The organism is Knoellia koreensis (assembly GCF_013041615.1).
Lineage (GTDB): Bacteria > Actinomycetota > Actinomycetes > Actinomycetales > Dermatophilaceae > Pedococcus > Pedococcus koreensis.
Genome location: NZ_JABEPQ010000001.1, coordinates 1618593 through 1672779, shown reverse-complemented (window position 1 = coordinate 1672779; position 54187 = coordinate 1618593). Strand labels below are relative to the sequence as shown.

61 protein-coding genes (2 of these 61 only partly in view) are annotated in these 54187 nt (G+C 70.0%); 33 read left to right on the top strand and 28 right to left on the bottom strand.

Features of this window, described 5'->3' with window-relative positions:
• The 3 genes in view from secY to map are tightly spaced (each overlapping or abutting the next) and all read left to right on the top strand, a layout consistent with a single transcriptional unit that may run on beyond the window.
• Positions 1-413: the end of a preprotein translocase subunit SecY gene (gene secY / locus HJG52_RS08200; protein ID WP_171242941.1), read on the top strand. The gene continues 901 nt to the left of window position 1, outside the view; only the last 413 of its 1314 coding nucleotides appear in the window; its start codon lies beyond the left edge, outside the window; the stop codon is at positions 411-413.
• Entirely contained in the window at positions 414-989 is a 576-nt protein-coding gene (locus HJG52_RS08195; RefSeq protein ID WP_171242940.1) for an adenylate kinase, read from the top strand.
• Positions 989-1831 (top strand): type I methionyl aminopeptidase, encoded by an 843-nt coding sequence (map, locus tag HJG52_RS08190; protein ID WP_171242939.1) that lies wholly within the window; start codon positions 989-991, stop codon positions 1829-1831. Before HJG52_RS08195 ends, map begins: the two co-directional genes overlap by 1 nt.
• Before the next feature lie 70 nt (positions 1832-1901).
• On the opposite strand, the gene HJG52_RS08185 is transcribed toward map, so the two are convergent.
• Positions 1902-2207, bottom strand: a complete 306-nt coding sequence (locus HJG52_RS08185; protein WP_346767634.1) for a type II toxin-antitoxin system VapC family toxin — start codon at positions 2205-2207, stop codon at positions 1902-1904.
• Between the two features lie 142 nt (positions 2208-2349).
• Here HJG52_RS08185 and infA point away from each other — a divergent pair, with 142 nt between their 5' ends.
• From infA to HJG52_RS08145, 8 genes are all read left to right on the top strand, one after another.
• Positions 2350-2571 carry a translation initiation factor IF-1 gene (gene infA, locus HJG52_RS08180; protein WP_006946284.1) on the top strand — a complete coding sequence of 74 codons (222 nt, stop codon included), beginning with the start codon at positions 2350-2352 and terminating at the stop codon, positions 2569-2571.
• 85 nt (positions 2572-2656) lie between these two features.
• The gene (rpmJ, locus tag HJG52_RS08175; protein ID WP_006592630.1) at positions 2657-2770 is read left to right on the top strand and encodes a 50S ribosomal protein L36; all 114 of its coding nucleotides are present in this window, start codon (positions 2657-2659) and stop codon (positions 2768-2770) included.
• Between the two features lie 243 nt (positions 2771-3013).
• Positions 3014-3391 (top strand): 30S ribosomal protein S13, encoded by a 378-nt coding sequence (gene rpsM, locus HJG52_RS08170; RefSeq protein ID WP_171242937.1) that lies wholly within the window; start codon positions 3014-3016, stop codon positions 3389-3391.
• Complete coding sequence (gene rpsK / locus HJG52_RS08165; RefSeq protein WP_171242936.1) at positions 3391-3792, top strand: 30S ribosomal protein S11; 402 nt, start codon at positions 3391-3393, stop codon at positions 3790-3792. Before rpsM ends, rpsK begins: the two co-directional genes overlap by 1 nt.
• 26 nt (positions 3793-3818) lie before the next feature.
• The gene (gene rpsD / locus HJG52_RS08160; RefSeq protein WP_171242935.1) at positions 3819-4427 is read left to right on the top strand and encodes a 30S ribosomal protein S4; all 609 of its coding nucleotides are present in this window, start codon (positions 3819-3821) and stop codon (positions 4425-4427) included.
• A 154-nt stretch (positions 4428-4581) separates the two neighbouring features.
• Complete coding sequence (locus HJG52_RS08155; RefSeq protein ID WP_171242934.1) at positions 4582-5616, top strand: DNA-directed RNA polymerase subunit alpha; 1035 nt, start codon at positions 4582-4584, stop codon at positions 5614-5616.
• A 77-nt stretch (positions 5617-5693) separates the two neighbouring features.
• Entirely contained in the window at positions 5694-6407 is a 714-nt protein-coding gene (gene rplQ / locus HJG52_RS08150; protein WP_171242933.1) for a 50S ribosomal protein L17, sunset domain variant, read from the top strand.
• 164 nt (positions 6408-6571) lie between these two features.
• The gene (locus HJG52_RS08145; protein WP_171242932.1) at positions 6572-6775 is read left to right on the top strand and encodes a hypothetical protein; all 204 of its coding nucleotides are present in this window, start codon (positions 6572-6574) and stop codon (positions 6773-6775) included.
• A gap of 7 nt (positions 6776-6782) precedes the next feature.
• Here HJG52_RS08145 and HJG52_RS08140 read toward each other — a convergent pair whose 3' ends face one another.
• Positions 6783-7970 (bottom strand): MFS transporter, encoded by a 1188-nt coding sequence (locus HJG52_RS08140; protein WP_346767628.1) that lies wholly within the window; start codon positions 7968-7970, stop codon positions 6783-6785.
• A 48-nt stretch (positions 7971-8018) separates the two neighbouring features.
• On the opposite strand from HJG52_RS08140, the gene truA reads away from it, so the two are divergent.
• Positions 8019-8864, top strand: a complete 846-nt coding sequence (gene truA, locus HJG52_RS08135; protein WP_171242931.1) for a tRNA pseudouridine(38-40) synthase TruA — start codon at positions 8019-8021, stop codon at positions 8862-8864.
• 19 nt (positions 8865-8883) lie between these two features.
• On the opposite strand, the gene HJG52_RS08130 is transcribed toward truA, so the two are convergent.
• Entirely contained in the window at positions 8884-9774 is an 891-nt protein-coding gene (locus tag HJG52_RS08130; protein WP_171242930.1) for a hypothetical protein, read from the bottom strand.
• Positions 9775-9948: 174 nt separating this feature from the next.
• Between HJG52_RS08130 and HJG52_RS08125 the strand changes: the two genes are divergently transcribed.
• The 3 genes from HJG52_RS08125 to pulA all read left to right on the top strand — a co-directional run bounded on the left by HJG52_RS08125 (position 9949) and on the right by pulA (position 17529).
• Positions 9949-11631 carry an ATP-binding cassette domain-containing protein gene (locus tag HJG52_RS08125; protein WP_171242929.1) on the top strand — a complete coding sequence of 561 codons (1683 nt, stop codon included), beginning with the start codon at positions 9949-9951 and terminating at the stop codon, positions 11629-11631.
• A gap of 118 nt (positions 11632-11749) precedes the next feature.
• Entirely contained in the window at positions 11750-15703 is a 3954-nt protein-coding gene (locus HJG52_RS08120) for a pullulanase X25 domain-containing protein (protein ID WP_346767627.1), read from the top strand.
• Positions 15604-17529 (top strand): pullulanase-type alpha-1,6-glucosidase, encoded by a 1926-nt coding sequence (gene pulA, locus HJG52_RS21570; RefSeq protein WP_346767633.1) that lies wholly within the window; start codon positions 15604-15606, stop codon positions 17527-17529. Before HJG52_RS08120 ends, pulA begins: the two co-directional genes overlap by 100 nt.
• Positions 17530-17627: 98 nt before the next feature.
• Here pulA and HJG52_RS08115 read toward each other — a convergent pair whose 3' ends face one another.
• Complete coding sequence (locus tag HJG52_RS08115) at positions 17628-18551, bottom strand: LysR family transcriptional regulator (RefSeq protein ID WP_171242928.1); 924 nt, start codon at positions 18549-18551, stop codon at positions 17628-17630.
• Between the two features lie 93 nt (positions 18552-18644).
• Between HJG52_RS08115 and HJG52_RS08110 the strand changes: the two genes are divergently transcribed.
• The gene (locus HJG52_RS08110) at positions 18645-19712 is read left to right on the top strand and encodes a YeiH family protein (protein ID WP_240977209.1); all 1068 of its coding nucleotides are present in this window, start codon (positions 18645-18647) and stop codon (positions 19710-19712) included.
• Positions 19713-19737: 25 nt separating this feature from the next.
• Here HJG52_RS08110 and HJG52_RS08105 read toward each other — a convergent pair whose 3' ends face one another.
• The 3 genes from HJG52_RS08105 to HJG52_RS08095 all read right to left on the bottom strand — a co-directional run bounded on the left by HJG52_RS08105 (position 19738) and on the right by HJG52_RS08095 (position 22288).
• Positions 19738-20229 (bottom strand): pyridoxamine 5'-phosphate oxidase family protein, encoded by a 492-nt coding sequence (locus tag HJG52_RS08105; RefSeq protein ID WP_171242927.1) that lies wholly within the window; start codon positions 20227-20229, stop codon positions 19738-19740.
• A gap of 34 nt (positions 20230-20263) precedes the next feature.
• Positions 20264-21550, bottom strand: coding sequence for an MFS transporter (locus HJG52_RS08100; RefSeq protein WP_171242926.1), 1287 nt, complete (start codon positions 21548-21550; stop codon positions 20264-20266).
• A 69-nt stretch (positions 21551-21619) separates the two neighbouring features.
• Positions 21620-22288, bottom strand: coding sequence for an ArsR/SmtB family transcription factor (locus tag HJG52_RS08095; protein WP_430413330.1), 669 nt, complete (start codon positions 22286-22288; stop codon positions 21620-21622).
• A gap of 241 nt (positions 22289-22529) precedes the next feature.
• On the opposite strand from HJG52_RS08095, the gene rplM reads away from it, so the two are divergent.
• The 3 genes from rplM (at position 22530) to glmM (ending at position 25030) form a co-directional block, all read left to right on the top strand.
• Positions 22530-22973: a 50S ribosomal protein L13 gene (gene rplM, locus HJG52_RS08090; protein ID WP_171242925.1), complete on the top strand. Its 444-nt coding sequence runs from the start codon at positions 22530-22532 to the stop codon at positions 22971-22973.
• Between the two features lie 8 nt (positions 22974-22981).
• The gene (gene rpsI, locus HJG52_RS08085) at positions 22982-23485 is read left to right on the top strand and encodes a 30S ribosomal protein S9 (RefSeq protein WP_171242924.1); all 504 of its coding nucleotides are present in this window, start codon (positions 22982-22984) and stop codon (positions 23483-23485) included.
• Positions 23486-23683: 198 nt separating this feature from the next.
• Positions 23684-25030 (top strand): phosphoglucosamine mutase, encoded by a 1347-nt coding sequence (glmM, locus tag HJG52_RS08080; RefSeq protein ID WP_171242923.1) that lies wholly within the window; start codon positions 23684-23686, stop codon positions 25028-25030.
• A gap of 87 nt (positions 25031-25117) precedes the next feature.
• On the opposite strand, the gene HJG52_RS08075 is transcribed toward glmM, so the two are convergent.
• The 3 genes from HJG52_RS08075 to HJG52_RS08065 are packed head-to-tail and all read right to left on the bottom strand — an operon-like array spanning position 25118 to position 27071.
• A complete protein-coding gene (locus tag HJG52_RS08075) occupies positions 25118-25816 on the bottom strand; it encodes a hypothetical protein (RefSeq protein WP_171242922.1) in 699 nt (232 codons plus the stop codon).
• Positions 25813-26706, bottom strand: a complete 894-nt coding sequence (locus HJG52_RS08070) for an ATP-binding cassette domain-containing protein (RefSeq protein WP_171242921.1) — start codon at positions 26704-26706, stop codon at positions 25813-25815. The genes HJG52_RS08075 and HJG52_RS08070 overlap by 4 nt, the downstream gene beginning before the upstream one ends.
• A complete protein-coding gene (locus HJG52_RS08065; RefSeq protein WP_171243161.1) occupies positions 26703-27071 on the bottom strand; it encodes a GntR family transcriptional regulator in 369 nt (122 codons plus the stop codon). The genes HJG52_RS08070 and HJG52_RS08065 overlap by 4 nt, the downstream gene beginning before the upstream one ends.
• 239 nt (positions 27072-27310) lie before the next feature.
• Between HJG52_RS08065 and HJG52_RS08060 the strand changes: the two genes are divergently transcribed.
• Positions 27311-27733: an organic hydroperoxide resistance protein gene (locus HJG52_RS08060; RefSeq protein ID WP_171242920.1), complete on the top strand. Its 423-nt coding sequence runs from the start codon at positions 27311-27313 to the stop codon at positions 27731-27733.
• Positions 27734-27803: 70 nt separating this feature from the next.
• On the opposite strand, the gene HJG52_RS08055 is transcribed toward HJG52_RS08060, so the two are convergent.
• From HJG52_RS08055 to glpX, 4 genes are all read right to left on the bottom strand, one after another.
• Positions 27804-28322, bottom strand: coding sequence for a beta-class carbonic anhydrase (locus HJG52_RS08055; RefSeq protein ID WP_171242919.1), 519 nt, complete (start codon positions 28320-28322; stop codon positions 27804-27806).
• On the bottom strand, positions 28319-30055 hold the full coding sequence (locus tag HJG52_RS08050; RefSeq protein ID WP_171242918.1) for a fumarate hydratase: 1737 nt from the start codon (positions 30053-30055) through the stop codon (positions 28319-28321). Before HJG52_RS08050 ends, HJG52_RS08055 begins: the two co-directional genes overlap by 4 nt.
• Positions 30056-30141: 86 nt before the next feature.
• Positions 30142-31059 (bottom strand): PfkB family carbohydrate kinase, encoded by a 918-nt coding sequence (locus HJG52_RS08045; protein WP_171243160.1) that lies wholly within the window; start codon positions 31057-31059, stop codon positions 30142-30144.
• Positions 31060-31064: 5 nt separating this feature from the next.
• Positions 31065-32111: a class II fructose-bisphosphatase gene (gene glpX, locus HJG52_RS08040; RefSeq protein WP_171242917.1), complete on the bottom strand. Its 1047-nt coding sequence runs from the start codon at positions 32109-32111 to the stop codon at positions 31065-31067.
• Between the two features lie 97 nt (positions 32112-32208).
• On the opposite strand from glpX, the gene HJG52_RS08035 reads away from it, so the two are divergent.
• On the top strand, positions 32209-32769 hold the full coding sequence (locus HJG52_RS08035) for a DUF4245 domain-containing protein (protein WP_346767626.1): 561 nt from the start codon (positions 32209-32211) through the stop codon (positions 32767-32769).
• 112 nt (positions 32770-32881) lie between these two features.
• On the opposite strand, the gene HJG52_RS08030 is transcribed toward HJG52_RS08035, so the two are convergent.
• Both HJG52_RS08030 and xseA read right to left on the bottom strand, forming a co-directional pair.
• Positions 32882-33139 carry an exodeoxyribonuclease VII small subunit gene (locus tag HJG52_RS08030; protein WP_171242915.1) on the bottom strand — a complete coding sequence of 86 codons (258 nt, stop codon included), beginning with the start codon at positions 33137-33139 and terminating at the stop codon, positions 32882-32884.
• Positions 33140-33149: 10 nt separating this feature from the next.
• Positions 33150-34400: an exodeoxyribonuclease VII large subunit gene (xseA, locus tag HJG52_RS08025; protein ID WP_346767625.1), complete on the bottom strand. Its 1251-nt coding sequence runs from the start codon at positions 34398-34400 to the stop codon at positions 33150-33152.
• A 108-nt stretch (positions 34401-34508) separates the two neighbouring features.
• On the opposite strand from xseA, the gene HJG52_RS08020 reads away from it, so the two are divergent.
• Complete coding sequence (locus tag HJG52_RS08020) at positions 34509-35546, top strand: 4-hydroxy-3-methylbut-2-enyl diphosphate reductase (RefSeq protein WP_171242914.1); 1038 nt, start codon at positions 34509-34511, stop codon at positions 35544-35546.
• A 29-nt stretch (positions 35547-35575) separates the two neighbouring features.
• On the opposite strand, the gene HJG52_RS08015 is transcribed toward HJG52_RS08020, so the two are convergent.
• Entirely contained in the window at positions 35576-36157 is a 582-nt protein-coding gene (locus tag HJG52_RS08015; protein ID WP_171242913.1) for a hypothetical protein, read from the bottom strand.
• Between the two features lie 68 nt (positions 36158-36225).
• Between HJG52_RS08015 and HJG52_RS08010 the strand changes: the two genes are divergently transcribed.
• Positions 36226-36825 carry a TetR/AcrR family transcriptional regulator gene (locus HJG52_RS08010; protein ID WP_171242912.1) on the top strand — a complete coding sequence of 200 codons (600 nt, stop codon included), beginning with the start codon at positions 36226-36228 and terminating at the stop codon, positions 36823-36825.
• A 3-nt stretch (positions 36826-36828) separates the two neighbouring features.
• A complete protein-coding gene (locus tag HJG52_RS08005; protein ID WP_171242911.1) occupies positions 36829-38112 on the top strand; it encodes a cytochrome P450 in 1284 nt (427 codons plus the stop codon).
• Here HJG52_RS08005 and HJG52_RS08000 read toward each other — a convergent pair.
• Entirely contained in the window at positions 38052-39245 is a 1194-nt protein-coding gene (locus tag HJG52_RS08000; protein WP_171242910.1) for a DNA recombination protein RmuC, read from the bottom strand. The genes HJG52_RS08005 and HJG52_RS08000 overlap by 61 nt on opposite strands.
• A gap of 132 nt (positions 39246-39377) precedes the next feature.
• On the opposite strand from HJG52_RS08000, the gene HJG52_RS07995 reads away from it, so the two are divergent.
• The 8 genes from HJG52_RS07995 to HJG52_RS07960 all read left to right on the top strand — a co-directional run bounded on the left by HJG52_RS07995 (position 39378) and on the right by HJG52_RS07960 (position 45394).
• Positions 39378-39998 carry a hypothetical protein gene (locus HJG52_RS07995; protein WP_206069984.1) on the top strand — a complete coding sequence of 207 codons (621 nt, stop codon included), beginning with the start codon at positions 39378-39380 and terminating at the stop codon, positions 39996-39998.
• A complete protein-coding gene (locus HJG52_RS07990; protein WP_346767624.1) occupies positions 39991-40944 on the top strand; it encodes an NUDIX hydrolase in 954 nt (317 codons plus the stop codon). Before HJG52_RS07995 ends, HJG52_RS07990 begins: the two co-directional genes overlap by 8 nt.
• 48 nt (positions 40945-40992) lie before the next feature.
• Positions 40993-41859, top strand: coding sequence for an acyl-CoA thioesterase domain-containing protein (locus tag HJG52_RS07985; RefSeq protein ID WP_171242909.1), 867 nt, complete (start codon positions 40993-40995; stop codon positions 41857-41859).
• A gap of 86 nt (positions 41860-41945) precedes the next feature.
• Positions 41946-43031 carry a redox-regulated ATPase YchF gene (ychF, locus tag HJG52_RS07980; RefSeq protein WP_171242908.1) on the top strand — a complete coding sequence of 362 codons (1086 nt, stop codon included), beginning with the start codon at positions 41946-41948 and terminating at the stop codon, positions 43029-43031.
• Between the two features lie 86 nt (positions 43032-43117).
• A complete protein-coding gene (locus tag HJG52_RS07975) occupies positions 43118-43420 on the top strand; it encodes a HigA family addiction module antitoxin (RefSeq protein WP_171242907.1) in 303 nt (100 codons plus the stop codon).
• Between the two features lie 3 nt (positions 43421-43423).
• Complete coding sequence (locus HJG52_RS07970) at positions 43424-43978, top strand: GNAT family N-acetyltransferase (RefSeq protein WP_171242906.1); 555 nt, start codon at positions 43424-43426, stop codon at positions 43976-43978.
• A gap of 853 nt (positions 43979-44831) precedes the next feature.
• Positions 44832-45029, top strand: coding sequence for a type II toxin-antitoxin system VapB family antitoxin (locus HJG52_RS07965; protein ID WP_171242905.1), 198 nt, complete (start codon positions 44832-44834; stop codon positions 45027-45029).
• The gene (locus HJG52_RS07960; RefSeq protein ID WP_171242904.1) at positions 45026-45394 is read left to right on the top strand and encodes a PIN domain-containing protein; all 369 of its coding nucleotides are present in this window, start codon (positions 45026-45028) and stop codon (positions 45392-45394) included. The genes HJG52_RS07965 and HJG52_RS07960 overlap by 4 nt, the downstream gene beginning before the upstream one ends.
• Before the next feature lie 31 nt (positions 45395-45425).
• Here HJG52_RS07960 and HJG52_RS07955 read toward each other — a convergent pair whose 3' ends face one another.
• Together HJG52_RS07955 and HJG52_RS07950 are read right to left on the bottom strand one after the other, a co-directional pair.
• A complete protein-coding gene (locus HJG52_RS07955; protein WP_171242903.1) occupies positions 45426-45725 on the bottom strand; it encodes a DUF1905 domain-containing protein in 300 nt (99 codons plus the stop codon).
• A 28-nt stretch (positions 45726-45753) separates the two neighbouring features.
• Positions 45754-46320, bottom strand: a complete 567-nt coding sequence (locus HJG52_RS07950; RefSeq protein WP_171242902.1) for a GNAT family N-acetyltransferase — start codon at positions 46318-46320, stop codon at positions 45754-45756.
• 117 nt (positions 46321-46437) lie between these two features.
• Here HJG52_RS07950 and HJG52_RS07945 point away from each other — a divergent pair, with 117 nt between their 5' ends.
• Entirely contained in the window at positions 46438-46899 is a 462-nt protein-coding gene (locus HJG52_RS07945) for an SRPBCC family protein (RefSeq protein ID WP_171242901.1), read from the top strand.
• An 88-nt stretch (positions 46900-46987) separates the two neighbouring features.
• On the opposite strand, the gene HJG52_RS07940 is transcribed toward HJG52_RS07945, so the two are convergent.
• The 8 genes from HJG52_RS07940 to HJG52_RS07905 all read right to left on the bottom strand — a co-directional run.
• Positions 46988-48325 carry a hemolysin family protein gene (locus HJG52_RS07940; protein ID WP_171242900.1) on the bottom strand — a complete coding sequence of 446 codons (1338 nt, stop codon included), beginning with the start codon at positions 48323-48325 and terminating at the stop codon, positions 46988-46990.
• Positions 48326-48423: 98 nt separating this feature from the next.
• Positions 48424-49161 (bottom strand): VIT1/CCC1 transporter family protein, encoded by a 738-nt coding sequence (locus HJG52_RS07935; protein WP_171243156.1) that lies wholly within the window; start codon positions 49159-49161, stop codon positions 48424-48426.
• A 10-nt stretch (positions 49162-49171) separates the two neighbouring features.
• Entirely contained in the window at positions 49172-49480 is a 309-nt protein-coding gene (locus tag HJG52_RS07930) for a 4a-hydroxytetrahydrobiopterin dehydratase (protein ID WP_171242899.1), read from the bottom strand.
• Positions 49481-49611: 131 nt separating this feature from the next.
• Entirely contained in the window at positions 49612-50766 is a 1155-nt protein-coding gene (locus HJG52_RS07925; RefSeq protein WP_171242898.1) for an ABC transporter ATP-binding protein, read from the bottom strand.
• Positions 50763-51893 (bottom strand): ABC transporter ATP-binding protein, encoded by a 1131-nt coding sequence (locus HJG52_RS07920; protein ID WP_171242897.1) that lies wholly within the window; start codon positions 51891-51893, stop codon positions 50763-50765. The genes HJG52_RS07925 and HJG52_RS07920 overlap by 4 nt, the downstream gene beginning before the upstream one ends.
• 108 nt (positions 51894-52001) lie before the next feature.
• The gene (locus tag HJG52_RS07915; RefSeq protein ID WP_171242896.1) at positions 52002-53036 is read right to left on the bottom strand and encodes an ABC transporter permease subunit; all 1035 of its coding nucleotides are present in this window, start codon (positions 53034-53036) and stop codon (positions 52002-52004) included.
• A complete protein-coding gene (locus HJG52_RS07910) occupies positions 53033-54043 on the bottom strand; it encodes an ABC transporter permease subunit (protein ID WP_171242895.1) in 1011 nt (336 codons plus the stop codon). The genes HJG52_RS07915 and HJG52_RS07910 overlap by 4 nt, the downstream gene beginning before the upstream one ends.
• A 102-nt stretch (positions 54044-54145) precedes the next feature.
• Positions 54146-54187: the end of an ABC transporter substrate-binding protein gene (locus HJG52_RS07905; protein ID WP_171242894.1), read on the bottom strand. It continues 1635 nt past the right edge of the window; the window shows 42 of its 1677 coding nt (coding positions 1636-1677); its start codon lies beyond the right edge, outside the window — the gene reads right to left on this strand; the stop codon is at positions 54146-54148.

The following is a 54187-nucleotide window of genomic DNA, read 5'->3' as shown; positions in this document are numbered from 1 at the left end:
GATGGGTGACGTGGATCGAGCAGCACCTCGTGCGAGGTGACCACCCGATCTACATGATCATCTACGTCGCGTTGATCCTGTTCTTCACGTTCTTCTACGTGTCGATCACGTTCAACCCGGTCGAGGTCGCCGACAACATGAAGCGCTACGGCGGCTTCATCCCAGGTATCCGCGCCGGGCGACCCACGGCCGAGTACCTCGACTACGTGCTCACCCGCATCACGGTCCCCGGGGCCATCTACCTCGCGCTCGTCTCGCTCATCCCGCTCATCGCGCTGGTGGCGGTCGGTGCCAACCAGAACTTCCCGTTCGGTGGCACGTCGATCCTCATCATCGTCGGTGTCGGGCTGGAGACCGTGAAGCAGATCGAGTCCCAGCTGCAGCAGCGTCACTACGAAGGGTTCCTCAGGTAAATGCGCCTCATCATCCTCGGGCCGCCCGGTGCCGGTAAGGGCACGCAGGCCGCCAAGATCGCTGCCGAGTACGGCATCCCCGCCATCTCCACCGGCGACATCTTCCGCGCGAACATCAAGAACGAGACGCCCCTTGGCCTGCAGGTCAAGGAGGTGCTCGCCTCCGGTGGCTACGTGACCGACGAGATCACCAACGCCATCGTGCGCGACCGGCTGTTCGAGGACGACGCCGAGCAGGGCTTCCTGCTCGACGGCTACCCGCGGACCGCCGCCCAGGTGGACGCGCTCGACGCGATCCTGGCCGAGCACAGCCACGCCCTCGACGCCGTGCTCGAGCTGACCGTCGACGAGGACGCCGTCGTCGCCCGGCTGCTCAAGCGGGCCGAGGAGCAGGGCCGCGACGACGACACCGAAGAGGTCATCCGCGAGCGCCAGGCCATCTACCGCCGCGAGACCGCGCCGCTGTGCGAGGTCTACTCCGCGCGCGGCCTGCTCGTGCAGGTCGACGGCATGGGCACGGTCGACGAGGTCTTCGCCCACATCACCACCGCGCTCGCCGGGGTCTCCCGCTCCTGATGTTCGGCCGCTCCCGGGTGGACACCAAGACGCCCGACCAGATCCGCGCCATGCGCAAGGCCGGTCTGGTCGTCGGCCAGACGCTGCAGCTGATGGCGCAGACGGTGCGACCCGGCATGACGACCAAGCAGCTGGACGAGCTGGCCGAGGAGCACATCCGCGGCGCCGGCGGCGTGCCGTCGTTCCTCGGCTACCACGGGTTCACCGGGTCGCTGTGCACCTCGGTCAACGAGGAGGTCGTCCACGGCATACCCGGCCCCCGGGTGCTCGCCGAAGGTGACCTCATCTCGATCGACTGCGGCGCCATCGTCGACGGCTGGCACGGCGACGCGGCCATCTCGGTCATCGTCGGCGGCCGCGAGGCCGGGCGCCCCGAGGACCTCGCGCTGATCGACCTCACCGAGGACTCCATGTGGGCCGGCATCGCTGCGTTGTCGGTGGGGGAGTCGTTGTATGCCGTGGGCGCGGCCGTCGAGGACAGCATCGTCGCCGCGGGCGACCGGCTGGGTCGGGAGTACGGCATCGTCGAGGACTATGTCGGCCACGGCATCGGCACCGAGATGCACATGGACCCGCAGGTGCCCAACTACCGGGTCCGCGAGAAGGGCCCGACCGTGCGGTCCGGGCTGACCGTCGCGATCGAGCCGATGGTGACGCTGGGGTCGGCCGACTCCGAGGTGCTCGCCGACGACTGGACCGTCGTGACGCTCGACAAGTCGCGCGCGGCCCACTGGGAGAACACCGTCGCCGTCACGGACGACGGCCTGTGGGTGCTCACCGCCCTCGACGGCGGCAAGGAGCGGCTGGAAGCCCTCGGCGCGGCATACGCCCCCCTCGACTGACTTCCTGGCACTTCGGGCCACTGGGGCTCGGTGCTCGGGTCCGGACCAAGCGTGCGTGGCCCGAAGTCGCCTACGAGCCCAGGACCCGGAGCGCCTCGGACGGCTCGAGGCGCCGCAACCCGGGGATCGCGTCGAAGTCTCGGTCCAGCGTGACGATGGTGTCGAACCCGTGCACCACCGCGGTCGCGGCGACCATGGCGTCGCGGCCCCGAACAGGACCCTGCTCGATGAGTCGCAACGCTGCGTCGATGACCGCGTCATCCAGGGGATGGGCGACGAGGGCGGAGCGAAGGGCGCTTACCTCCTGCAGAGCGCTGTCACGCGAACCCATCCGGATGCGGTGGTACAGGAACTCCTGCACCGTCTCCGCGCTGATGTGCAGCCGGCGATTTCGTGCTCAGCGCGACCTGACGTAGACTGGTTCGTCGGTGCGCGACCTGCGCGCCGTATTCGTGTGTCCATCCACCAGGCGCAAACCGGCGTCTCGGCGTGGGCACGAGCAGCAGATTGTGGAGGCTATGGCCAAGAAGGACGGTGTCATCGAGATCGAGGGCACGATCGTCGAGGCTCTCCCGAACGCGATGTTCCGGGTCGAGCTCACGAACGGTCACAAGGTTCTCGCTCACATCTCGGGCAAGATGCGTCAGCACTACATCCGGATCCTCCCCGAGGACCGTGTGGTGGTCGAGCTCAGCCCGTACGACCTGACCCGTGGCCGGATCGTCTTCCGCTACCGCTGACGCACCACCAGCACGACCAGCACCACCCCGCAAGACCCCGTTGACCACTCGGCCAGCGGGCCCAGATCGACTCGAAGCAGAGGCTATGAAGGTCCAGCCGAGCGTCAAGAAGATCTGCGACAAGTGCAAGGTGATCCGCCGCAACGGCCGGGTCATGGTGATCTGCGAGAACCTGCGCCACAAGCAGCGCCAGGGCTGACCAGAGCCACCACCGGCACCCGCGAGGGAGTCGGACCCAGCACGACCTCGCAGCTTCGCGAGCGCATGACAAGTGAATTGATCGCGGTACCCGGCCCCTGTGCGCGGCGTTCTCCACGCCGACCAGGACGTCACCCCCGGCCCGGAGGCCGGGGACCGGAGCCCCGAGGCACTCACCTCGGACCCATGGCCCGGACTGGTACTGCCCCAGACCTCCGGTGAAACAGCAAAGGAAACACACAAGATGGCACGTCTTGTCGGTGTCGACCTGCCGCGCGAGAAGCGCGTCGAGGTGGCACTCACGTACATCTTCGGGGTCGGTCGTACGACCGCCCAGAAGGCAGTCGCCAGCACCGGGGTCAACCCGGACACCCGCGTCCGCGACCTCACGGACGACGACCTGGTCAAGCTGCGCGACTACATCGAGGCGAACGTCAAGCACGAGGGTGACCTCCGTCGCGAGGTCGCCGCTGACATCCGCCGCAAGGTCGAGATCGGCTCCTACGAGGGCCTTCGTCACCGTCGCGGTCTCCCGGTGCGTGGTCAGCGCACCAAGACGAACGCGCGCACCCGCAAGGGCCCGAAGCGCACCGTGGCCGGTAAGAAGAAGGTTGGTAAGTAATGCCCCCGAAGACTCGCGCCGGCGCCAAGAAGGTGCGCCGCAAGGAGAAGAAGAACGTCGCCGTGGGCCAGGCCCACATCAAGAGCACGTTCAACAACACCATCATCTCGATCACCGACCCGACCGGTGCGGTGATCTCGTGGGCCTCGGCCGGCCAGGTCGGCTTCAAGGGCTCGCGCAAGTCCACCCCGTTCGCCGCGCAGATGGCCGCCGAGGCTGCCGCCCGCCGCGCCATGGAGCACGGCATGCGCAAGGTCGACGTCTTCGTCAAGGGCCCGGGCTCCGGTCGTGAGACCGCGATCCGTTCCCTGACCGCCACCGGCCTCGAGGTCGGCGCGATCAGCGACGTCACCCCTTCGCCGCACAACGGTGTCCGTCCGCCCAAGCGTCGCCGCGTCTGAGTAACGGGAAGAGAGAGTAGAGAACCATGGCCCGTTACACCGGACCCATCACCAAGAAGTCGCGTCGTCTCAAGGTCGACCTCGTCGGCGGCGACAAGAACTTCGAGCTCCGCCCGTTCCCGCCCGGCCAGCACGGCCGTCGCCGGATGCAGGAGAAGGAGTACCTCACCCAGCTGCAGGAGAAGCAGAAGGCCCGCTTCACCTACGGCGTCATGGAGAAGCAGTTCCGTGGCTACTACGAGGAAGCCTCCAAGCGCTCCGGCAAGACCGGTGACATCCTCCTGCAGATCCTCGAGTCCCGCCTGGACAACGTGGTCTACCGCGCCGGCCTGGCCCGCACCCGTCGTGCAGCCCGCCAGCTGGTGACGCACGGCCACTTCGAGGTCAACGGCGTGCGCGTCGACGTCCCGTCGTACCGCGTCGAGCAGTACGACATCATCACCGTCCGCAAGAAGTCTGCGGAGACCTATCCCTTCGAACTGGCCCGTCAGACCTTCGGCGAGCGCCCCACCCCGGCCTGGCTGCAGGTCGTCCCGGGCTCGCTGCAGATCATGATCCACCAGCTGCCCGTGCGTGAGCAGATCGACACGATCCTCACCGAGCAGCTGATCGTCGAGCTCTACTCGAAGAACTGACCCACGCGGAGGTATGCCGCGTGCGCGCCCTGCGCACGCGGCATACCTCCCGGGTGTGGTCCGGTCCACGGACAGAGGTGGGCCGGCCGGCCGGGTGACACCCGGCGCATTCATCGGCGTCATATAGCGGTCGCCGACGGAAAGGAAGAACAGCGTGCTCATCGCACAGCGCCCCACCCTCAGCGAAGAGGTCGTTGCGGACAACCGCAGCCGCTTCGTCATCGAGCCCCTCGAGCCCGGCTTCGGCTACACGCTCGGCAACTCGCTTCGCCGCACCCTGCTCTCGAGCATCCCCGGTGCGTCGGTCACCAGCATCCGCATCGACGGTGTGCTGCACGAGTTCTCCACGATCCCCGGGGTCAAGGAGGACGTCACCGAGATCATCCTCAACATCAAGGGCCTGGTCGTCTCCTCCGAGCACGACGAGCCGGTCGTGATGTACCTGCGCAAGCAGGGTGCGGGCGCGGTCACCGCGGCCGACATCGCGCCGCCGGCCGGGGTCGAGATCCACAACCCCGACCTGCACATCGCCACGCTCAACGGCAAGGGCAAGATCGAGATGGAGCTGACCGTCGAGCGCGGTCGCGGCTACGTCTCCGCCAACCAGAACAAGTCCGGTGACCAGGAGATCGGCCGCATCCCGGTCGACTCGATCTACTCGCCGGTGCTGGCCGTGACCTACAAGGTCGAGGCGACCCGTGTCGAGCAGCGCACCGACTTCGACAAGCTCATCGTCGACGTCGAGACCAAGAACTCGATGGCGCCGCGTGACGCCATGGCCTCCGCCGGCAAGACCCTGGTCGAGCTGTTCGGCCTGGCCCGCGAGCTCAACGTCGAGGCCGAGGGCATCGACATGGGCCCGTCGCCGACCGACGCCGCCCTGGCCGCCGACCTGGCCCTGCCGATCGAGGACCTCGACCTGACCGTCCGGTCCTACAACTGCCTCAAGCGCGAGGGCATCCACACCGTGGGTGAGCTCGTGGGACGCAGCGAGGCCGACCTGCTCGACATCCGCAACTTCGGTGCGAAGTCGATCGACGAGGTCAAGGCCAAGCTGGCCGGCATGGGCCTGGCGCTCAAGGACAGCCCGCCCGGGTTCGACCCGTCCGCCATCGCCGACAACTACGGCGACTACGACGACGACTTCGACGCCGATGGCCGTTCGCTGGCCGAGGACGAGCAGCTCTGACCAACCGCCGTTGACGCGCTGTCGGACCCGACCCGGTCGGGTCCGACAGCGGGTCGCACACCAAGGAGAACTACGAAATGCCTACCCCCACCAAGGGTCCCCGTCTCGGCGGCGGTCCGGCGCACGAGCGGCTGATCCTGGCCAACCTGGCCACCTCGCTGTTCGAGCACGACTCGATCACCACGACCGAGGCCAAGGCCAAGCGGCTGCGCCCGCTGGCCGAGCGGCTCATCACCTTCGCCAAGCGCGGTGACCTGCACGCCCGTCGCCGGGTCCTGTCGGTCATCTCGGACAAGGGTGTCGTGCACCGCCTCTTCACCGAGATCGCGCCCGACATGGCCGAGCGTCCGGGTGGCTACACCCGCATCACCAAGATCGGCGCCCGCAAGGGTGACAACGCCCCCATGGCCGTGATCGAGCTCGTCCGCGAGCCGCTGGCCAAGAAGGCGACGGTCAAGGAGGCGGAGGCCGCCACGAAGCGCGCTGCCAAGGACGCCGAGAAGAAGGACGCCAAGAAGGCCGACGAGGCCAAGGAGTCGGAGGCCACCGAGGCCGCGACGCTCGTCGACGCCGACACCACCGAGGCTTCGGCCAAGGAGGTCCCGGCCGGTGCCGTCGTCGCGAACGAGGACGGTTCCTCGCCCGACGCCGAGTACACGGTCAAGGGCAACGGCGACTCGGGCAAGTACCACGAGCCCGACGGCCAGTGGTACGACCAGACCATTGCCGAGTTCTGGTTCAAGTCCGCCGAGGACGCCGAGGCCGCTGGCTTCACCAAGGCCGGCGCCTGACGCCACGCAGCACCCGGAACGGGCCGCCCACCTGTGCAACGGTGGGCGGCCCGTTCGCGTATGCCGCGGGCTCGCGACCGCATGCGGGTCGCCGCCGGCACGGCTAGCGTGGAACGCACGGCGACCGCACGCTTGTCGGTCGCACTGCATCTGGAGGTGGCGAGATGAGCGAGAACCCGCGCGGGTCGGAGGCGTTCCAGGAGGCCGAGAAGAAGGCCGAGGCCGCGGACGTCGACAACACCGACACCGAGGTGATCGAGGAGCCGCAGGAGACCGGGACGGCCCGGCTGGTCGACCTCGACAACGAGCAGGACCAAGCCACCGAGGCGACGGACGCGGACGGCAACCAGCTCGAGATCGGCGACTGAGGGCGCCTCAGCCGCGGACGCTGCGGAAGGCCCCGGCCAGCGGGATGATCGCGAGCACGAGCACCATCGGCACCGCGAACCCGACCCGCAGCGACCCCGAGCCGACCGCGCCGGTGAGGACGGCCCCGAGCAGGCCGCCGACGTAGTTGAACTGGTTGAACCGGGCGATGACCGCGTCGACGCGGGCGCGTCGGTCGGCCTCGTCGACCCCGTCCCCGGCGACTGCTGCCGCCGCCGAGAACGACAGGGGTGCGATGACGGCCACCGATGCGCCGAGCACGGTGAACCCGGCCACGGCGACCGGCCACGACGGCGAGAACACGATGACCGCCAGCGCCGCGGCCGCCACCAGGGCACCGGCCCTGAGGATGGGCACCGCGCCCCAACGGTCGACGGCGGCGTCCCCGGCGAGCCGGGTCAGGCCGCTGGCCACGAGGTAGGGCAGCGTCGCCAGGGGCAGCAGCCAGGTGGGCGCGTCGTGTGCGGAGCGCAGGAAGACCGGCCCCCACGTCGTCGCCGCCGTGTCGACCATGTAGAAGAGCACCATCGCGGCACCGAGCAGCATCAGCTGTCGCCACGGGATGCGTGGGGCCACGGCCGAGCCGCGGGCCGGCTCGACGTCCGCCGAGCGGGGGAGGAGCGGTGCGGTGAGGGCGACGAGGGGCGCGAGGACGGCCAACGGGAGCAGGCCGGCGGTGATGCCGATGCCGCTCACTGCGATGGCGACCAGGGTGGCCACGATGCCGCCGCTGGTCCAGGCGCCGTGGAAGGTCGGCAGGATGGTGCGGCCGTAACGGTGCTCGAGCGCGACCGCCTGCATGTTGGTGGCCGCGTCGATGGCGCCGAGCGCCAGGCCGTATGCCGCGAGGCCGGCGACGAAGACGGCTCGCGCGGGTGCCACGGCCACCACCGCGAGCCCGATCCCGGCCACCACCAACGCCGCCCGCAGCAGCGTGGCGCTGCCGTGGCGCCGGGCTCCGACCTCGGCGAGCACCGATCCGGCGCCTGCCAGCAGCACCACCATGAGCAGCAGCCCGGAGACCGCGAGCTCGGACAGGTGCCAGCGTTCCTGGAACCGCGGCAGCCGGGTGGTGAGCGAGATGAACAGCAGGCCCTGCACGGCGAAGGTCGCCGCGACGGCTGCGCGCCGACGTCCGAGCGACACCTCAGGTCCGGTGTGGACTCCACTGACCACGGCCACACTCTGGCAGAGGGAGGCGGTACCGCTCGATAGGCTGGTGGGATGGACGAGTCGCTGCGCCTCCGGCTCGACCTGGCCTACGACGGCACTGACTTCTCCGGGTGGGCGGCCCAGCCCGGGCGGCGGACGGTCGAGGGCGAGCTGTCGGCGGCGCTGACGACGCTGCTGCGGGTGCAGAGCCCGGTGCGGCTGACGGTCGCCGGGCGCACGGATGCGGGGGTGCACGCGCGGGGGCAGGTGGCCCACGCCGACGTGGACCCCGCCGCGTGGGCCGCCGTGGTGGGTCGGTCCGACCGACTGCCCGAGGAAGCCGCCTTGACCCGGCTGCGCGGCATCCTGCCCGGGGACATCGTCGTGCACGCGGTGACGGAGGCTCCCGAGGGTTTCGACGCCCGGTTCTCCGCGCTGCGGCGGCGCTACCGCTACCTCGTGTCGGACCGGCTGGAGACGCTGGACCCGTTGCGTCGCAACGAGATCGTGGTGGTCAAGCGGCCGCTCGACGTCACCGCGATGGACGCTGGTGCGCGGTCGCTGGTCGGCCTCGCCGACTTCGCCGCCTTCTGCAAGCGTCGCGAGGGGGCCACGACGGTGCGCACACTGCTCGAGTACTCGTGGACCCGCCGCGGCGACGGGCTGCTCGAGGCGACCGTGGTCGCGGACGCGTTCTGCCACTCGATGGTGCGCTCGCTGGTGGGTGCCGTCGTGCCCGTGGGGGAGGGGCGCAAACCAGTGCAGTGGCCGGCGGAGGTGCTGCGGGCCGGCGTACGCGACCCGGGCGTGGTCGTCATGCCGCCGCACGGCCTCTCGCTCGAGGAGGTCGTCTACCCGGCCGACACCGAGCTGGCGGCGCGCGCCGAGGAGGCGCGGGCCGTGCGGACGCTCGACTGACCGCGGCGACCCCGCGCACTCACGGCGTCATGGCGGCATACCCCGCTGCGTCGTGGATCGCGAAGCCGGCGAACGCCGGCGAGCCCGCATAGGCGTCGGCCACAAGCGACAGCTGGACCTCCATCGCGCTGCGGGTGTGGCCGTAGAAGGTCTGCTTGGTCTCGGTCGGGGCATCTCCGAGGTAGGTCGCCTCCTGGCCGATGCGAACCGGAACCCCGAGGTCCTCGCCCGCGCGGATCACCTTGGCGGACAAGGCGATCGTGCCGTCGGGTCCGTCGGCGGTGTTGCGGTAGGCCATCACGGCCACGCCGTCGGTGCGACGCATGAGCTCGCGGTCGAGCGTGGACCCGTTGGCGGGCACCTGGTCGAGCCAGAACGGGATGTCCGCCTCGAGCGGTGCACCGCCGGTGTTCGCTCGAAGGGTGTCCATCGTGGTCAGCCAGCGCTTGACGACGGTGGCCCGCTTGGTGCTCCAGGCTTTGGTCGAGTAGGGCTCGATGTCCACGTGGACTCCGGTGAAGAGCCCGGTGGCCAGGGCGGGGCGCAGCCAGTTGGTGACGACCCAGGTCGGGTTGTCGACCCAGCCGGGGTCGCCGCCGAGGGCGTCGACGCGGATGCCGGCCGCGGTGGCCTGCCGGACCAGCTCGGTGAGGTCGCCGAGCTGGGGGCTCGTCCCCACGTTCGGGGGCACGGCGGCATACAGCCGGGTGATGCCGGTCGCGACGGCGAGGTCGACGATCGCCCCCGGGTCGGTCGTGTCCCACACCCACATGGCGCGGTCGGTCGAGCCGTTGCCGGACGACCCGGCCGCGCGGGCCACCCCGGGCAGGGCGACGACGGTCGCGGCGAACAGGAGCACCACGGCGACGAACCTACCGAGGGCTGACGGGCGGAGGGAGATCGTGGACACGGCTGGTTTCCTTGGCGGCACAGGGGATTGGGCTTCCTCCATGATGGGCAACCGTTGCCGCCCACGTCCGGGACTTGGTGAACTGTTTACGCACGCGGCCCTGACGCGTGGCCCAAAGTGAAGGCGAGCAAATCGGGTGACGCGACCACGCGGCATACCGGAGGATGGACCCTCGTGGGCCATCTCGACGTCAACTCCGTCAGCTTCGTCCTGCCCGACGGCAGGCCGCTGCTCGACGAGGTGTCCCTGCGGGTCGGTGAGGGCACCAAGGTGGCGCTCATCGGCCCCAACGGCACCGGCAAGACGACCCTTGGGCGGATCATCGCCGGTGACCTCGCCGCCCACGACGGAGCGGTGACGCGCTCGGGCGGCCTGGGGGTGATGCGCCAGTTCATCGGGTCGGTGCGTGACGACTCGACCGTGCGCGACCTGCTGGTGTCGGTCGCGCCCGAGCCGGTGCGCCTGGCGGCCGCGGAGATCGAGCGCACCGAGCTGCTCATGATGGAGCGCGACAGCGAGGCCGACCAGCTGGCCTACGCCCAGGCGCTCGTCGACTGGGCGGACGTCGGCGGGTACGAGTACGAGACGCTGTGGGACGTCTGCACGGTCGCGGCGCTCGGCATGCCGTTCGAGCAGGCCCAGTGGCGCAAGGTCACGACGCTGTCGGGTGGGGAGCAGAAGCGGGTCGTGCTCGAGGCGCTGCTGCGCGGGCCGGATGAGGTGCTGCTGCTCGACGAGCCGGACAACTACCTGGACGTCCCGGCCAAGCGCTGGCTCGAGGACCAGCTCGTCGCGTCGCCCAAGACGGTGCTGTTCGTCAGCCACGACCGCGAGCTGCTCGACCGGGTGGCCACCCGGATCGCGACCCTCGAGCCCGGTGCCGCGGGGTCGACGCTGTGGGTGCACGCGGGACGGTTCGCCACCTACCACCAGGCGCGCGAGGACCGGAACGACAACCTCGAGGAGCTGCGCCGCCGCTGGGACGAGGAGCACGCGAAGCTCAAGACTCTCGTGCAGACCCTGCGTGTGAAGTCCGAGTACAACGACGGGATGGCGAGTCGTTACCGTGCCGCGCAGACCCGCCTCGCGAAGTTCGAGGCGGCCGGTCCACCCGAAGCAGTTCCCTTGCGGCAGAACGTCCGTATGCGTCTTACCGGTGGTCGCACGGCCAAGCGCGCGGTCATCGCCGAGGGTCTGGAGCTGACCGGCCTGATGAAGCCGTTCGACCTCGAGGTCTGGTACGGCGAGCGCGTCGCGGTGCTCGGGTCCAACGGGTCGGGGAAGTCGCACTTCCTGAGGCTGGTGGCGGCCGGCGGGTCCGACCCCGACGCCGAGCACCGGCCAGTCGGCGACGTCGTGCCGACGCCAGTCGCGCACACGGGGCGGCTGCGGCTGGGCGCGCGCGTGCGGCCGGGATGGTTCGCCCAGACCCACGAGCAACCCGCGCTCGCGCGCCGGACGCTGCTCGAGATCCTCCATCGTGGGGACGAACACCGGGCGGGTATGCCGCGTGAGCAGGCCGCGAAGGTACTCGACCGGTACGGCCTGGCGCGGGCGTCGGAGCAGACCTTCGACTCGCTGTCCGGTGGGCAGCAGGCGCGCTTCCAGATCCTGCTGCTCGAGCTGTCGGGCGCCACCTGCCTGCTGCTGGACGAGCCGACCGACAACCTCGACCTGCACTCGGCGGAGGCGTTGGAGGAGGGGCTGGCGGCCTTCGAGGGCACGGTCCTCGCGGTCACGCACGACCGGTGGTTCGCCCGTGGTTTCGACCGCTTCGTCGTGTTCGGTGCCGACGGCTCGGTCTACGAGTCGGACGAGCCGGTCTGGGACGAGGGCCGGGTCGCCCGAGCCCGCTGAGCAGGGGCGATGGCCGAAGTCGGTCGTCGTTTGGGGATGCATGTAAAGGTTTACACAGCTAGCGTGCCGAGCACACTCGCGCACCGATGGGGTTGCGCCGTGATGTCGAGGAGCACCGATGCGTCGTCCACGTCGCCTGTATGCCGTCCTGCTCGGAGCAGCGCTCACCCTCGGTGCGGGGTCGGTCACCGCCGCGCCACTCGCCGGCGCGGCCGAGCCGGCGGCCCGGACGGCGACCCTCGCCGGGTCGCTGCAGTCCGAGCTCGGGTGCGGCGCGGACTGGGACCCGAGCTGTGCCAAGACGGACCTGACCCAGGTGGCCGGCTCCACGGCATACACGGGCACGTTCACCGTCCCGGCCGGCAGCTATGAGTTCAAGGTCGCGATCAACCACGCGTGGGACGAGAACTACGGCGCAGGTGGCGCCGCCAACGGCGCCAACATCCCGCTCGTGCTGCAGGGGCCGGCGAAGATCGAGTTCAGCTATGACGACGCGACGCACCAGGTGGGGATGCGGCCGTTGGCGCTCGCGGGTCCGGCGACCGCGCAGGACAAGGCCATGGCCGCCGACTCGCTGCGCGCCGGGCTGACCAAGGAGCGCTACTACTTCGTCATGGCCGACCGGTTCGCGAACGGCGACCCGGCCAACGACCGCGGCGGCCTCTCTGGCGACAAGCTGAAGACCGGGTACGACCCGACCAACAGCGGCTACTACCACGGTGGTGACCTCAAGGGGGTCATGGACAAGCTCGACTACATCAAAGGCCTTGGTACGACAGCGATCTGGCTGACCCCGTCCTTCAAGAACCGCCCGGTCCAGGGCGCTCCGCCGAACGACAGCGCGGGCTACCACGGGTACTGGATCACCGACTTCACCCAGGTCGACCCGCACCTGGGCACCAACGCCGAGCTCAAGAGCCTCATCGCGCAGGCGCACGCCAAGGGCATGAAGGTCTTCTTCGACATCATCACCAACCACACGGCCGACGTCATCAACTACGAGGAGGGGCAGTACACCTACCGCGACAAGGCGACCTACCCCTACAAGGACGCGTCGGGGAAGGTCTTCGACGACAAGGCGTATGCCGGCAAGCCCGGTTTCCCGGCGATGGACCCGAAGACGTCGTTCCCCTACACACCGGTCTTCACCAACCCGGCCGACGAGAACGTCAAGGTCCCGGCCTGGCTCAACGACCCGACGAACTACCACAACCGTGGTGACTCGACCTTCGCCGGTGAGTCCTCCGAGTACGGCGACTTCGTCGGTCTCGACGACCTGTTCACCGAGCAGCTCGACGTGCAGCAGGGCATGGAGGACATCTACAAGGCGTGGGTCGACTTCGGCGTCGACGGGTTCCGCATCGACACGGTGAAGCACGTCAACATGGAGTTCTGGCGCAGCTTCAGCCCCGCGATGCTGCAGGAGGCCAAGCGCACCGGCAACGACGACTTCTTCATGTTCGGCGAGGTCTACGACGCGCGCCCGTCGTTCATGAGCCAGTACACGACGACGGGGCGGCTGCCGGCCACGTTGGACTTCGGCTTCCAGGCGCAGTCGGTCAACTGGGTGCAGGGCAAGTCCGGCACGGACCTGCGCGACCTCTACGCCGACGACGACTACTACACGGACACAGACTCCAACGCCTACGAGCTGCCGACCTTCCTCGGCAACCACGACATGGGCCGGGTCGCCATGATGCTCAAGGGATCCAGCTCGGGCGACGCCGACCTCATGAAGCGCGTCAAGCTGGCCGACGCGTTGATGTTCCTGACGCGCGGGCAGCCGATCACCTACTACGGCGACGAGCAGGGCTTCATCGGCCTGGGCGGGGACAAGGCCGCGCGCCAGGACATGTTCGCCACCAAGGTGCAGGAGTACGCCGACCAGCCGGTCCTCGGCGGCCCGTCCGGGGCACGTGACCGGTACAACACGGGCGCGCCTCTCTACCAACACATCTCGCAGCTCTCGGCCCTGCGCGCGAAGTACCCCGCGCTCGCGGACGGAGCGCAGGTGCACCGCTACGCCAGCAGCAACGCAGGTGTCTTCGCGTTCTCGCGCATCGACAAGGCCAAGCGCACCGAGTACGTCGTGGCCCTCAACAACGCGACCACGGCGAAGTCCGCGACGTTCGCGACCTACGGCCACAACCAGACCTTCCGTCCGCTCTACGGCTCGACGCAGTCCGTGCGCTCGGCCAAGGACGGGCGGGTCACCGTGACCGTGCCACCGCAGTCGGCGGTGGTGTGGCAGGCGACCTCCCCGATGGACCGGCCGAGGTCCGCTCCGGCCGTCTACCTGACCTCGCCCGGCGCCGGTGACGTCGTCGGCGGTCGCGCCGAGATCGGTGCGGCCATCCCGGACAACACCTTCGCGCAGGTGACCTTCGCCTACCGGCCGGTCGGCACGTCGAAGTGGACGACCCTCGGCACGGACGACAACGCGCCATACCGCGTCTTCCACGACGTGAGCGGGATGCCCAAGGGCACCCTGCTCGAGTACCGCGCGATCGCCAAGGACTCCGCGGGCCAGGTGTCGGCCACGTCGTCCTACGGCGTCGTCGGTGACCCGAAGGCCTCCGGCGGCGGTGGCGGTGGCGTCGGCCCGGTGGTGCAGCCGGACAACGTCAGCGTGCCCGGCGACCACAACAGCGAGATGGGTTGTGCCGGTGACTGGGCGCCGGACTGCGCGCAGGCGCAGCTCGCGCTCGACCCCAGGGACCAGATCTGGAAGGGCACCTACACCCTCCCAGCCGGCCCGTACGCCTACAAGGCCGCCATCAACAAGTCGTGGGACGAGAACTACGGTGCGGGCGGCGTGCCGGGTGGCGACAACATCTCCTACACGGCGCCCAGCGGACCGGTGACCTTCTACTACGACCACGCCACGCACTGGGTGACCTCCGACGCCCAGGGCCCGATCATCACCGCACCCGGCTCGTTCCAGAGCGAGCTGGGCTGCCCGGCCGACTGGTCGCCGGACTGCATGCGGCCCTGGCTGCAGGACCCTGACGGCGACGGCACCTACACGTGGTCGACGACCGAGCTGCCCGCCGGGGTCTACGACTTCAAGATCGCCCATGGCCTGAGTTGGGACGAGAACTACGGTGCCGGTGGTGCCCCGGGCGGCGCCAACATCAGCGTCACCGTGCCGAGCGACGGCATGGTCGTGAGCATCTCCTACAACCTGGCCACCCACGTCGCGACGCCGACGGTCGCCCGCGCCGGTTCGCAGCCCGACCTCACCAAGGCGCGCGCGATCTGGGTCAGCCGCGACCTGCTCGCCTGGCCGGCCGACATGGTGCCCGAGGGAGCGGAGCCGGCACTGCTGCGGTGGTTGCTCGCCTGGTCGAGCGACGGCGGGCTCGCCGTCGACGCCGAGGCCATCACGGGGGGCGAGAGCGCTCCTCTTCGCTACGACCCGCGTGGGCTGCCGGCGTCGGTGACCAGTGAGCACCCCGAGCTCAAGGGCTACCTCGCGCTGCGCCTCGACAAGAAGATGGCCAAGAAGGTGCCGGAGATCCTGCGCGGGCAGGTCGCCGTCGCGATGACCGACACGCTGGGACGCGTGCTCGACGCGACCGGCGTCCAGACGGCATACGTGCTCGACGACGTGTATGCCGCGAGGGCCACTCGCGGCGCCTACGGCGTCACCTTCCATGGTGCACGGCCGAGCTACCGCCTGTGGGCGCCCACTGCACAGAAGGTCGACCTGCTGACCTGGGCGCCGGGGTCCGCGGCCGATGCGCCGGTGAGTGCCGCGACGCGAACCGCGATGAAGCGCGGCAGTGACGGCTCCTGGTCGGCGTCTGCCGGCAGGAAGAACGCGCGGTACCTCTACGAGGTCACCGTCTGGGTGCCGTCGACGCAGAAGGTCGAGACGACCACGGTCACCGACCCCTACTCGGTCGCGCTCACCCTCGACTCGACGAGTCGGTGGCGGTCGACCTGGCCGACGCGGCATACCAACCGACGCTGTGGAAGAAGACTCCCTCACCCAGGCTCAAGCAGGACGTGGACTCGACCATCTACGAGCTGCAGGTCCGGGACTTCTCGGTCAATGACCCGACCGTGAGCGCCGAGAACCGCGGCAGCTACCTCGCCTTCGCCGAGAACGGCAACGGCACCAAGCACCTGCGCAAGCTGGCGCAGGCAGGGCTCAACACCGTGCACCTGCTGCCGACGTTCGACATCGCGTCGATACCTGAGGACCCGGCGAAACAGGCTGTGCCGCAATGCGATCTGCGTTCCTACCCGCCTGACAGCGAGGAGCAGCAGGCGTGCATCGACAAGATCCGGGCCAAGGACGCGTTCAACTGGGGCTACGACCCGTGGCACTGGATGGCACCGGAAGGCTCGTACACCTCGACCGCCGCGAAGGCCGACGGGGGAGCGCGGGTAGCGGAGTTCCGCACCATGGTCGGGGCCCTGCACCGCAGCGGCCTGCGCGTCGTGCTCGACCAGGTCTACAACCACACCCCGGCTTCCGGACAGGCGCAGACCAGCGTCCTGGACAAGGTCGTGCCGGGCTACTACCAGCGCCTCAACGCGACCGGTGCCGTGGAGACGTCGACCTGCTGCCAGAACATCGCGACCGAGCACGCCATGGCACAGAAGGCGATGGTGGATTCCGTTGTCCTGTGGGCGAAGTACTACAAGGTCGACGGGTTCCGGTTCGACCTGATGGGCCACCACTCCAAGGCCAACATGCTCGCGGTGCGGTCGGCGCTGGACCAGCTGACGCTCAAGAGGGACGGCGTCGACGGCAGGTCCGTCTACGTCTACGGCGAGGGCTGGAACTTCGGTGAGGTCGCGAACAACGCGCGGTTCGAGCAGGCGACGCAGGGTCAGCTCGGGGGCACCGGGATCGGCACCTTCTCGGACCGCCTGCGGGACGCGGTGCGTGGCGGTGGGCCGTTCGACGACAACCCGCGCACGCAGGGCTTCGGTAGTGGGGAGGCGACCGATCCCAACGGCGACAGCGGCGCCAACCCCGACGCAGCCAAGCGGTTGAAGCACGACACCGACCTCACCCAACTCGGTCTCGCGGGCAACCTGCGTGACTTCTCGTTCCGCCTCAACGAGAACGGCGCGGTGACCCGCGGTGACAAGGTGGACTACAACGGGTCGCCCGCCGGGTATGCCGACCAGCCGGACGAGGTCGTGACCTACGTCGACGCGCACGACAACGAGACGCTGTGGGACAGCTTGACCTACAAGCTTCCGGTGACGACGTCGATGGCCGACCGGGTGCGGATGAACACCGTCTCGCTGGCCACCACGGCGCTGTCCCAGACGCCGTCGTTCTGGCACGCCGGTGCGGACCTGCTGCGCTCGAAGTCGTTGGACCGCAACAGCTATGACAGCGGCGACTGGTTCAACACACTCGACTGGACCGGTGCCGACAACGGGTTCGGCCACGGCCTGCCGCTCAAGGGTGACAACGAGGCCAAGTGGCCGTACCAGAAGCCGTTGCTCGCCAACCCGGCGCTGAAGCCCCAGGCGGCGGACGTGCAGAGCGCCACAGCTGCCGCGCAGGACCTGCTGCGGCTGCGGTTCTCGACGCCGTTGTTCCGCCTCGGCAACGCCGACGCGATCAACGCCAAGGTGTCGTTCCCCGCCAGTGGCACGGCCGACGCCCGCCCGGGTGTGATCGCGATGCGGGTTGACGACACGAAGGGCCGGGACGCCGACCCGTCGCTGCGTGGCCTCGTCGTGGTGTTCAACGCCTCGCCCGGTGCGGTGACGCAGAAGGTGCCGGGTCTGGCGGGGGCGTCGCTCACCCTGTCGCCGGTGCAGTCCGGTGGCTCGGACCCAGTCGTCAAGGGCGCCACCTGGGATGTCGCATCAGGGGCGGCGACGGTGCCCCCACGCACGGTGGCGGTCTTCGTGCAGCGGTGACCACGCGGCATACCCATTGTCCTGCAACGGTTCCCGCCAACCCTGTGCCAGCACAGGGTTGGCGGAAACCGGACAGGGTGGAGCATGTCCGGATCCCGCTAACTTGTCCGCGGGCGGTCGGCCCTGGCGGTGGTGACGAAGTCGGCCACGTTGCCGAGCGGTCGTCGTCCGCCGGTCCACACGGCCCGCAACGAGCGGGACAGGTCGAGCCCCTCGACCTCGACCACGGCCAGCTGACCCGCGGCGACCGCGTCGTCGACCGCCAGCTCGCTGAGCACCGCGGGGGCGGTGCCCGCCATCGTCGCCACGCGCACCGCGGCGTTGCTCGACAGGGTCTGGGCCGGCGCGACGACGGCGAGACCCAGGCCGGACAACGCGTCGACGAAGGTGCGCCGCGTGCCGGACCCCTCCTCGCGCAGGATCAGCGCGGTGCCGGCCAGCTCCTCGGGCGTGATTCGGCGGCGGCGACGGGTCCACGGGTGGTCCGGGCGCACCACGACGACGAGCCGGTCCCGCGCAACGACCGCGCCGTGCAACCCGCGCAGCGGCTGGGCCGACTCGATGAACCCGAGGTCGTGCTCGCCCTCCCTGACGCCCTCGAGCACGTGGTCGGAGTTGAGGACGGCCAGCTCTGCCCCGACCGTCGGGCGCTCGGCCTGGAACGCCGCGAGCCACCGTGGCGCGAGATACTCGGCGACGGTCATGCTCGCGGCGACGCGCAGGTGCGACTCCCGGTCGGAGCGCAGCGCGCGCGAGGCGACCTGGAGCTCGCGCGCAGCGTCCAGCACCCGGCGCGACCAGTCGACGAAGAGGGCGCCGTCGGACGTGGTCGTCGAGCCCTGGGCGGTGCGCTCGAGCAGCTTGACCCCGAGGCGGCGCTCGAACCGGGCGATGGCCGTGCTGGCGCTTGGCTGGGACACTCCGGCGCGTGCCGCGGCCGCCCGCAGGCTCCCCAGCTCGGCGACGCCGACGAGCAGCTCGAGGACGCCGAGGTCCGGCCAGCGGTCGCTCGCCTGCGCCATGTCTGCCTCCTCCAGCCGTGATAGTCAATGACTATAGGGTGATACCGACGTCGAGACTACCCACGGGGTGCGGCATGAGACAGGTTGGGGGACATGGCACAGGGGACCGACGTCGACGCAGGTATGCCGGGTGCGCCAGTGACCGGCAGCGACGACGAGGCGGGGGTGGACGCCGGACGACGCAAGTCGCGCGCGGGCCTCTTGCCCGGCGTCGCCCTCGCGGGCGCGGCGGCAGTGGTCGCCCTCGGCGCGCAGCAGCTGCTCCCCACGGTCAGCCCGCTCCTGGTGGCGATCGTGCTGGGCGTGGTGTTCGCCAACCTGCGGCCCGTCCACGCCCCGCTCGAGCCGGGGCTGCGGTTCGCGTCGAAGCGCGTGCTGCGGATCGGCGTGGTGCTGTTGGGTTTCCAGCTCGCCCTCGATGACATGGTCGGTCTCGGCGCGGCGATGCTGCTCGTGGTCGTCGCAGTGGTCGCCATCGGCATCGGCGGCGGCCTGCTCATGGGTCGCGCGCTCGGCCTGCGGCCCGTGCAGAGCCTGCTCATCGCCTGTGGCTTCTCGATCTGCGGGGCGGCGGCCGTGGCTGCGGTCGAGGGCGCGGTCGACGCCGACGACGAGGACGTCGCCTCCGCCGTCGGGCTCGTTGTCCTCTACGGCACCCTCATGATCGGCGTCGTCCCACTCCTGCTGGGTGCCCTTCACCTGCCGGGGCACGAGCAGGGCCTCATCGCCGGGGTGTCGATCCACGAGGTCGCCCAGGTCGTCGCGGCCGGAGGCATCATCGGTGGGGGAGCCCTGACCGTCGCGGTGGTGGTCAAGCTCGCCCGCGTCCTGATGCTGGCTCCGGTGATCCTCACGATCGGGCTCGTGCGCCGCCGCAGTGGTGAGCGGACGAGCGGCGCCCGCCCACCGCTGGTGCCCCTGTTCGTCCTCGGCTTTCTCGGGGCAGCGGTCGTGCGCACCGTCGCCCACCTCGACCCGGCACTCCTCGACGGCATCAAGGCGCTGCAGACCGTCTGCCTGTCGGCGGCGATGTTCGCGCTCGGCTGCGGAGTCAGGTTCACCCTGTTGCGGTGGGTCGGCGCGCGACCGGTCGTGCTGGGCGCGCTCGGCAGCGCCCTGGTGCTGGCGGTCTCGACCGGCGGCGTGCTGCTCGTCGCCTGAGCGCGCGTCGGGCCGGTTAGGTGCGTCAGCCCTCTGCGGCCTTCGCGTCGACCAGCTCCTGCACAGCCTGCGGGATCGTCGTCTCGAAGTCCAGCAGCTTGGCCCAGGTCGGGGTGACCGTGACGACCACCATCTGTTCGTAGAGGGCGCGCACCCCCGCCTCCCACTGCGGCATCGCCTCCGGGTCGACGGTCTTGCGGGTGGCCTCGACGAACCCGTCGGGGACGCCGTCGACCACCTCCAGGTCGGCGGTGCCGCGCACGAGGAGCACGCGCGGCGGCAGGCCGGCGGTGTCGATGGTCAGCGCGACGCGCGGGTCGGCCTCCAGGTGGCGCACCTTGGGCGCCTTGGGGGTCGTCCACATCTGGAACCGGGCGCCATCCCAGCCGAACCCGATCGGCACGACGCGTGGTGCGCCATCGGTGCCGGTGTAGGCGAGCCGGGCGGGCGTGGCACCACCCAGCAGGTCCTGGGCGATGGGCTGGGCGAGGACTGCCGCGATCTGGTCTGCGTTCATGGTGTGCTCCTTCGGAGATCGGTATGCCGTGTGGTCACCCCTGGGACGGAGCCACCGCGGTGTCCTCGACATCGGTCGGAAGGGACTTCTCCCGGCGTCGCGCCGGGAGGAAGCAGACGAAGCCGACGATGCTGATGACCCCGGCGACGACCATGGCCGTGGAGATCGAGGTCCGCGCCGCCAGCACACCGAGCAGGGGTCCGGCGATCGCGCCGCCGGCCTGCATCACCAGGGAGCCCATCGACAGGATGGTCGCGCGGTTGGTCGACGAGGCCTCCCGGTGCATGAGCCCCATGTAGGCCGGGCTGGCGAGGCCGTGGGTCGTGTAGGTGAACAGGAACGCCACGACGAGCGCCACCGGCCCGAGCACCAGGCCCATGACGATCACGCCGAGCCCGTTGACGATGCGCCCGACGATGGCGGCACGCACCAGCCCGAGCCGGTCGGCGAGCTTACCGCCGAGCCACGAGCCCGCGGAGTAGAGCGCCCAGCCACCCGCGGCGGCCGGCCCCATCCAGACGCCGGCCTTGGTCTCGGACCCGAGCAGCTCGGAGAGCCGCAGGGGCATGAGGGTCTCGTAGGCCATCATCCCGGTCACCCAGAACAGCTCGACGAGGACCAGCGAGCGCAGGATCGTGTTGCGGCGCAACAGGTTCAGCCCATCGCGGATCACGCCGGGCGTCTCGCGCACCGAACCCGCCAGGCGGGACCGCAGGTGCCCCTCGGTGCGCGGCTTCTCGCGCAGCAGCACGAGGGTGGCCACGAGGTGCACCACGCACAGGGCGACGAAGACCTGGATCGGCAGCAGCAGCGCACTGGAGTCCTTGAACGGGTGCCACGCTACGAGCGCGCCGGAGACGAGTGCACCTCCGCCCATCCCCACTCCGACGAGCACGCCCTGCGTCGACATGGCTCCGTGGACGTCCGCGCCGGGCTCGCGCTCGTGGACGGTGTCGACGTACCACGCCTCCAGTGGCCCGGAGTCGAGCGCCCGGTAGACGCCCATGAGCCCGGCGGCGAGGGCGAACTGCCAGAACGAGTGGGCGTAGAGGTAGGCGACGCCGGCGATGACGTTGACGACCCCCGCGACGAGCAGGACAGGCTTGCGGCCGAGCACGTCGGCAAAGCCGCTCGTGGGGAGCTCCAGCAGGAAGACCATGATCCCCTGCGCGGTCATGTAGAGCGTGATCTGCTCGATCGTGAGGCCGCGCTCGCGGGCGATGAGGGTGAAGAGACCGACGACGAAGCCGACCGGCAGCCACCGCGTCGTCGACAGGATGAGGAAGACGCGCTTGGCGGCGGCGGGCGACAGGGTGCTCATGCGGGGTCCCCGCGGAGTATTCGGAGGAGCGAAGCGGGGGAGAAACTTCGTGGGGTGCTCATGGCTGGCTCACTTCTGGTCCTTGCCGCGCGGTGCGCGGTCCAGGTCGAGGGGGTAGGAGGCCGTGTAGATGGCCAGGCGTCGGGCATTGGGGTTGCCCTGACCGACGCGGCGGTACTTGAGGATCACCTCGTCGATCTCGGCCTTGAGGGCCTCGAGCTGCTCGGCGGTGGCGACGACGAACGAGTCGCCCATGCCGGCCGCGTCACGCCACTCGGTGGGCCAGGAGCCCTCGACGTCGAGCCAGCGGCCGAACTGCTCACCGAAGTGGCGCAGGTAGTCGCGGGTCAGCCAGTTGAGTGCGGTCTCGGCGTCCTCGTCGTCGGCGAAGTCGCTGGGCTCCCAGGTGTGGAACTCCGTGGCGGCCCGCCAGAGCCGGCGCTTGCCCTCCCCCTCGCCGGTGTCGGCGACGAGACCGACCGACTCGAGCTTGCGCAGGTGGTAGGACGTGGCACCCGAGTTGGTGTCGAGCCTGGTCGCGAGGTCGGTGGCCGTGGCGGGCCCGCCGAGCCGCAGGGCGCTGAGCAGCCGGGAGCGCAACGGGTGGGCGAGCACCTTGACCGCGGTGGCGTCGAGCCGCAGCCCGGTCATGTCGCCGATCTGCTCGATGCGGGGCCCGGAGCCCGGGGTGGCGCCGGTGTCGTCGGCAGGTTTGCGGGAAGCAGGGGGAGGGGCCATGTGTGCACAATACCTTTGCACACTCTGTTTGCACAAGTTCTTTGCACGTATGCCGCGAGCCCACGTTTTTGCAGGTCAGAGCCCCTTTGGGTGCCCTCCGTCGGTGATTTGGGTGTCCGGCTGCCCACCCGTAAACTTGACCACTGTTGTGCCGTGCGCCCTCGAAAGGCGACGCAGAACGCGCCTCGGGCGCCCACGGCATACCCGCACCACTCATCACCTGTCAGAAAAGGGCACAACCTTGCGCACCTTCACCCCCAAGCCGGCCGAGGTCACTCGGAACTGGCACGTCATCGACGCCACGGACGTCGTGCTGGGTCGCCTCGCGAGCCACACCGCGACGCTCCTGCGCGGCAAGCACAAGACGACCTTCGCGCCGCACGTCGACGGTGGCGACTTCGTCATCATCATCAACGCCGAGAAGGTCGCCCTCACCGGCGCCAAGCTCGAGCAGAAGAAGGCCTACCGTCACTCGGGCTTCCCGGGCGGCCTCAAGAGCACGACCTACACCGAGCTGCTCGCCAAGGACCCGACCAAGGCCATCGAGAAGGCCGTCCGCGGCATGCTGCCCAAGACCACCCTCGGTCGCCAGCAGCTGACGCACCTCAAGGTGTACGCCGGTGCCGAGCACCCGCACGCCGCCCAGAAGCCCGTTCCGTTCGAGATCTCCCAGGTCTCCCAGTAAGGATCCCCGTGACTGAGAACATCAACAACGACGTCCTCGAGAGTGACGAGCCCGAGGTCAGCGAGTACACCTCCGAGTCCGAGGGTCCCGTCACCGACGAGCCGACCCGCCGCCCCAGCGCCTCCGCCCCCGGCGGCGCCACCGGTCGCCGCAAGCAGGCCATCGCCCGCGTGCGCATCGTCCCCGGCACCGGCGAGTGGAAGATCAACGGGCGTTCGCTCGAGGAGTACTTCCCCAACAAGGTGCACCAGCAGATCGTCAACGAGCCGCTCAAGGTGCTCGAGCTCGACGGCGCCTACGACGTGCTGGTGCGCGTCCACGGCGGTGGCCCCTCGGGCCAGGCCGGTGCCGTGCGCCTCGGTGTCGCCCGTTCGCTCAACGGGGTCGACGAGGAGCTCAACCGCCCGGCGCTGAAGAAGGCCGGCTTCCTCACCCGTGACGCCCGCGTCCCGGAGCGCAAGAAGGCCGGTCTCAAGAAGGCCCGCAAGGCTCCGCAGTACAGCAAGCGCTGATCCCGCGCGCTGCACGCTCACCGTGCAGCGCCGGTCCGAAGGCGGCACCCGGACAACTCGGGTGCCGCCTTCGGCGTCTGTAGGGGGAGTAGGTTCGTCCAGATGCGTCCGCGCGCGTGCGGGTGCGGCTGGGTGTCCTGCCTCCGGTGGCGCCTCGTATGCCGCGTGCGCGCCTGATCGTTCGAAAGGCACCTCTTCATGGCACGACTGTTCGGGACCGACGGAGTCCGGGGACTCGCGAATGTCGACATCACGGCGGAGCTGGCCCTGCGGCTGAGCGTCTCCGCCGCGCACGTCTTGGGGCGTGAGGCCCGCGAGGCCGGGCGCAAGCCCAAGGCGGTCGTGGGCCGCGACCCGCGGGCGTCGGGTGAGTTCCTCTCGGCGGCGGTGGTGGCCGGATTGGCATCCGCCGGTGTCGACGTCCACAACGTGGGGGTGCTCCCCACCCCGGCCGTCGCGTTCCTGACCGCCGACATGGACGCCCACTTCGGCGTCATGCTCTCGGCATCGCACAACGCCATGCCCGACAACGGGATCAAGTTCTTCGCCGCAGGCGGGCACAAGCTGCCCGACTCGGTCGAGGACGAGATCGCCGCCCAGCTCGACCGTGAGTGGGAGCGCCCCACCGGCGCCCAGGTCGGCCGGGTGCACGAGAACCGCGCCGGTCAGGCGCGCTACGTCGCGCACCTGCTCGAGGCGCTGCCGCACCGGCTCGACGGGCTGAAGGTCGTCATCGACGGTGCGCACGGCGCGGCCTCGGCGGTGTCGCCCGAGGTGTTCCGCCTCGCCGGCGCGGAGGTGGTCGAGATCGGTGCCGAGCCCGACGGGCTCAACATCAACGACGGCTACGGCTCCACCCACCTCGACCACCTCAAGGCCGCGGTCGTGGCCAAGGGTGCCGACCTCGGCATCGCCCACGACGGCGACGCCGACCGCTGCCTCGCCGTGGACGCCGACGGCAACGAGATCGACGGCGACCAGATCATGGGCATCCTCGCCGTGGCCCTGAAGTCCCGCGGCGCGCTGGCCTCGGACACCCTCGTCGCCACCGTCATGAGCAACCTCGGGCTGCTCCAGGCCATGGAGCGCGAGGGCATCACCGTGCGCCAGACCGGGGTGGGGGACCGCTACGTCCTGGAGGACATGCGCGCCGGCTCCTACTCGCTCGGCGGCGAGCAGAGTGGCCACGTCATCATGCTCGAGCACGGCACGACCGGTGACGGCGTGCTGACCGGGCTCATGCTCGCCGCTCGCGTCGCGGAGACCGGCCAGTCGCTGGCCGAGCTGGCCACCGTCATGCAGCGGATGCCGCAGGTGCTGATCAACGTCAAGGGCGTCGACAAGACCCGGGTCGACTCCGACGAGGAGCTCCAGCGTGCGGTCAAGGAGCAGGAGGAGTTGCTCGCCGGCTCCGGACGCGTGCTGCTGCGCAAGTCCGGCACCGAACCCGTGGTGCGGGTCATGGTCGAGGCGGCCGACGAGGCCCAGGCCCAGCAGGTCGCCGATACCCTCGTGGGTGTCGTCCGTGACCGCCTCACCCTCTGAGGTCCCTCGCCAACGCCGAGACGAGGTATGCCGCGGGGCCCAGCCACGCGGCATACCTCGCCTCGGGCGATGCGGGCCCAGGATGCGTCAGGGAGCGGCGCGGCGCAGACCGAGCCACGCCAGGGAGGCGCAGGCGACGGCCAGCAAGGCGGGGTAGCCGGCGGTCAGGCCGACGAAGCTCGAGTCGGTGAAGAACCGACCGATCGCCGCCCACCAGTCCTGCCATGTGACGAGCAAGGTGACGACGGCGATCAGCAGCAGGCTCGTGATCGTGAGGGTGTAGACACCCGACTGGCCCCAGCGCTTGAAGACCACGCCGATCACCATGCCGAGCGCCGACAGCATCGCGAACGGCACGGCATACATGAGGAAGCGAGCGCCCAGGTTGCCCTGGTCGAAGACCCACGGGGCAAAGAACTTCATGTCCACGCCCCACCCGCTGGTGGCGGCCTCGACCCGGCTCAGCGCGGTCAGGGCGACACCGGCGACAACGCTCTGGAGCAGCAGCATCAGGACGGTCCCGCCGAAGTAGGCCTTGCGGGTCAGGCTGAGCCCCATGGCGAACGGGAAGCCCTGGGTCCACAGCTGGAGGTTCGCGATGAGCGCGACGAAGTAGAGCGAGGCCAGCGCCCCTGTCTGGCGGTCAGGCACCGGGACGTCGTCTGGAAGCACGGCGAAGATCGCCCAGTTGACCGCGAACGTCATGGCGAGGATGGCCCAGGGCCAGCCGACGCTGGTGAGGCTGTTGACGAGGCTCAGGCGCAGCGCCTTGACGACGTGACTCATGATGCGACCCTCTCGGGAGTGTGGTCGGGCGCCGTGCCCGCGGCGGTGGTGGCGCGGACGACGAGCTGCTGGAGTGAGACGGGTTCGAGGGTGAGGCCCTGCTGCCGGGCGTGGTCCGCGCTCGCGCCACGGATGGTCATGCGCGCGAAACCGCCCAGGTCCTCGCGCTGCAGGACCTCGTGGTCGGTGGCGAACGACTCGACGGCCGCGCGGGGTCCGCTCACGACGACCGCACTGCCGCGCAGGCTGTCGGCGTCGCTGTCGATCATCACGCGGCCGTGGTCGAGGACGACGACGTGCTCGATGAGGTCGGCCACCTCGTCGATGAGGTGCGTCGACAGGACGATGGTGCGCGGGTGCTCGCCATAGTCGGCGACCAGTCGGTCGTAGAACAGCTGTCTCGCAACGGCATCCAGCCCGAGGTAGGGCTCGTCGAAGAAGGTCAGTGGCGCCCGGGAGGCGAGGCCGACGATGACGCCGACGGCCGAGCGCTGGCCGCGGCTCAGCTTGCGGACCAGTTGCCCGGTGAGGAGGCCGAACGCGTCCACGAGCTCCCGGGCCAGGTTCTCGTCCCAGAGGGGGAAGGCGATTCGGGCCCCATCGAGAACGTGGCGCACCTTGTGCGCCTGCGGGTAGGTCTGGTTCTCGCCGATGAAGCAGACGCGGTCGAGGACCCCACTGTTCTCGTACGGGTTCTCGCCGAAGACACGCACCCGGCCCTCGCTGGCGAAGGACCGGGCGGTGGCGATGGACATGAACGTGCTTTTGCCGGCACCGTTGCGGCCCAGCAGGCCGGTGATGCGGTGCTCGCCCAGGGCGAGGCTGACGTTGTCGAGCGCTGTGATGCCGCCGTAGCGCTTGGACACCGCGTTGAACTCGATGACGCTCATGCGCCGTTCTCCTTTGGCTTCCAGGTGTCGATGAGCTTGCTGACGTAGTCGGTGTCGAGGCCGAGCTTTGCGGCCTCGGTCATGAGCGGTGTGACGTACTCCTGCAGGAAGCGCTCGCGCCGCCGCTCCAGCAGCTGCGCCCGCGCCCCCTCGGCGACGAACATGCCGATCCCCCTTCGTTTGTAGATCACCCCGTCGGTCACCAGCTGGGCTACGCCCTTGGCTGCCGTCGCCGGGTTGATCCGGTGGAACGCCGCGAGCTCGTTGGTCGAGGGCACCGGGCTCTCCTCTGCGATCGACCCGTCGACGATCGAGCTCTCGATCTGCTCGGCGATCTGCAGGTAGATGGGCCGGCCCTCATCCATCACGAGGTCGCCCTCATTCGGTTAGCCGGTTCGTTAGTCATGTAGGTAACCATGCAACCGGAGCGTCGTCCCTGTCAACACCACGCCCCGCTGAGGAGCCACGCGCGCGACGGCCGACGTCCCGGCATACGGTCGGGGTGGAATCTCGGGCGGCCGGCGGGAGTTGGCCCCGGTGGACACATCGTGTGCCCGACCGTGAACCCAACAGACCCAACAGACCCCAACAGACAGGGAGTGTCATGCCGTTCGAAGCAGTCACCGAGGAGCTCTACACCAGCGCCGCCACCGCCCACGGTGGGCGTGAGGGCACCGTCAAGAGCGAGGACGGCGTCGTCGACCTGCCCCTCGGCAAGCCGGGAAGCGTGAGCAACCCCAAGGCCAACCCCGAGACCCTGTTCGCGGCCGGGTACGCCTCGTGCTTCAGCGGTGCGCTTGCGGCGGTGGCCAAGCGCGAGGGCGTCGACGTGGGTGACGCCCCCGTCACGGCGACCGTGCACTTCGGCAAGACCGACAGCGGTTTCGGGTTGGCGGTGGACCTCGTCGCCGAGCTGCCGGGCCTGGACGCCGAGCAGGCCAAGAGCCTGGTCGAGGCGGCGCACCAGGTGTGCCCCTACTCCAAGGCCACCCGCGGCAACATCGAGGTGAACGTCTCGGTCGCCTGAGTCGTCTCCACTGACGCAGGGGCGGTATGCCGCGTGGCCCCCTCGCGGCATACCGCCCCTTTGCGTGCGCTCAGACCCGCTGGTCCACCAGGCCGGTGTCGACGTCGTAGATGAAGCCGCCGACCTCGACGCGGTCGGCGATGAGGGGGTGCGAACGGACCGCGGCGACGTCCTGGCGCAGCGCGGCCTCCTGGTCGGCGATCACGTGGAAGCCCTGCCACGAGGCGTCCTGGCCGGACAGCTCGGTGATCTTCTCGCGCAGCTCCTGCTCGGTGTTCTTCGTCATCGCGCACTTGGTGTGGGGGACGACGAGGATGCGGTTGACGCCCAGCAGGTGCACTCCGAGGACGAGCGCCTCGAGGGCGTTGGCGGTGATGCGGCCACCAGGGTTGCGGAAGATCTTCGCGTCACCGGGGTCGAGGCCCAGCATCCGCAGCGGGTCGATGCGTGAGTCCATGCAGGTGACGATGGCGACACCCGCGTGGGCGATGCCGTCGAAGCCGCCGGTGGAGAACTCGTGCTCGGCGTAGACCTTGTTGGCGTCGATCAGGTCATCGAAACCGCTTGGCGTGGAAGGCTTTTCGCTCATTTCAGTCCCGGTCGCTTGGGGATGGTGGTCGCCATCGGGGTGGTCGTGGTGGCAAAGAAGTCGTTGCCCTTGTCGTCGACGACGATGAAGGCAGGGAAGTCCTCGACCTCGATCTTCCACACCGCCTCCATGCCGAGCTCCTCGTACTCGAGGACCGAGACGCTCTTGATGCAGTCCTGGGCGAGCCGGGCGGCCGGGCCACCGATCGAGCCGAGGTAGAACCCGCCGTGGCTCGCGCAGGCGTCGGTCACCTGCTTGGACCGGTTGCCCTTGGCCAGCATGACCTTCGAGCCGCCGGCGGCCTGGAACTGCTCGACGTAGGAGTCCATCCGGCCCGCGGTCGTCGGCCCGAACGAGCCGCTGGCGTAACCCTCCGGCGTCTTGGCCGGGCCGGCGTAGTAGACCGCGTGGTCCTTGAGGTAGTCGGGCATGCCCTCGCCCGCGTCGAGCCGCTCCTTGATCTTGGCGTGCGCGATGTCGCGGGCCACCACGAGCGGTCCGGTGAGCGAAAGTCGTGTCTTGACAGGGTGTTTCGACAGCTCGGCCAGGATCTCCTCCATGGGTCGGGTGAGGTCGACCTCGACGACCGCGCCCTTGCCGGTGGAGGAGGCGCCGACGGCGTCCTCGGAGTCCACCGAGTCCGCGGTGAGCGAGTCGTGGGTCTGCTCGGGCAGGAACCGCGCCGGGTCGGTCTCGAACTGCTCGATGAACACGCCCTCGGCGGTGATCTTGCCGAGCACCTGACGGTCGGCGGAGCACGACACCGCGATGGCCACCGGCAGGGAGGCGCCGTGCCGGGGCAGGCGGATGACCCGGACGTCGTGGCAGAAGTACTTGCCACCGAACTGCGCACCGATCCCGAACTCGCGGGTCAGCCCGAGCACCTCCTCCTCGAGCTCGGTGTCGCGGAACCCGTGCCCGGTGGCGGCGTCGCCGGACGTCGGCAGGTGGTCGAGGTACTTGGCGCTGGCGTACTTGGCGGTCTTGAGCGCGTACTCCGCACTGGTGCCGCCGATGACGATGGCCAGGTGATAGGGCGGGCAGGCGGCCGTGCCGAGGGATCGCAGCTTCTCGTCGAGGAAGCGGCGCATCGCCTCGGGGTTGAGGATCGCCTTGGTCTCCTGGAAGAGGAACGACTTGTTGGCGCTGCCGCCGCCCTTGGCCATGAAGAGGAACTTGTAGGCGCCGTCGGCCTCGGGCGAGGTGTCGGCGTAGATCTCGACCTGGGCGGGCAGGTTGGAGCCGGTGTTCTTCTCCTCCCACATGGTGACCGGGGCCATCTGCGAGTAGCGCAGGTTGAGCCGGGTGTACGCGTCGTAGACACCGCGGGCGAGCGGCTCCTCGTCGTCGCCCTCGGTCAGCACCCGCTGGCCCCGCTTGCCGACCACGATCGCGGTGCCGGTGTCCTGGCACATCGGCAGCACACCGCCCGCGGCGATGTTGGCATTCTTGAGCAGGTCGAGCGCCACGAACTTGTCGTTGTTGCTCGCCTCGGGGTCGTCGAGGATCTTGGCGAGCTGGGCGAGGTGCCCGGGCCGCAGGTAGTGCGCGATGTCGTGCATCGCGGTCTCGGTGAGGAGCCGTAGGGCTTCCGGTGACACCTGGAGGAACGGGCGCCCGTCGGGTCCGTCGACCGTGCTGACGCCGTCGGTCGTGAGCAGCCGCCACGGCGTCTGCGGCTCGCCGTTGCCCCCGGCTCCGGGGAGCAGGTGCTCGAAGGTGAACTCTGGCATCGGGGGTCTTCTCCTTGCTGGCGCTGCGGTCGTGCGGTGCTGCGGGTCCGTGGGATGGGTCAGGGCGAGGTATGCCGCGTGGCTGGCTAGAGCTCGTCCAGGCTGGGTGCGTAGGCGCCGGCCTTGCCGACGGTGACGGCGCTGGTGGCGAGGCCGCGCTCGACCGCGGGGCGCACGTCGTCAAGGGTGGCCGTGGCGAGCCGGTCGCGGGCGCCCGCGTCGCCGAGCAGTCCGGCGGCCACGAGGCCCGACACGAGGCCGGCCATGAAGGAGTCGCCGGCACCGACCGTGTCGACGACGTGCTCGGCGAGCGTCGGAACGGTGGTGACCTCGTCGCTCGAGGCGACGCGGAACATGACACCGGCAGCGCCCCGGGTCACGACCGCGAGACCCGGGCCGGCGGACACCCACCGGCCCAGCACCTCCTCGGTCGCGAGGTCGGGGTAGAGCAGCTGCAGGTCGTCGTCACTGGCCTTGACCACGTCGCTGCGCCCGATGAGGTCTTCGACCTTGGGGCGGACGGCCGCGAGTTCTCCCATGATGCCGGGGCGGATGTTGGGGTCGTAGGACACGGTGCCCTGCGTGCGGACCTCGTCGATGGCCGCGAGGACGCTGGCGGCGCCGGGGTCGAGCACCGCCCCGATCGACCCGGTGTGGATGTGGCCGGTCCCGGCGGGGATGGTGACCTGCGGCAGGTCCCAGTGCAGGTCGAAGTCGTAGGTCGCGGCGCCGTGGGCGTCGAGGGTGGCCACCGCCGTGGTCGTCGGGTCGGCGCCGAAGCTCTCGGGCAGCACCGTCACGCCGTGCCGGGCGAGGTGGGCGGCGATGCGCTCGCCGCGGGGGTCGCGCCCGAGCCAGCAGGCGAAGTCGACCCGGTGGTCCAGCCGCGCCAGACCCATGGCGACGTTGGCGGGGCTGCCGCCCACGTGCTCGGCGCGGTCGCCGGTCTGGTCCTGGACGATGTCGACGAGGGCCTCACCGACCACGAGCAGCCGGTTGGTCATCGCGGTCACGCCCCCTGCGCGGGGACGGCCTGGTCGAGCTGCACCGAGGAGTAGGCGCGCAGCTTGGCCAGCTGGTGGTGGCTCTCGATCATGCGGATGGTGCCCGACTTCGAGCGCATCACGAGGGAGTTCGTGACCACACCACCGGCGCGGTAGCGCACACCCTTGAGCAGCTCGCCGTCGGTGATGCCGGTGGCGACGAAGAAGCAGTTCTCGCTGCGCACGAGGTCATCGGTCGACAGCACGCGGTCGAGGTCGTGACCGGCGTCGATGGCCCGCTGGCGCTCGTCGTCGTCGCGCGGCGTCAGGCGACCCTGGATGACACCGCCAAGGCACTTGATGGCGCAGGCGGTGATGATGCCCTCGGGGGTGCCGCCCACCCCGAGCAGCAGGTCGATACCGGTGTCGTCGCGGGCGGCCATGATCGCGCCCGCCACGTCGCCGTCGGAGATGAACCGGATGCGGGCACCGGCCGCACGCACCTCCTCGGCGAGCTGCTGGTGGCGGGGACGGTCGAGCATGACGACGGTGACGTCCTCGACGGTCTCGTTCTTGGCCCGGGCCACCCGCTTGATGTTCTCGGCGACCGGCAGCCGGATGTCGACGGCGTCCGCCGCCTCCGGCCCGGTGACCAGCTTGTCCATGTAGAATACCGCGCTGGGGTCGTACATCGAGCCGCGGTCGGCCACGGCCAGCACCGACACGGCATTCGACTGGCCCTTGGCCGTCAGGGTGGTGCCGTCGATCGGGTCGACGGCGACGTCGCACTCGGGGCCGCTGCCGTCGCCCACCTCCTCGCCGTTGAACAGCATGGGAGCGTCGTCCTTCTCGCCCTCACCGATGACCACGACACCCTTCATCGCGACGGTGGAGATGAGCGCTCGCATGGCCTCCACGGCTGCGCCGTCGGCGCCGTTCTTGTCGCCGCGACCGACCCAGCGGCCACCGGAGATCGCGGCGGCCTCGGTGACCCGCACCAGCTCGAGGGCGAGGTTGCGGTCGGGGGCTTCGCCGCCCACCTGCAGCGACGAGGGGAGGAGCTGCTCGGACATGCATCGATCCTTCACGCGGCGGCGGGTGAGTGCGGTGCGAGCCTATCGGGGGAGGGCTGGTTGGCGTGGGTCGGGGCTGGTCGGGGACGATGGTGCGGTGAGCACCCCCGCGCCCCGCAGTTCCTACGCATCCGGATCGGTGGCCAACCTCGTCCGGTCCTTGCTGGTCATCGTCGCCATCGTGGTCGTGCTCATCGCCATCGTGCCCCGCGTCAACACCGTCTCCCAGCCCCCCGTGGACGTCTCGGCCAAGGCCACCGAGGTGGCTGCCGAGACCGGGTGGCCGATCGAGGCCCCGCAGGGCCTTCCGGACGGGTGGAAGGCCACCAGCGTGAGGTACGTCCGCTCCACCGATGGGCTCATGACGTGGCACGCCGGCTACCAGTCACCCAAGGGCAACTACGTCGCGCTGGAGCAGACCAAGGACGCCACGCAGGAGTGGATCGCGGCCCAGACCAACCGCCCCAAGCGGGTGGGGGACGTGCAGGCGGCAGGCGTGACGTGGGAGACCTTCGAGCGCGGCGCCAAGGTGCAGAACAGCATGGTCCACCGGGCCGAATCGGCCGATCAGCTCACGTCGATCATCACGGGCACGGGCACCTTCGAGGAGCTGAAGGCCTTCGCCAACGCGCTCGAACCGGTGGCCAAGGCGTCCTAGGGGCTGAGCCGACGACCGGTATGCCGCGTCGCCGGGTCGCCCGGTGACCTCACCCGGCCGGGTGCGCGGGCGTTGCCATGGCGGCTGCCGCATGGCAGGCCCACCGGCGGGGCTAGTCGTCCTCGGTGCCTGCGGCGTCGTCGGCGGCCAGCGCCTGCTCGGCGCCGTCGAGCCACGTGGAGCAGTGGGCGGCGAGGGCCTCGCCGCGGCGCCAGAGCGTCATGCTTTCCTCGAGCCCGGCCTGGCCACTCTCGAGCTGGGCGACGATCGTGACGAGCTCGTCACGGGCCTGCTCGTAGGACAGCTCGGCGATGTCGGCGAACTCGTCCTCGGTCGCGGGGTCGCCTGCTTCCTGCTTCGCCTTGGCCATGACGACCACCCTAGGGGAGCCCCACGACACGGACCGCGAAGTCCCCGCGGGCGACCCGCACCCGCAGCAGCTCCTCCACGTCGAGGGCGTCCTGGTCGAGGACAATCGCTCCGTCGCGTTGCTGCACCACGGCATACCCTCGCTCGAGGGTGGACTGGGGCGAGAGGGCGCGCACCTGCGCACGCAGGTGACCCACCTGGTCGCTGGCGCGGTGGACGGCGGCCAGCAGCCGGTGCCGGGCGCGTTCGGTGAGTGCCTCCAGCTCGGCCCGCTGCGCCTCGATGAAGGCACCGGGGTCGGCCATCACCGGCCGCGACCGGAGGTGGTCGAGCTGGCGGCGCTCGTGTTCCACCCGGCGCACCACCAGCCACCGCGCGCGGGCTCGGGCGTCGGCGACGCCGCGGCGTTCGGCCTCGGCGTCGGGCACGACCCGCTTGCCGGCGTCGGTCGGGGTCGAGGCGCGCCAGTCGGCGACGAAGTCGAGCAAGGGCGTGTCCTGGTCGTGGCCGATGGCCGAGACCACCGGGGTGCGCGCCGCGGACACCGCGCGCACCAGCGTCTCGTTGCTGAAGGCGAGCAGGTCCTCGACCGAGCCGCCACCGCGGGCGATGACGATGACGTCGACCTCCGCCATGGCGTCGAGCTCGGCCAGCGCCGCGCTGACCTCCTGCACAGCGCCCTGGCCCTGCACCGCGACCTCGCGGATCTCGAACCGCACCGTCGGCCAGCGGCGTCGGGCGTTCTCCACGACGTCCTTCTCCGCGGCGCCGGCCCGGCCGGTGACGAGCCCGACGCGGCGCGGCAGGAACGGCAACGGCCGTTTGCGCTCGGCGGCGAAGATGCCCTCGGACGCCAGCAGCTGCTTGAGGTGCTCGATGCGGGCGAGTAGCTCCCCGACACCGACGGGCCGGATCTGGCGGGCGTCGAGCATGAGCGAGCCGCGCTGGGTCCAGAACGTCGGTTTGGCCTGGAGCACGACCCGGGCGCCCTGGGTGAGCGGGGTCGCCATCGCGTCGAGGGCATTGACCTGGATCGCGACCGACAGGGACATGTCGACGTCCGGGTCGCGCAGGGTCAGGTATGCCGTGCGCGCGCCGGGTCGGCGGTTGAGCTGGACCACCTGCCCCTCGACCCAGAGCACGGACATCTTCTCGACGTACTCGGCGATCTTCATGCTGAGCAGGCGCACGGGCCACGGCTGCTCCGCCGTGGTGTCGGCGGCCTTCTCGGGCAGGGCCGCCCGCCGCTGCTCCCCACTCACGCGCACACTCTATGAGGCAGCCCCGACCGCCAGCGCCGACCGACGCGGCAAGTGAGGTCGACAGCGGGCGGTGCGGCCGCGGCATACGGCGCAACTTAGGATGGGGACATGACTGACCAGTCGAACCCGCCCACCTCGCAGGACGCCAAGCGCGTGCTGCTCGCCGCGCCCCGCGGCTACTGCGCGGGCGTCGACCGGGCCGTCGTCACGGTCGAGAAGGCGCTCGAGCTGTACGGCCCGCCGGTCTACGTGCGGAAGCAGATCGTGCACAACAAGCACGTCGTGTCGACGCTGGAGAAGCGCGGCGCCATCTTCGTCGAGGAGACCGACGAGGTGCCCGAGGGCGCGACCGTCATCTTCTCCGCCCACGGCGTCGCGCCGGTCGTCCACGAGGAGGCCAAGGCCCTCTCGCTGCGCACCATCGACGCCACCTGCCCGCTGGTGACCAAGGTCCACCGCGAGGCCGTGAGGTTCGCGGACTCCGACTACGACATCCTGCTCATCGGCCACGAGGGCCACGAGGAGGTCGTCGGCACCAGTGGTGAGGCGCCCGAGCACATCACCCTGGTCGACGGCCCCGACGACGTCGCCAACGTCACCGTGCGCGACCCGGACAAGGTCGTCTGGTTGTCGCAGACCACCCTGTCGGTCGACGAGACGATGGAGACCGTGCGGCGTCTGCGCGAGCGGTTCCGGGCGCTGCAGGACCCGCCGAGCGACGACATCTGCTACGCCACCCAGAACCGCCAGCTCGCCGTGAAGCAGATGGCTCCCGAGTGCGACCTGATGATCGTCGTCGGCTCACGCAACTCCTCCAACTCGGTGCGTCTGGTCGAGGTCGCGCTCGAGCACGGGTCGCGGGACGGGCACCTTGTCGACTACGCCGACGAGATCGACGAGTCCTGGCTCGAGGGCGTCACCACGGTGGGCGTCACGTCGGGCGCCTCGGTGCCGGAGGTGCTGGTTCGCGACGTGCTCACCTACCTGGCCGAGCGCGGGTATGCCGACGTCGCACCGGTCGTGGCCGCGGAGGAAAGCCTGTTGTTCGCGCTGCCCAACGAGATCCGGCGTGACCTCAAGGCGCGGGGGATGAGCGACAAGATGCGCCACGACGCCGCTTTTGAAGAGGCCGGTTCGCTGCACTGACGTAACTCGGCCGCGGTCGACGTTGCCGGTCAGCCCTTGGCGTCGACCCGCTGGGGCTCGGGGCTGGGGACGTCGTCGGGCTTGGGCTTCTTCGGGCTGAAGGTGTAGCTCAGCGAGATCGCCCCGTCGATCGCGAGGACGAGGGTCCACAACCTGGCCGTGTTGAACAGGGCCTCGGTGCGCGAGACGTCTCCGATGAGCAGGATCGCGGCGCCGAGCAGGCTGCACCCGATCGCCCAGGCCAGCACGTGGCGCGCAAAGGCCTTGCGCTCGTATGCCGCGTGGGCCCGGCCGTACTTCGGCTTGGGCGTGGGGGCGGGGCCACCGGCGAACCGGTGCGCGAACCGGACGTCGGCCCAGCGGATCATGCTGTGCCCGAACGCGACGGACCCGCCGATGTAGATCGCGGCGAGCGCGTGGGCCATGGTCGCGGTGCCTCCGGCCCGGAGGTCGATCACGCTGGCGGTGAGCAGGATGAGGTCGACAAGGGGAGCAGCGGCGAGCAGGACCCCACCCAGCCGCTGGCGCCGGAGGACGTAGCGCGCGACCAGTCCAGCGACGATGAACACCCAGAAGAGCACCTCGCAGGCGACGATCACGGCGACGATCATGACTACCTCTCCTTTTTAGTACGACTGTGTTGCAAAATAAGATAACACAGGTGTGATAGAACGTGTCCATGCCCAAGGTGGTCGACCACGACGAGCGGCGTGAGCTGATTGCCGACGCGCTGTGGACGGTCGTGCGCCGCGACGGGTATGCCGCCGTATCCGTGCGCACGGTGGCGGCGGAGACCGGCATGTCGACGGGTGCGCTGCGGCACTACTTCGCATCGCAGGACGAGCTCGTGGCCTTCGCGATGGCCTCGCTCATGGAGCGCGCGCGGGCCAGGCTCACGGAGGTGGGCGCCCGGGCCACCGACTTCGAGGGGGTGCTCGCCCTGCTGGAGGAGGTGCTGCCTCTCGATGCCCAGCGGCAGGCCGAGTCCGAGGTCTGGCTGGCCTTCGTCGCGGCGTCCCGCACCGATCCGTCACTGCGTCCGTTGGCAGGCGAGGCGCATCGCGCCCTGCGCGGCTTGTGCGACAGCGTGGTCCGCGCGGTCAGTGGCAGGGGCGACGACACGCCCGACCTGACGGAGGAGACCGACGCGCTCCACGGATTGGTCGACGGGCTGGCTGTCCAGCGCACTCTCTATCCGAAGATGCTGCCGCGGCAGCGGATTCGCACCGTCCTGCGCCGATACCTCATCGAACTCGCAGGACGCACCGGTACGGTCTGACCCATGATCGGGTTGACCGGCGCGCGGAGCCGGGTCCGGGATCGGCTCGTCGCCAGGGCAACCGGCGGGGCACCGGTCGACCTCAGCACCCTCGACGCCGTGCCGCGTCGGCTGTTGCGGCCGTTGCGGCGCACCGGACTTGACCCGGTGGCGAAGTTCGGCCGACGCACCCCCGAGCCGGTCCACCGGCTGGCGCACATGTTCGGCATGAACATCTGGCTCGTGTCGGGGCATGCCGAGGCCAAGACGGTGCTGGCTGACCAGGCCAGCTTCAGCAACGACATCCGGCCCTACGTCGGTGCCGCCGGGGCCAGCGTCGGGGGACTGGGGTTCACCGACCCACCCGAGCACTCCCGGTTGCGTGGGCTGCTGACACCCGAGTTCACGATGCGCCGCATCAACCGACTCGCCCCGCGCATCGAGGCCATCGTCGACGACCAGCTCGGCCAGATGGCCGCGCGCGGTCCCGTCGTCGACCTCGTCGAGCTGTTCGCGTTCCCCATCCCGTTCCTCGTGATCTGCGAGCTGCTGGGGCTGCCGGTCGAGGACCGCGAGCGGTTCCGGTCGCTCAGCCATGCGCGGTTCGACGTGACGGCGGGTGGGTCGGGGGCTTTCGGTGCGATCTCGCAGAGCCAGCAGTTCCTGCTCGACGCCACCCGCAAGCAGCGGGTGGAGCCCGGCGACGGGCTGCTCGGCCGGATCATCGCGGCGGTCGGCGACGAGGTGTCCGACGAGGAGGTGGCCGGGCTCGCCGACGGTGTCTTCACCGGCGGCTACGAGACGACGGCGAGCATGCTGGCGCTGGGCTCGCTCGTGCTGCTGCGCGACCGAGAGCACTTCGACCTGGTGCGGGACGACGACACGGCGATCGACCGGGTCGTCGAGGAGATGCTGCGCTACCTCACGGTGGTGCAGATCGCCTTTCCCCGGTTCGCCAAGGTCGACCTCGAGCTGCACGGCCGACGCATCCGCAAGGGCGACGTCGTCATCGCCGCACTCAGCCGGGCGGACCGCGACGGCAAGATCGGGCCCGACCTCGACACCTTCGACCCGCACCGGCCGCCGTCGCCGCACGTCGCCTTCGGCCACGGCTTCCACCGCTGTGTCGGTGCCGAGCTGGCCCGGCTGGAGCTGCGGATCGCCTTTCCGCGTCTGGTTCGCCGGTTCCCCGACCTCACGCTCGCAACCGACCCGGGCAACCTGACCTTCCGCGACCAGTCGATCGTCTACGCCGTCGACTCGCTGCCGGTGCGCGTCGACGGCTCGTCGACGCGCAGGTCCAGCTGAGGCCGTTCGTCGTCGGCGGTCGCCGCCTCGATGAGCTCCATCGCGGTGAGGACCCGCGGCCCGGTCTCCACCGGGTGAAGGGTGGGCAGGTCGTCCTCGACGATCTCGAGCTCGTGCATCCGGCGGGCCGTCACGAGCACGCGTGACTCGAGTGCTCCGACGAGCTGGTTGTAGGTTTCGACGCTGCGCTGGAGCGACCCGCCCATCTTGGTGACGTGGCTGCCCATCGTGCCGAGTCGGTCGTAGAGCTCGCGCCCCACCGCCATCAGCTCGCGCGCCCCGGCCGTCAGGGCGTCCTGCTGCCAGGTGAAGGCGACCGTGCGCAACAGCGCCAGCAGCGACCCGGGACCCACCAGCACGACCCGGCGGGCCATCGCGGTCTCGTGCAGCGACGGGTCGGCCGCGAGGGCCGCGGAGAGCATCGCCTCGCTCGGCACGAAACAGACGACCATCTCCGGTGCGCTCTCGAACGCCGACCAGTAGTCCTTGGCCGCGAGTGCTCGCACGTGGCCGGACAGCTGCGCCGCGTGCTCACGCAGCAGGGCCGCGCGCTCGTCTGCGCCGAGGTCGTCGGCCTGCGCCTTGAGGAAGGCGGTCATCGGCGCCTTGGAGTCCACCACGAGGAACTTGTCGCCGGGCAGCCGCACGACCACGTCGGGCCGCACCTGTCGCTGGTGCCGGCTCACGCGGTGCACCTGCTCGTCGAAGTCGCACCGCGCCATCAACCCGGCGTGCTCGAGCACTCGCCGCAGCTGGACCTCACCCCACGCGCCACGGACCGTCGAGGCGTTGAGCGAACCTGCGAGGCTCTGCGTCTGCCGCCCGAGCGTCGCCGTCTGCTCGTGCACCTGGGCCATCGTCTGCTCGAGCGCGGCGTACTGGCGCGTGCGGTCGCGCTCGAGTACCCCGACCTGCTGCTCGACCCGTCCCAGGGCGTCGCGGAGCGGCCCCAGCACGGCCGCCGTCTGCGCGTCCTCGGACACGGCCGCCTCGAGGTCGACCACCCGCTCGCGCAGCAGGGCGGCCTCGGTGCGCGCGGAGGCGAGCTCGGCCGCACTGCGGGAGCCGGCGGCATACACCCCCACCACGACGCCCACGGCGAGCCCCACCACGAGGGCGATCACGAGTTCCATGGCCATGACCATGCCAGCGCCCACCGACACCGCCCGGCTGCCACGCGCTCGGGGATGCCAGGGGCGCAGCCAGTCACGCCCCGGCATCCCGCAAGGACAAGCCGATCGGAGCCGTGGACTAGCGTCGGGCACATGCCGGAGACCGCGCTCGACTACGACGCCCGCATCCGCCAGCAGCTCGACGCCGACGGTCGGCTCGCGCTGCCCGACGGCGGCATCCCCTTCTGGGAGATCTTCCCGTTCGAGGCCGAAGGCCTGCGGCTCAAGCCGATCGAGCCACTCATGGACGCCGAGCCGCCGCGGGGCGGCGAGGACCCCGCCACGTGCCGCTGCCAGGACCCCGACCACGTCGACGAGGGTGTCGTGTGGAGCAACGAGCGGTGGCGGCTGCACGTCGGCGAACCCTCCGGCGCCCCGCTCGTGCTGTTCCTCATCCCGAGGGCCCACCATGACATCGCCGACCTCCCGCCCGACCTCGCCGCCGAGCTGGGTCAGCTGATGGTCGCCATCACCGGCGCCGTCGAGGCGCTGCCGAGCGTGGCCCGCTGCCACATGTCGCGGTGGGGTGACGGCGGCGCGCACGCCCACTTCTTCTTCATCGCCCGGCCCGCCCTGCACGGCCAGTTCCGGGGCACGTGCATGGCGCTGTGGGACGACTTCCTGCCACCCGTGCCCGTCGAGGTACGTGACGCCAACGTGGACTTCGTCGTCGACGAGCTGGTCGCGCGCGTGGGCGGGCAGCCCGGTGGTTGAGCGCAGCGACTGGGTGATGTTGGGCGGCGGTGACCTGCTCGTCCGTAGCGTCGACGGCGACGACCAGGCGTGGGACGAGGACCTCGACGCCTTCGAGATCGTCTGGGAGGGCGAGCAGATCGGGCGCATCGAGCTGTTGCGCACCGCCGAGGGCGACGGTGACCTCGTGTGGACGGTCGTGCCGGAGTATGCCGCGGTGGGAGTCGCCGAGCGGGCGTTGCGGCTCGTGGTCGACTGGGCCGTGGGGGCGCCCTTGCCCGACGGCAGCGAGTCGCTGCGGTCGCCCGGTCTGGCAAGGGTCGAGGCCCGAGTGCCGGACAGCGACCGTGAAGCCGTCCGCTCCGCGATCCGTGCGGGGCTGCGCAAGGAGGGCATCGAGCGTGGTGCCCTTGTGCGTCCCGGACGGCGCGAGGACGTCGTCGTCCTGGCCCGGGTGGCGGACGACCCGGCGCCCGACTCACGTGAGGGCTTCATCGGGCTGCTCAACTCGACCCTGCCCACCAAGCGCGTCATTGCCCAAGGCGTCCTGCGCGACGAGTCGGGCCGGATCCTGTTGTGCGAGCTGACCTACAAGGCCGAGTGGGACCTGCCGGGTGGCGTCGTCGACCCGTCCGAGTCGCCGGCCGCGTGCGTCGTGCGCGAGGTGGCCGAGGAGCTCGGGCTCGGCGTCACGGTCCACGGCCTGCTCGCCGTCAACTGGCTGCCGCCGTGGCGTGGCTGGAGCGACGCGGTCGAGTTCATCTTCGACCTCGGGGTCGTCGACGCCGACGAGGTTGCGCGAGCAACGTTGCAGCGCAGGGAGATTCGCGCCACGCACTTTGTCGGCGACGGCCAGTGGGCCGGCCACGTCGCCCCCTACAACGAGCGCCTGCTCGACTTCCTGACCACCCATGCCGGCCCCACGGCATACCTCGAGGACTCCCGTCCCGTCGGCGAGGTGAGATGACGCACGTATGCCGCGCGCTCACCGCGGCGGTGCGGTAGGACTGGGCGGGTGAGCGACGTGGGCCAGGTGCAGCCGGTGAGCGAGTTCGACACGGAGACGGCGGTCCGCGCGCGTCCCGGCGACGACGGGGTCTTCGACGCCGATCTGGGGGAGGGCTGGCGGATCGGCGCCGGTGTCAACGGCGGTGTCACCCTGGCGCTCGCTGCGCGGGCGCTGCGCGAGCGGCTGGGCCCTCAGCAGCCGGATCCCCTTGCCATCAGCGGCTACTACCTCACGCCGACGGCACCCGGCCCCGCGATCGTGCGCACCCAGGTCGCGCGACGGGGTCGCGCCGTGTCCGTGGGCGAGGCGTCCCTCCAGCAGACCGGGCCGGATGGGCTCGAGGTCGAACGGATGCGGGTGCTCGCGACCTACGGCGACCTGGCCGGGATCGACGGTGACGCCAGGACGACCGCCTCGCCGCCCCAGCTCCCGCCGCCGGACCAGTGCATCTCGAGCAGCGACGCGCCGCCGGACTTCCTCAAGGCCGCCACCCTGCTCGACCGGCTCGACCTGCGCCTCGACCCGGCGACCACCGGGTGGGCAGTCGGCAAGCCGTCCGGCAACGGGGTCATCCGGGGCTGGCTGCGGTTCGCCGACGGCCGCGAACCCGACGTGCTGTCGCTGCTGCTCGCCGTCGACGCCCTGCCGCCGGTGGCGTTCGAGCTCGGGCTGCCCGGGTGGACGCCGACCCTCGAGTTGACGGTCCAGGTGCGCTCGCGGCCGGCGCCGGGGTGGCTGCGCGTGGCCTTGTCGAGCCGCACCATGTCCGGTGGCTACCTCGAGGAAGACGCCGAGGTGTGGGACTCCCGCGACCGCCTGGTCGCCATCTCGCGCCAACTGGCGCGGGCCGCCTCCGTGCGTCCGCCCGCGTAGGCGCGCCGGCCCGCGTGGATGACCACGCGGCATACCCACTGCTCGTGGTCGGGGCACCCGGGGCGCGCCGGTAGACTCCCGGCCTCGTGGCCCTCACTATCGGAATCGTCGGACTGCCCAACGTCGGCAAGTCGACGATGTTCAACGCCCTGACCAAGAACAACGTGCTCGCGGCGAACTACCCGTTCGCGACGATCGAGCCCAACGTCGGCGTCGTGCCGCTGCCGGACGCGAGGCTCGGCAAGCTCGCCGAGATCTTCGGCTCTGAGCGGCAGCTGCCGGCCACGGTGTCGTTCGTCGACATCGCGGGCATCGTGCGCGGGGCGTCCGAGGGGGAGGGGCTGGGCAACAAGTTCCTCGCCAACATCCGTGAGGCCGACGCGATCTGCCAGGTGGTGCGCGCGTTCGAGGACGGCGACGTCGTGCACGTCGACGGCAAGGTCAACCCGGCCTCCGACATCGAGACGATCCACACCGAGCTGATCCTCGCCGACCTGCAGACCCTCGAGAAGGCGGTGCCGCGGCTGGAGAAGGAGTCGCGGATCAAGAAGGACGTGCGGCCGGCTTACGAGAACGCGGTGGCGGCACAGAAGGTGCTCGAGGAGGGCAAGACCCTGTATGCCGCGGGGCCGGCTGCCGGTGTGGACATGGACGCGGCGCGCGGGCTGGGGCTGCTCACGACCAAGCCGTTCATCTACGTGTTCAACCTCGACGAGGACCAGCTGGCCGACGCCGACCTGCACGCGTCGCTGCGCGAGCTGGTGGCGCCGGCGGACGCGGTGTTCCTCAACGCCAAGCTCGAGATGGACCTTATGGACATGTCGGCCGAGGATGCGCAGGAGATGCTCGAGTCCTTTGGTGCCACCGAGTCCGGGCTCGACCAGCTGGCGCGGGTTGGCTTTCACACGCTGGGGCTGCAGACCTATCTCACGGCCGGGCCGAAGGAGTCGCGGGCCTGGACGATCGGGCAGGGCTGGACCGCGCCCCAAGCCGCTGGGGTGATCCACACGGACTTCCAGCGCGGGTTCATCAAGGCCGAGATCGTGTCGTTCGACGACCTCGTGGAGGCCGGTTCGATGGCGGCGGCGAAGGCGGCCGGCAAGGTGCGCATGGAGGGCAAGGACTACGTCATGCAGGACGGCGACGTGGTCGAGTTCCGGTTTAACGTGTAGCGTTATTGACGGGTCGCGTTATGTGCGGCTCGTGTGTCGGTTCTGTTTCAGATGGACGGACGCCGGACCGGTGGAGGTGGAGTTCGTTGACTACCACTGACAAGATCGAACCGATTCATCCCGGTGAGGTCCTCATGGAGGAGTTCGTCGAGGGCTTCGGGATCACGCAGAACAAGCTCGCCGTGTCGATCAGTGTGGCGCCGCGCCGGATCAACGAGATTGTGCACGGCAAGCGCGGGATCACGGCGGATACCGCATTGCGGCTCGCGAAGTATTTCGGGACGTCCGCGGAGTTCTGGATCAACCTGCAGAGCCATCACGAGCTTGACCGCGCGGAGGATCTGGCAGGGGAGCAGATCGCGGCGATCACCCCGCTGCAGGTTGCGTAGCGCGTGCCGGACATTGCGATCGATGTCATCGCGCACGCCGAGCTGACCGCGAGCGACTTCGCTAGGCTACGCCGGCTCTTCGACGCCGAGTACCTGGACGACTTCGGCGAGTGGGATCCCGACATGCCTTACGGGTATGCGCCGCATGCTGTTCATGTCATCGCGCAGAGCAACAGCGAAATTGTCGGTCATGTCGGCTGGTCGAGACGGAGGGTAGGTGTCGGCGACGGCGAGGTCGAGATAGCTGGTGTCGGGGGTGTGCTGATCTCGGATGCTGTGAGGCGTAAGCGCGTTGGGAGTCGGCTCATGGCCAGTGCTGCGCAGTCGATGAAGACGGCCCGCGGCATCGCTTTCGGTTATCTGGGCTGTCGCGAAGAAGTGGTCTCGTTCTACACCTCGTGCGGCTGGACTCGGATTTCTGCTGCCGAGCGTTCGATCGATAGGTCAGGCCGGCCGAGCGAAGACCCGCCCGGGCAGCCCTTGCTGATCCGCCCGGTCGAGGTTGAGGTCGCCGCGTGGCCAGTGGGTGCGGTCGACCTGCGCGGTCGCGCATGGTGAGCAATCACGAGAGATTGGCATTTACCGGAACTCGGTCGAGTTCCGCTTCAACGTGTAAAGGCGCAGGTCAGCGGCTGTTTAGGCCTCATCTGCCCTCACTGGGCCCTCACCAGAACCGAGGACTTCGGCGACGGGGCGCGCCATCCTTGCCTCCGTTAGACGGGCGTGGGCTGGTGCGTGGCGGCATACACAGCGAGCCAGATGCAATAGAGCAGGGCTGCTGCCAAGACAGCCAGTCCTGCGAGGACGAGTGGGTGGAGCTCCCAGATCCGTCGCGCCATAATCGAATGTCCCCCTCAACGATGGTGGGCCGACAATACTCCCGAATCCTCTTCCAGCCAAGGCTCTGCGAGAGGTGGCCGATGTCAAGCTCGGCGGCGTCGTTCGGCGCGATCGGAGTATGGAGCGCCTATGTCTTGCCAGCGAGGCACCTGCTCGGCGGTACCTGCACGGAATTCGGCTGGCAAGGTCGCAACCCACAGGTGGGCGGTGGGAACGTCTCGCCAGCTGCGTGTCTACGGTCGGACGAGCCCCATAGGGGTCGGTCGCCCAGGGCGTCCTGCCCTCATTGTGCCCTCACCAGCACCGCAACGAACCGAAATCGTCCACTGTGGACTTCAGGCCTTTCAGCGGTATCCGTGCAGGTCAGAGCCTAGGCACCCCAAGCGACGACAAGTCACGAAACATATCCTGGACGTTCCGCTTCTACGTCTGAGCCCGGCCGCGTTGGATGCGCCGGGCGGTGCAGGTCGCGTCGACTGGTCTCCGTTGTGGACAACGGGCCGTTCAACCCCTGTAGTGGCATCATGGGACGCATCAGTTGATGATGTCTGTGATTCACCGGGAGGCTGAGATGCGGACGACAGTGACCATCGACGATGCGCTCTGGGCGCAGGCCGCCGAGCTCAGCGGCGTGACCGAACGGTCCGCCCTGGTGCGCGAGGGGCTGGCGACCCTTGTCCGCGTCGAGAGTGCGCGGCGGCTGGCTGCCCTCGGGGGAACGGACCCCAAGGCCAAGGCGGCGCCGCGTCGACGCGGCAGCGCCGCGTGATCCTGGTCGACACCTCGGTCTGGATCGACCACCTCCACCGGAGCGATCCAGCGCTCACCGAGCTGCTCGATGGCGACGAGATCGGCGTTCACCCCGTGGTGGTCGAGGAGCTTGCCCTGGGCAACATTCGGCAGCGGCGCGAGTTCCTCACTCTTCTCGGCAACCTGCGGTCCTTCCCGGTGCTGCGCCACGACGAGCTTTTGGCCCTGGTCGACCGGCACCGGCTCTGGGGCGGGGGCCTGAGTGCGGCTGACGCGCACGTGATGGGGTCCGTGCTGCTGGCGCCCGGGGCTCGCCTGTGGACCCGCGACAAGCAGCTCGCCAACGCCTGCCGCTCCGTCGGTGTCGCCCTGTTCACGGGCTGACTGGCGCGCTGCCGGGCCCACCCGCCTCCCGTCAGTGTCGGTCGGCGACCTGCAGGGTCAGGCGCACCACGACCGTGTCCCCCTTGCCGATGCCCTCGGCCTTGCGGACGGCATCCTTGAGCGGCAGCAGGTACCCGCCCTCGCGCGGGAACAGTGAGGTCGTGAACTCGGTGTCACCGAGCGTTGCTGCCGCCGGGATCGCGCCCCAGCCGTAGGTCAGCATCGCCTTGTGGTCCTCGATCACCCCGGCTTCGTTCTCGGGCAGGGGCACGAAGTAGTAGGGCGCCGGCCCGCGCCACTCGATGACCTGGCCCTCGAACTCCAGCTCCATGCCCTGACGGTAGGGGACGGCACCGACCTCAGTGTCGTGCCCACTGCTCCCGTGTGATCTCGTACCGGAAGCCGCCGCGCTCCGCCCCCTCGACGCCCATCATGTCCTCGGGTGTGGGGACCTCACGGACGACGGACATGCCGACCTTCTCCATCACCCGCTGCGACGAGAGGTTCAGCGCCATGGTCTCGCCCCAGACGACGTTCACACCGAGCTCGGCAAAACCTTTGTCCACCAACGCAGTCGAGCCCTCAGTCGCGTAACCCTTGCCCCAGGCGGCCCGGCGGAGCCGGTAGCCGAGCTCGACTTCGTCCAACGGCCCGTTCCTCTCCGGCCGCAGGCAGAACCACCCGACGAAGTCGCCCGTCTCTTTCTCGTGGCCCGCGAACAGCCCGAACCGGCCCTCCCAACGCTCGTAGGCGGCCAGCAGGCCCGGGATGAGCTGGTCACGGACGGCATCGTCGGACATCGACGGCGCGCCACCAGTGAGGAACCGCATCACTGCGGGGTCGCTGTCGAGCTCAATGAGCAGGTCTGCGTCCTGGGCCGTGAACTGGCGCAGCACGAGGCGCTCGCTCTCGAGGTAGTCGCTCATGGTGGAAGCATGTCGATAAAGATCGCTGTCACCAAATGGGTTTCGGCCGGCGCTGCCCCTGGTGACAGGGCGTGTCAGCTGGCGGCGACGGACCGCGTGCGGTGGTTGGATGGCGCCATGCCAGACACCAACGAGACCACGGTCGTCACCGCCAGCCGTGAGGTCGACGCCGACGCCGCGACCATCTTCGAGCTGATCGCCGACCCGTCGCGCCAGCCCGAGTGGGACGGCAACGACAACCTCGAGCAGGCGGACCCAGGTCAGCGCGTCAGAGCGGTCGGTGACGTCTTCACGATGATCCTCACCAAGGACCTCGCGGTCAGGCAGAATCACGTCGTCGCCTTCGAGGAGGGTCGGCTCATCGCGTGGCGCCCCTCCGAGGTTGGCAAGCCGCAGCCCGGCCACGAGTGGCGCTGGCAGCTCGAGCCCCTCGACGACGGTCGCACCCTCGTCACCCACACCTACGACTGGACCGACCTCATCGACGAGAAGCGCATGGTCCGCGCCCGCAACACCACCGAGGCCAACCTGCGCGCCTCGCTCGACCGCCTCGCCACCGCGGCAACGGCGACCGGCTGACCACGGCGCGCGTCACTTGTTGCCGGCTCTGCGGCATACCGGCCCACAAACCGGCGGGTATGCCGCGCGGCCGGCAACGAGTGCGGGCTCAGTCCGCGGTGGCGGGCTTCTCGGCGGTGCTGTCGGCGGTCTCAGCGCCGGGCAACGGCGTCTCGACACCCGGCGTCAGGCGCACCCGGGTGACCGCGTGGCCAGCGACCTCGAGCACTTCGAAGCGCCAGCCGCCGACCTCGACGACGTCCCCGGCCGTGTCGGGCACGCGCCCCAGCAGCTTGAGCACGAGCCCGGCGACGGTGGTGAAGTCCGCCGAGGGGGGCAGGTCCAGGTCCACCCCCACGTCGACGAGGTCGTGCACGGGGTAGGTGCCCGGCAGCACCAACTCGCCGTCGTCGCTGCGCAGCGCCTCGGCCACGGCGGGGTCGGTCTCGTCCCAGATCTCGCCGACGATCTCCTCGAGCAGGTCCTCGAGGGTGACGATGCCGTCGACCGACCCGTGCTCGTCGATGACGATGGCGAGCTGCTGGCGCTCCTCCCGGAACCGGTGCAACGCCGCCAGCACGCGCACCGTGTCCGGCAGCATCAGCGCGGGCTGCGCCCGCAGGGTCACCGGCGCCGAGTCGTCCCCCTCGACGAGAGCACCCCAGTGCACGACGCCGACGACCTGGTCGAGGTGGTGGCCGCGGGTCACGGGTGCACGCGAGTGCCCAGCGTCGGCCAGCATCCGGCGCGCCTCGGCCACGGTTGCGTCCGCGGGGATGGCCAGCACCGACCCGCGTGGGACGAGGACGTGGCGCAGCATGCGGTCCTGCAGCTCGAGGGCGCCGCTGATGATGTCGCGCTGGCTCTGGTCCAGCTCGGGGTTGCTCGTGACGAGGTCGCGCAGCTCCTCCGGCGAGATCTCCTCGGCCTCTGCCTGCGCGCGCCCGCCGAGCAGCTTGACGACGACGTTGGTGGAGGCGCCGAGCAGGGCGACGGCAGGTCGCGAGATGGTGGCCAGGGCGTTGAGCGGCCCGGCGACCGCCAGCGCCCAGGGGAGGGCGCGCTGCATGGCGATGCGCTTGGGCGCCAGCTCACCGACCACCAGCGTGATGAACGCCAGCACCAGCGTGATCACCGCGACGGTCACCGGCTCGGCGGCTCCGCCCATGAACGCCAGGTGCGGCACGAGCGGTTCGGCCAGTGACACCGCGGCGGTCGCCGAGGCGAGGAAACCCGCGAGGGTGATGCCGATCTGGATCGTCGCGAGGAATCGGTTGGGGTCACGGGCGAGACGCACCAGCCGCATGGCGCGTGCCCCGCCCGAGCGCTCGAGCGCTCGCAGCTGTCCCTCCCGCAGCGACACCAGCGCCATCTCCGAGCCGGCGAACGCGGCATTCAGGATGACGAGAAAGGCAACAAGGGCAATGTCGAGCCAATAGCCAGACATGGCTGGGGAGGTTCACCGGTCCTTCGGTTGGGGGCGTGAGTCGCGTTCAACGTCCAGTGCCGCAGCCGAGTTCCCGGTCGGGCGAGGATGCGCGCCGCTCAGACCTGGGTGCCGACGAGGGCACCGATCGCATAGGTGACGACCATGGCGAGTATGCCGCCGCCGACGTTGCGCAGGACGGCTGGCCTGACCGGTGCGTCGCCGAGGCGCGCGCTGCCCCACCCGGTGAGCCACAGGGCAAGGACGACCGCGGCGGCGGTGACCCACACGTGCGCGCCGGCCGGGACGACGAGGATGGCGACGAGGGGGAGCAGGGCGCCGATGGTGAACGACGCCATGGACGCCCAAGCGGCATGCCAGGGGTTGCTCAGGTCGTCCGGGTCGATCCCGAGCTCGGCCTCGGCGTGGGCGCCGAGGGCGTCGTGCGCGGTGAGCTGTTCGGCGACCTGGTGGGCGAGGTCGGGGGTCAGGCCCTTCGCCTCGTAGATGCCGGCCAGCTCCTCCAGCTCGGCCTTGGGCATCTCCCGCAGCTCGCGCTTCTCCTTGGCCAGCAACGCCCGCTCGGTGTCGCGCTGGGTGCTGACCGAGACGTACTCGCCCGCGGCCATGCTCATGGCGCCGGCTGCGAGTCCGGCGATCCCCGCGGTGGCGATGGCCGTGCGGCTGGTGGTCGCGGCCGCCACCCCGATGACGATGCCAGCCGTCGAGACGATGCCGTCGTTGGCCCCCAGAACCGCCGCCCGCAGCCAGTTGAGGCGGGCGCCGATGCCCTGTCCGTGCGCCTCACCGGCGTGGGTCGGGTCGTGGGGCTCGTGAGCGGGGTCGTGCGCGGCCATGGCTTCGGTCTCAGCCACGGGGCTGCGCCTTGAGTCGGGCGGCGGCTTCGGAGATGCGGTGCGCCAGCTCGACGTCCAGCTGCGTCAAGCCGCCCTCGGAGTGTGTCGAGCAGGTGAAAGTCACTGTGCGCCAACGGATGTCGATGTCGGGGTGGTGGTCCATGCCTTCCGCCTCGAGGGCTACCTCGTCGACGATCCGGACGCCGGCGAGGAAGTCCGGTGCCTCGTAGGCCGCGGTGATCGCCTCACCGTCGCGCCGCCAGCCGGGCAGGTCACGCAGCTGGCGCTCGATCTCCTCGTCATCCAACAACCTGGGCATGGCCATACTCTCGCAACCCGAGCTGTCGTTGTCACCGAAGGACAGCCTCCCCTTCCCGCGGCATACGGCAGCGTCTGCGCGAACGGTCGCCATGGCCACCATTCACGCAGACGCAAGCCAGCGCGAGCGGGTCAGAGGGCCTCTTGGATGGATGCCGGGCCCATGAGGTCCTCGTCGCCGCCGAGGTCGCTCTGCTCGGTGATCTGCGCCTTGACCTCGTGCGGCTTGAGCTCGCCCGAGGCGATCTGCTCGGCCCAGTGGCAGGCGACGCGGTGGCCGGGGGAGACGCCCTCGAGCTGCACGCTGCGCAGCTCGGGCCGCTCGGTGTCGCACCGCGTCTCCTGCCGCCACGGGCAGCGGGTGTGGAACCGGCAGCCCTTCGGCGGGTTGGCCGGCGAGGGCAGGTCGCCGGTGAGCAGGATGCGCTCGCGGCGGTCCTCGACCACCGGGTCGGGCACCGGCACCGCCGACATCAGCGCGCGCGTGTAGGGATGCAGCGGGTGCTCGTAGAGCTCCTCGGCGTCAGCCTCCTCGACCAGGGCGCCGAGGTACATCACGCCGATCCGGTCGCTGATGTGCCGCACGACGGCGAGGTCGTGGGCGACGACGAGGTAGGTCAGGCCGTACTCGTCCTGCAGCTCCTCGAGCAGGTTGATGACCTGGGCCTGCACCGACACGTCGAGCGCCGAGACCGGCTCGTCGGCGACGATGAGCTTGGGGTTGACCGACAGGGCGCGGGCGATGCCGATGCGCTGACGCTGGCCGCCGGAGAACTCGTGCGGGTACTTCTTCAACGCCGCGGCGGGCAGGCCGACCGCCTTGAGCAGCTCGCGCAGCCGGGCGTTCGCCTCCTTCTCGTTCTTGGCGAGGCCGTGCGCCTTCATGCCCTCGAGCAGCAGCGACTCGACCGACTGGCGCGGGTCGAGGCTGCCCATCGGGTCCTGGAACACCATCTGGATGTCCTGGCGCTTGCGCCGCAGCGTCTCGCCGGACAGCGAGGCGATGTCGACGCCGTCGAACTCGACCGTGCCCTCGGTGGGCGGCTCGAGGTTGAGGATCGCACGCCCGAGCGTGGACTTGCCGCAGCCGGACTCACCGACGAGGCCGTAGGTCTCACCACGCCGGATCTGCAGGTCGACCCCGTCGACGGCGTAGACGTAGCCGATGGTGCGGTCGAAGATGACGCCCTTCTTGATGGGGAAGTGCACCTTCACGCCGCGGACGTCGACGAGGACGTCACCGTCCTTGGGCGCGGCGGCCGACGTGGTCTCGGCGGTGGCGGTCATCGCGACTCCTCCATGGTCGGGTCGCCCTTCGGGTCGTCAGTGGGGTATGCCGCGTCGCGCGGCTGGGTGCTGGTCGGCGCCTGGGCGTCGGGCGTGCGGCCGCTTCGGACCTCGTCGTCGATCGGGTTGAAGCAGCGCAGCGCGCGGGTGCCCTCCTCGACCAGCTCGGGCTGCTGCTCGCGGCACACCTCGATGGGTTGGGAGCACCGCGGCGCGAAGGCGCACGCGCTCGCCCAGGGCAGGTTGTCCGACACAGAGCCCGGGATGGGCGTGAGTTTTTGCCCGCGCGTCCCGTCGAGACGGGGGATCGAGTTGAGCAGGCCCCACGTGTAGGGGTGGCGTGGTTCGGCGAACAGCTCGTGCCGGTTGCCGCGCTCGACGATCTTGCCGGCGTAGAGGACGTTGACGCGGTCGACGAGCCCGGCGACGACGCCGAGGTCGTGGGTGATCATGATCAGCGCGGTGCCGGTGTCCTCGACGAGCTCCTTGAGCAGCGCGAGGATCTGCGCCTGGATCGTCACGTCCAGGGCCGTGGTCGGCTCGTCGGCGATGAGCACGCGCGGCTGCGCGGCCAGCGCGATGGCAATGAGCGCTCGCTGGCGCATACCGCCGGAGAGCTGGTGGGGGTAGTCGGTGAGGCGCCGGTTCGGGTCGGGGATGCCGACCTTCTCGAGCATCTCGCGGGCGATCGGCGTGGCCGCCTTGCGGGACAGCCCGCGGTGGCGCTCGAGCACCTCGGTGACCTGGATGCCAATCGGGACAACGGGATTCAGCGACGACAAGGGGTCCTGGAAGATCATGCCGAGGTCGGCGCCGCGGCGGTCACGCATCTGGTTGCGCGACAGCTTGAGCAGGTCCTGGCCGTTGTAGAGGACCTCTCCTTCGATCTTCACCCCGCGCTCGGGGAGCAGGCCCATGATGGCCAGCGACGTGACGGACTTGCCACAGCCCGACTCGCCGACGAGGCCGACGGTCTGGCCCGGGCGCACGTCGAAGCTGACGCCGTCGACGGCCACGAAGGGCTGCTCGCCGGAGCGCTGGAAGGTGACCTTGAGGTCGCGCACCGACAGCAGGGGCCCGGCATCCTCGCCGCGGCGGGTCTGGATGTTCTCGATGGTCTCGGTCATGCGACGACTCCCTGAGGAAACGAGCGAAGAAGGAGTTGGGTCCCACGCTTTGCATGGGCGGCCCGCAAGGGCGAGGAGCAGGGCCAATGCAGCTCGGTCACGGTCGACCTACCTCCTGCTCTTGGGGTCGAGGGCTTCGCGCAGGGACTCGCCCATGAGGGTGAAGCCCAGCGCCACGACGATGATGCACAGGGCCGGCCAGATGGCCAGCGCCGGGTAGTCGTAGATGAACCTCTGGGCGGCACCGAGCATCTGACCCCACTCGGGCTGACGGTCGTCGGGGTTGCCGAGGCCGAGGAACGACAGCGCGGCCGCGTCGATGATCGACGTCGCGACCACGAGGGTGGCCTGGACGATGACGGGTCCCATGGCGTTGGGGAGCATGTGCCGGAAGACGATCGCCGAGCGCTTCACGCCGAGGGCGCGAGCCGCGAGGACGTGGTCGCTGGCGCGTTGGGCGAGCATCGACCCTCGTAGCAGCCGGGCGAAGACCGGCACCTGGACCACGGCGATGGCGATGATGACGGTCCACTGGCTCGGCCGGGCCGCGATCGCGGCGATGGAGAACGCGAGCAGCAGCGAGGGGATCGACAGCATGACGTCGACGATGCGCATGACCAGGGAGTCGACCCAGCCGCCCAGGGCACCGGCCAGGGTGCCCAGCGTGAGGCCGCCCAGGAAACCGAACAGCGTTGCCATGACACCGACCACGAGGGTCTGGCGGCTGCCGACGATGAGGCGCGAGAAGATGTCGCGGCCGGCGTTGTCGGCCCCGAGCGGGAACCCGGGCCTGGCTGCCGGGATCGGGTTGGTCTGCTGCCGGACCTCAGTGATGAGCAGGCCCTTGGCGGGGTCGTGCGGCGCCAGCCACGGAGCGAAGATCGCGACGATGACGAAGATCGTCGTGATCGCCAGGCCGAGCAGGAAGACCGGGTTGCGGCGCAGCCGGCGCCATGCGCTGGCCAGCAGCGACACACCGGTGCTCTCCTCGACGTGGCCGGCGTCGTCGACCGTGGCGACGGCGACACCGCCGCCTGGTTGGGCATGGTCGCCGCTGCGGTGGCGGTCGCCCGCCGTCGCAGCCAACGAGTCGATGCGGTCCTTCTTGCTGTTCGGGTTCAACGGGTTGGGCACGCGACTCACCTCGTCCGCACTCGGGGGTCGATCACGGCATACGCGATGTCGACGAGAAGGTTGACGATGACGAAGGTGACTGCCGCCATCAGGATGCACACCTGCAGGACGGCGTAGTCACGACGCTCGAAGGCGATGGCGAGGGCCTCGCCGAGTCCTGCGTAGGAGAACACGCGCTCGGTGAGGACGGCGCCGACGAGCAGGCCACCGGTCTGCAGGCCGATCGTGGTGACGACGGGAAGCAGCGCGTTGCGCAGGACGTGCCGGCCGCGGATCACCTTGTTGGTCAAGCCCTTCGACTCGGCCGTGCGCACGTAGTCCTCGTCCAGCACCTCGAGCACGGACGCGCGTGTGATGCGGAAGATCACCGCGAACGGGATGGTTGCGAGCGCCAGGGACGGCAGGATCAGGTGCTTGATGGCATCCCACGACGCGTCGTACTCGCGGGTCAGCAAGCCGTCGAGGACGAAGAACCCGGTCACCCGGGTCGCGTTGATGTCGGGGTCCTGGCGGCCGGACACGGGCAGCCAGTGCAGCTTGATCGCGAACCAGTACTTGAGCAGGAAGGCGAGGAAGAAGACCGGGACGGCGATGCCGATGAGCGAGCCGACGATGGACAGGTTGTCGAAGATCGAGCCGCGCCGGCGGGCGGCGAGGTAGCCCAACGGGATGCCGAGCGCCACCGCGATGACGAGGGCGAAGAACGCCAGCTCGATCGTGGCGGGGAAGCGGGTCAGGAAGACCTGGAAGGCGTCGGTGCCCGGTTGCACGCCGGTGCTCGAGCCGAACTGGCCGGTGAGTGCCCGCTTGAGGAACTCCCAGTACTGCACCCAGATGGGCTGGTCGAGCCCGAGGGCCTTCTCGAGGGCGGCGCGGCGCTCGGGGGTGGCGCGCTCGCCGAGCATGGCCGACACGGTCCCTCCGGGCAGCGAACGCAGCCACAGGAAGACCAGCAGCGAGAGGATCAAGACGACGCCGACCATCTGCAGCAGTCGTCTGACGATGAACCTGATCACGGGGTGTGGTTCTCCTTCACTCGCGACTGTGGCCGCCCCAGCGACGCTGCTGGGGCGGCCACAGTCTTACCGAAGTGGTGTCTGACGTCACCTGTCTCCGGGTTACTTCTGCACGGTCACCGTCGAGAAGGTCTCGGCGGTCAG

Excerpts from the sequence above, each read along its gene's own strand:
- HJG52_RS07955 (WP_171242903.1), bottom strand. The coding sequence starts at position 45,725 with ATGGAGCTGGAGTTCGAGGGCCAGGTCATCGAGTGGCGCGGGCCGGCG.
- truA (WP_171242931.1), top strand. The coding sequence starts at position 8,019 with ATGGACGAGTCGCTGCGCCTCCGGCTCGACCTGGCCTACGACGGCACT.
- HJG52_RS08120 (WP_346767627.1), top strand. The coding sequence starts at position 11,750 with ATGCGTCGTCCACGTCGCCTGTATGCCGTCCTGCTCGGAGCAGCGCTC.
- HJG52_RS08075 (WP_171242922.1), bottom strand. The coding sequence starts at position 25,816 with ATGAGTCACGTCGTCAAGGCGCTGCGCCTGAGCCTCGTCAACAGCCTC.
- HJG52_RS08000 (WP_171242910.1), bottom strand. The coding sequence starts at position 39,245 with ATGGAACTCGTGATCGCCCTCGTGGTGGGGCTCGCCGTGGGCGTCGTG.
- HJG52_RS07995 (WP_206069984.1), top strand. The coding sequence starts at position 39,378 with ATGCCGGAGACCGCGCTCGACTACGACGCCCGCATCCGCCAGCAGCTC.
- HJG52_RS07920 (WP_171242897.1), bottom strand. The coding sequence starts at position 51,893 with ATGACCGAGACCATCGAGAACATCCAGACCCGCCGCGGCGAGGATGCC.
- HJG52_RS08070 (WP_171242921.1), bottom strand. The coding sequence starts at position 26,706 with ATGAGCGTCATCGAGTTCAACGCGGTGTCCAAGCGCTACGGCGGCATC.
- rpsK (WP_171242936.1), top strand. The coding sequence starts at position 3,391 with ATGCCCCCGAAGACTCGCGCCGGCGCCAAGAAGGTGCGCCGCAAGGAG.
- glpX (WP_171242917.1), bottom strand. The coding sequence starts at position 32,111 with ATGTCCGAGCAGCTCCTCCCCTCGTCGCTGCAGGTGGGCGGCGAAGCC.
- HJG52_RS07945 (WP_171242901.1), top strand. The coding sequence starts at position 46,438 with ATGCCAGACACCAACGAGACCACGGTCGTCACCGCCAGCCGTGAGGTC.
- rpmJ (WP_006592630.1), top strand. The coding sequence starts at position 2,657 with ATGAAGGTCCAGCCGAGCGTCAAGAAGATCTGCGACAAGTGCAAGGTG.
- HJG52_RS08060 (WP_171242920.1), top strand. The coding sequence starts at position 27,311 with ATGCCGTTCGAAGCAGTCACCGAGGAGCTCTACACCAGCGCCGCCACC.
- HJG52_RS08105 (WP_171242927.1), bottom strand. The coding sequence starts at position 20,229 with ATGAACGCAGACCAGATCGCGGCAGTCCTCGCCCAGCCCATCGCCCAG.
- HJG52_RS08055 (WP_171242919.1), bottom strand. The coding sequence starts at position 28,322 with ATGAGCGAAAAGCCTTCCACGCCAAGCGGTTTCGATGACCTGATCGAC.
- HJG52_RS08030 (WP_171242915.1), bottom strand. The coding sequence starts at position 33,139 with ATGGCCAAGGCGAAGCAGGAAGCAGGCGACCCCGCGACCGAGGACGAG.
- HJG52_RS07930 (WP_171242899.1), bottom strand. The coding sequence starts at position 49,480 with ATGCCCAGGTTGTTGGATGACGAGGAGATCGAGCGCCAGCTGCGTGAC.
- HJG52_RS08110 (WP_240977209.1), top strand. The coding sequence starts at position 18,645 with ATGGCACAGGGGACCGACGTCGACGCAGGTATGCCGGGTGCGCCAGTG.
- HJG52_RS07950 (WP_171242902.1), bottom strand. The coding sequence starts at position 46,320 with ATGAGCGACTACCTCGAGAGCGAGCGCCTCGTGCTGCGCCAGTTCACG.
- rpsD (WP_171242935.1), top strand. The coding sequence starts at position 3,819 with ATGGCCCGTTACACCGGACCCATCACCAAGAAGTCGCGTCGTCTCAAG.
- HJG52_RS08020 (WP_171242914.1), top strand. The coding sequence starts at position 34,509 with ATGACTGACCAGTCGAACCCGCCCACCTCGCAGGACGCCAAGCGCGTG.
- HJG52_RS07965 (WP_171242905.1), top strand. The coding sequence starts at position 44,832 with ATGCGGACGACAGTGACCATCGACGATGCGCTCTGGGCGCAGGCCGCC.
- HJG52_RS08095 (WP_430413330.1), bottom strand. The coding sequence starts at position 22,288 with ATGGCCCCTCCCCCTGCTTCCCGCAAACCTGCCGACGACACCGGCGCC.
- HJG52_RS07935 (WP_171243156.1), bottom strand. The coding sequence starts at position 49,161 with ATGGCCGCGCACGACCCCGCTCACGAGCCCCACGACCCGACCCACGCC.
- HJG52_RS08050 (WP_171242918.1), bottom strand. The coding sequence starts at position 30,055 with ATGCCAGAGTTCACCTTCGAGCACCTGCTCCCCGGAGCCGGGGGCAAC.
- HJG52_RS07940 (WP_171242900.1), bottom strand. The coding sequence starts at position 48,325 with ATGTCTGGCTATTGGCTCGACATTGCCCTTGTTGCCTTTCTCGTCATC.
- HJG52_RS07925 (WP_171242898.1), bottom strand. The coding sequence starts at position 50,766 with ATGACCGCCACCGCCGAGACCACGTCGGCCGCCGCGCCCAAGGACGGT.
- infA (WP_006946284.1), top strand. The coding sequence starts at position 2,350 with ATGGCCAAGAAGGACGGTGTCATCGAGATCGAGGGCACGATCGTCGAG.
- HJG52_RS08145 (WP_171242932.1), top strand. The coding sequence starts at position 6,572 with ATGAGCGAGAACCCGCGCGGGTCGGAGGCGTTCCAGGAGGCCGAGAAG.
- rplQ (WP_171242933.1), top strand. The coding sequence starts at position 5,694 with ATGCCTACCCCCACCAAGGGTCCCCGTCTCGGCGGCGGTCCGGCGCAC.
- HJG52_RS08065 (WP_171243161.1), bottom strand. The coding sequence starts at position 27,071 with ATGGATGAGGGCCGGCCCATCTACCTGCAGATCGCCGAGCAGATCGAG.
- map (WP_171242939.1), top strand. The coding sequence starts at position 989 with ATGTTCGGCCGCTCCCGGGTGGACACCAAGACGCCCGACCAGATCCGC.
- rpsM (WP_171242937.1), top strand. The coding sequence starts at position 3,014 with ATGGCACGTCTTGTCGGTGTCGACCTGCCGCGCGAGAAGCGCGTCGAG.
- HJG52_RS08015 (WP_171242913.1), bottom strand. The coding sequence starts at position 36,157 with ATGATCGTCGCCGTGATCGTCGCCTGCGAGGTGCTCTTCTGGGTGTTC.
- glmM (WP_171242923.1), top strand. The coding sequence starts at position 23,684 with ATGGCACGACTGTTCGGGACCGACGGAGTCCGGGGACTCGCGAATGTC.
- HJG52_RS08100 (WP_171242926.1), bottom strand. The coding sequence starts at position 21,550 with ATGAGCACCCTGTCGCCCGCCGCCGCCAAGCGCGTCTTCCTCATCCTG.
- HJG52_RS08195 (WP_171242940.1), top strand. The coding sequence starts at position 414 with ATGCGCCTCATCATCCTCGGGCCGCCCGGTGCCGGTAAGGGCACGCAG.
- HJG52_RS08115 (WP_171242928.1), bottom strand. The coding sequence starts at position 18,551 with ATGGCGCAGGCGAGCGACCGCTGGCCGGACCTCGGCGTCCTCGAGCTG.
- HJG52_RS08010 (WP_171242912.1), top strand. The coding sequence starts at position 36,226 with ATGCCCAAGGTGGTCGACCACGACGAGCGGCGTGAGCTGATTGCCGAC.
- HJG52_RS08005 (WP_171242911.1), top strand. The coding sequence starts at position 36,829 with ATGATCGGGTTGACCGGCGCGCGGAGCCGGGTCCGGGATCGGCTCGTC.
- HJG52_RS08045 (WP_171243160.1), bottom strand. The coding sequence starts at position 31,059 with ATGACCAACCGGCTGCTCGTGGTCGGTGAGGCCCTCGTCGACATCGTC.